The organism is Pseudomonas sp. MWU12-2020, assembly GCF_023100605.1.
In the GTDB taxonomy this organism is placed as follows: domain Bacteria; phylum Pseudomonadota; class Gammaproteobacteria; order Pseudomonadales; family Pseudomonadaceae; genus Aquipseudomonas; species Aquipseudomonas fluorescens_H.
This window is the reverse complement of the sequence record NZ_JALMEX010000023.1, coordinates 1-46,870: the sequence shown is the minus strand read 5'-3', so window position 1 is coordinate 46,870 and position 46,870 is coordinate 1. Positions and strand designations below refer to the sequence as shown.

At 60.0% G+C, this 46,870-nt stretch carries 49 protein-coding genes and 2 pseudogenes; 24 read left to right on the top strand and 27 right to left on the bottom strand.

Annotated elements, in window-relative coordinates; translation table 11 throughout:
* Positions 1–248 precede the first annotated feature (248 nt).
* On the top strand, positions 249–701 hold the full coding sequence (locus M0814_RS28530; RefSeq protein WP_103486601.1) for a thiol-disulfide oxidoreductase DCC family protein: 453 nt from the start codon (positions 249–251) through the stop codon (positions 699–701).
* Positions 702–709: 8 nt separating this feature from the next.
* Here M0814_RS28530 and M0814_RS28525 read toward each other — a convergent pair whose 3' ends face one another.
* Entirely contained in the window at positions 710–1,201 is a 492-nt protein-coding gene (locus M0814_RS28525; protein WP_103486602.1) for a DUF2269 domain-containing protein, read from the bottom strand.
* 2 nt (positions 1,202–1,203) lie between these two features.
* The gene (locus M0814_RS28520) at positions 1,204–2,319 is read right to left on the bottom strand and encodes a saccharopine dehydrogenase NADP-binding domain-containing protein (protein WP_103486603.1); all 1,116 of its coding nucleotides are present in this window, start codon (positions 2,317–2,319) and stop codon (positions 1,204–1,206) included.
* Positions 2,320–2,455: 136 nt separating this feature from the next.
* Between M0814_RS28520 and M0814_RS28515 the strand changes: the two genes are divergently transcribed.
* The 5 genes from M0814_RS28515 to M0814_RS28495 all read left to right on the top strand — a co-directional run bounded on the left by M0814_RS28515 (position 2,456) and on the right by M0814_RS28495 (position 6,588).
* Positions 2,456–3,490, top strand: coding sequence for an FAD-binding oxidoreductase (locus M0814_RS28515; RefSeq protein WP_103486604.1), 1,035 nt, complete (start codon positions 2,456–2,458; stop codon positions 3,488–3,490).
* 408 nt (positions 3,491–3,898) lie between these two features.
* Positions 3,899–4,201 carry a metalloregulator ArsR/SmtB family transcription factor gene (locus M0814_RS28510; RefSeq protein ID WP_003224321.1) on the top strand — a complete coding sequence of 101 codons (303 nt, stop codon included), beginning with the start codon at positions 3,899–3,901 and terminating at the stop codon, positions 4,199–4,201.
* Between the two features lie 61 nt (positions 4,202–4,262).
* Positions 4,263–5,237 (top strand): zinc-dependent alcohol dehydrogenase family protein, encoded by a 975-nt coding sequence (locus M0814_RS28505; RefSeq protein WP_103486163.1) that lies wholly within the window; start codon positions 4,263–4,265, stop codon positions 5,235–5,237.
* Between the two features lie 41 nt (positions 5,238–5,278).
* Complete coding sequence (locus M0814_RS28500) at positions 5,279–5,608, top strand: antibiotic biosynthesis monooxygenase (protein WP_103486164.1); 330 nt, start codon at positions 5,279–5,281, stop codon at positions 5,606–5,608.
* Between the two features lie 239 nt (positions 5,609–5,847).
* On the top strand, positions 5,848–6,588 hold the full coding sequence (locus M0814_RS28495; protein ID WP_103486165.1) for an NAD(P)-dependent oxidoreductase: 741 nt from the start codon (positions 5,848–5,850) through the stop codon (positions 6,586–6,588).
* A gap of 144 nt (positions 6,589–6,732) precedes the next feature.
* On the opposite strand, the gene M0814_RS28490 is transcribed toward M0814_RS28495, so the two are convergent.
* On the bottom strand, positions 6,733–7,038 hold the full coding sequence (locus M0814_RS28490; RefSeq protein WP_003224312.1) for a DUF6506 family protein: 306 nt from the start codon (positions 7,036–7,038) through the stop codon (positions 6,733–6,735).
* Between the two features lie 126 nt (positions 7,039–7,164).
* Between M0814_RS28490 and soxR the strand changes: the two genes are divergently transcribed.
* The 4 genes from soxR (at position 7,165) to M0814_RS28470 (ending at position 9,662) form a co-directional block, all read left to right on the top strand.
* Entirely contained in the window at positions 7,165–7,641 is a 477-nt protein-coding gene (gene soxR / locus M0814_RS28485; RefSeq protein WP_103486166.1) for a redox-sensitive transcriptional activator SoxR, read from the top strand.
* A gap of 602 nt (positions 7,642–8,243) precedes the next feature.
* Positions 8,244–8,606 carry a DUF6124 family protein gene (locus M0814_RS28480; protein ID WP_103486015.1) on the top strand — a complete coding sequence of 121 codons (363 nt, stop codon included), beginning with the start codon at positions 8,244–8,246 and terminating at the stop codon, positions 8,604–8,606.
* 144 nt (positions 8,607–8,750) lie between these two features.
* Entirely contained in the window at positions 8,751–9,020 is a 270-nt protein-coding gene (locus M0814_RS28475; protein ID WP_146774729.1) for a hypothetical protein, read from the top strand.
* Between the two features lie 291 nt (positions 9,021–9,311).
* The gene (locus M0814_RS28470; protein ID WP_103486016.1) at positions 9,312–9,662 is read left to right on the top strand and encodes a hypothetical protein; all 351 of its coding nucleotides are present in this window, start codon (positions 9,312–9,314) and stop codon (positions 9,660–9,662) included.
* Between the two features lie 73 nt (positions 9,663–9,735).
* On the opposite strand, the gene M0814_RS28465 is transcribed toward M0814_RS28470, so the two are convergent.
* Complete coding sequence (locus M0814_RS28465) at positions 9,736–10,368, bottom strand: LysE family translocator (protein WP_103486017.1); 633 nt, start codon at positions 10,366–10,368, stop codon at positions 9,736–9,738.
* Between the two features lie 182 nt (positions 10,369–10,550).
* Here M0814_RS28465 and M0814_RS28460 point away from each other — a divergent pair, with 182 nt between their 5' ends.
* On the top strand, positions 10,551–11,069 hold the full coding sequence (locus tag M0814_RS28460; protein ID WP_103486018.1) for a DUF1993 domain-containing protein: 519 nt from the start codon (positions 10,551–10,553) through the stop codon (positions 11,067–11,069).
* 20 nt (positions 11,070–11,089) lie between these two features.
* Here M0814_RS28460 and M0814_RS28455 read toward each other — a convergent pair whose 3' ends face one another.
* Entirely contained in the window at positions 11,090–11,635 is a 546-nt protein-coding gene (locus M0814_RS28455) for a GFA family protein (protein WP_247868562.1), read from the bottom strand.
* A gap of 69 nt (positions 11,636–11,704) precedes the next feature.
* Between M0814_RS28455 and M0814_RS28450 the strand changes: the two genes are divergently transcribed.
* The gene (locus M0814_RS28450; RefSeq protein WP_003224301.1) at positions 11,705–12,265 is read left to right on the top strand and encodes a fasciclin domain-containing protein; all 561 of its coding nucleotides are present in this window, start codon (positions 11,705–11,707) and stop codon (positions 12,263–12,265) included.
* A gap of 65 nt (positions 12,266–12,330) precedes the next feature.
* Here the strand turns inward: M0814_RS28450 and M0814_RS28445 are convergent, their stop codons facing one another.
* From M0814_RS28445 to M0814_RS28435, 3 genes are all read right to left on the bottom strand, one after another.
* Positions 12,331–13,563 (bottom strand): NADH:flavin oxidoreductase/NADH oxidase family protein, encoded by a 1,233-nt coding sequence (locus M0814_RS28445; protein WP_103486020.1) that lies wholly within the window; start codon positions 13,561–13,563, stop codon positions 12,331–12,333.
* A gap of 84 nt (positions 13,564–13,647) precedes the next feature.
* Positions 13,648–14,091, bottom strand: a complete 444-nt coding sequence (locus tag M0814_RS28440; RefSeq protein ID WP_103486021.1) for a MerR family transcriptional regulator — start codon at positions 14,089–14,091, stop codon at positions 13,648–13,650.
* 73 nt (positions 14,092–14,164) lie between these two features.
* Positions 14,165–14,860, bottom strand: a complete 696-nt coding sequence (locus M0814_RS28435; RefSeq protein ID WP_103486022.1) for a tRNA (adenine(22)-N(1))-methyltransferase TrmK — start codon at positions 14,858–14,860, stop codon at positions 14,165–14,167.
* A gap of 240 nt (positions 14,861–15,100) precedes the next feature.
* Here M0814_RS28435 and M0814_RS28430 point away from each other — a divergent pair, with 240 nt between their 5' ends.
* Genes M0814_RS28430 through M0814_RS28420 form a run of 3 tightly spaced genes read left to right on the top strand, consistent with a single transcriptional unit; the run spans position 15,101 to position 15,837 of the window.
* Complete coding sequence (locus M0814_RS28430; RefSeq protein ID WP_003224293.1) at positions 15,101–15,295, top strand: hypothetical protein; 195 nt, start codon at positions 15,101–15,103, stop codon at positions 15,293–15,295.
* Positions 15,292–15,624, top strand: coding sequence for a phosphotyrosine protein phosphatase (locus M0814_RS28425; protein WP_103486023.1), 333 nt, complete (start codon positions 15,292–15,294; stop codon positions 15,622–15,624). Before M0814_RS28430 ends, M0814_RS28425 begins: the two co-directional genes overlap by 4 nt.
* Before the next feature lie 48 nt (positions 15,625–15,672).
* On the top strand, positions 15,673–15,837 hold the full coding sequence (locus M0814_RS28420) for a DUF2986 domain-containing protein (RefSeq protein ID WP_103486024.1): 165 nt from the start codon (positions 15,673–15,675) through the stop codon (positions 15,835–15,837).
* Here the strand turns inward: M0814_RS28420 and M0814_RS28415 are convergent.
* On the bottom strand, positions 15,832–16,428 hold the full coding sequence (locus tag M0814_RS28415) for a DJ-1/PfpI family protein (RefSeq protein WP_103486025.1): 597 nt from the start codon (positions 16,426–16,428) through the stop codon (positions 15,832–15,834). The two genes, M0814_RS28420 and M0814_RS28415, sit on opposite strands and share 6 nt — an antisense overlap.
* Before the next feature lie 190 nt (positions 16,429–16,618).
* On the opposite strand from M0814_RS28415, the pseudogene M0814_RS28410 reads away from it, so the two are divergent.
* From M0814_RS28410 to M0814_RS28400, 3 genes and pseudogenes are all read left to right on the top strand, one after another.
* A pseudogene (locus M0814_RS28410) lies at positions 16,619–16,711 on the top strand (hypothetical protein); the annotation flags it as partial.
* A 294-nt stretch (positions 16,712–17,005) separates the two neighbouring features.
* Positions 17,006–17,182 (top strand): GNAT family N-acetyltransferase, encoded by a 177-nt coding sequence (locus M0814_RS28405; RefSeq protein WP_112997882.1) that lies wholly within the window; start codon positions 17,006–17,008, stop codon positions 17,180–17,182.
* Positions 17,183–17,251: 69 nt separating this feature from the next.
* Positions 17,252–17,955, top strand: a pseudogene (locus tag M0814_RS28400) (PhzF family phenazine biosynthesis protein).
* Between the two features lie 66 nt (positions 17,956–18,021).
* On the opposite strand, the gene M0814_RS28395 reads toward M0814_RS28400, so the two are convergent.
* Positions 18,022–18,600, bottom strand: a complete 579-nt coding sequence (locus M0814_RS28395) for a DUF4337 domain-containing protein (protein ID WP_103486027.1) — start codon at positions 18,598–18,600, stop codon at positions 18,022–18,024.
* A gap of 171 nt (positions 18,601–18,771) precedes the next feature.
* On the opposite strand from M0814_RS28395, the gene M0814_RS28390 reads away from it, so the two are divergent.
* The 3 genes from M0814_RS28390 (at position 18,772) to M0814_RS28380 (ending at position 23,495) form a co-directional block, all read left to right on the top strand.
* Positions 18,772–21,150, top strand: a complete 2,379-nt coding sequence (locus tag M0814_RS28390) for a DUF3772 domain-containing protein (RefSeq protein WP_103486028.1) — start codon at positions 18,772–18,774, stop codon at positions 21,148–21,150.
* A 224-nt stretch (positions 21,151–21,374) separates the two neighbouring features.
* A complete protein-coding gene (locus M0814_RS28385) occupies positions 21,375–22,556 on the top strand; it encodes an MFS transporter (protein WP_103486029.1) in 1,182 nt (393 codons plus the stop codon).
* A gap of 33 nt (positions 22,557–22,589) precedes the next feature.
* Complete coding sequence (locus tag M0814_RS28380; RefSeq protein ID WP_103486030.1) at positions 22,590–23,495, top strand: LysR family transcriptional regulator; 906 nt, start codon at positions 22,590–22,592, stop codon at positions 23,493–23,495.
* Here the strand turns inward: M0814_RS28380 and M0814_RS28375 are convergent.
* The 5 genes from M0814_RS28375 to M0814_RS28355 form a co-directional block, all read right to left on the bottom strand.
* Positions 23,469–24,233, bottom strand: coding sequence for an ABC transporter permease (locus tag M0814_RS28375; RefSeq protein ID WP_003224271.1), 765 nt, complete (start codon positions 24,231–24,233; stop codon positions 23,469–23,471). The genes M0814_RS28380 and M0814_RS28375 overlap by 27 nt on opposite strands.
* Positions 24,233–25,432, bottom strand: a complete 1,200-nt coding sequence (locus tag M0814_RS28370) for an ABC transporter substrate-binding protein (protein ID WP_103486031.1) — start codon at positions 25,430–25,432, stop codon at positions 24,233–24,235. The genes M0814_RS28375 and M0814_RS28370 overlap by 1 nt, the downstream gene beginning before the upstream one ends.
* On the bottom strand, positions 25,398–26,240 hold the full coding sequence (locus tag M0814_RS28365; RefSeq protein WP_103486032.1) for an ABC transporter ATP-binding protein: 843 nt from the start codon (positions 26,238–26,240) through the stop codon (positions 25,398–25,400). Before M0814_RS28365 ends, M0814_RS28370 begins: the two co-directional genes overlap by 35 nt.
* On the bottom strand, positions 26,237–27,307 hold the full coding sequence (locus tag M0814_RS28360; RefSeq protein WP_103486033.1) for an acyl-CoA dehydrogenase family protein: 1,071 nt from the start codon (positions 27,305–27,307) through the stop codon (positions 26,237–26,239). The genes M0814_RS28365 and M0814_RS28360 overlap by 4 nt, the downstream gene beginning before the upstream one ends.
* A 66-nt stretch (positions 27,308–27,373) precedes the next feature.
* Positions 27,374–27,919, bottom strand: a complete 546-nt coding sequence (locus M0814_RS28355; protein WP_027614171.1) for a carboxymuconolactone decarboxylase family protein — start codon at positions 27,917–27,919, stop codon at positions 27,374–27,376.
* A 103-nt stretch (positions 27,920–28,022) separates the two neighbouring features.
* On the opposite strand from M0814_RS28355, the gene M0814_RS28350 reads away from it, so the two are divergent.
* Both M0814_RS28350 and M0814_RS28345 read left to right on the top strand, forming a co-directional pair.
* A complete protein-coding gene (locus tag M0814_RS28350; protein WP_103486034.1) occupies positions 28,023–28,934 on the top strand; it encodes an AraC family transcriptional regulator in 912 nt (303 codons plus the stop codon).
* A gap of 1,134 nt (positions 28,935–30,068) precedes the next feature.
* Positions 30,069–30,530: a DUF3574 domain-containing protein gene (locus M0814_RS28345; RefSeq protein WP_103486633.1), complete on the top strand. Its 462-nt coding sequence runs from the start codon at positions 30,069–30,071 to the stop codon at positions 30,528–30,530.
* On the opposite strand, the gene M0814_RS28340 is transcribed toward M0814_RS28345, so the two are convergent.
* The 12 genes from M0814_RS28340 to ycaC all read right to left on the bottom strand — a co-directional run bounded on the left by M0814_RS28340 (position 30,527) and on the right by ycaC (position 44,864).
* On the bottom strand, positions 30,527–31,891 hold the full coding sequence (locus M0814_RS28340) for an APC family permease (RefSeq protein WP_103486634.1): 1,365 nt from the start codon (positions 31,889–31,891) through the stop codon (positions 30,527–30,529). The genes M0814_RS28345 and M0814_RS28340 overlap by 4 nt on opposite strands.
* 41 nt (positions 31,892–31,932) lie before the next feature.
* Complete coding sequence (locus M0814_RS28335) at positions 31,933–34,320, bottom strand: TonB-dependent receptor (protein ID WP_103486635.1); 2,388 nt, start codon at positions 34,318–34,320, stop codon at positions 31,933–31,935.
* An 806-nt stretch (positions 34,321–35,126) separates the two neighbouring features.
* Positions 35,127–35,792 carry a sulfite oxidase-like oxidoreductase gene (locus M0814_RS28330; RefSeq protein ID WP_103486636.1) on the bottom strand — a complete coding sequence of 222 codons (666 nt, stop codon included), beginning with the start codon at positions 35,790–35,792 and terminating at the stop codon, positions 35,127–35,129.
* 68 nt (positions 35,793–35,860) lie between these two features.
* Positions 35,861–36,916, bottom strand: coding sequence for a substrate-binding domain-containing protein (locus tag M0814_RS28325; protein WP_103486637.1), 1,056 nt, complete (start codon positions 36,914–36,916; stop codon positions 35,861–35,863).
* A 31-nt stretch (positions 36,917–36,947) separates the two neighbouring features.
* Entirely contained in the window at positions 36,948–37,973 is a 1,026-nt protein-coding gene (locus tag M0814_RS28320) for an ABC transporter permease (RefSeq protein ID WP_103486638.1), read from the bottom strand.
* Positions 37,966–39,516 carry a sugar ABC transporter ATP-binding protein gene (locus tag M0814_RS28315; protein ID WP_103486639.1) on the bottom strand — a complete coding sequence of 517 codons (1,551 nt, stop codon included), beginning with the start codon at positions 39,514–39,516 and terminating at the stop codon, positions 37,966–37,968. Before M0814_RS28315 ends, M0814_RS28320 begins: the two co-directional genes overlap by 8 nt.
* Before the next feature lie 8 nt (positions 39,517–39,524).
* Positions 39,525–40,196 carry a methionine ABC transporter permease gene (locus M0814_RS28310; protein WP_103486640.1) on the bottom strand — a complete coding sequence of 224 codons (672 nt, stop codon included), beginning with the start codon at positions 40,194–40,196 and terminating at the stop codon, positions 39,525–39,527.
* Positions 40,193–40,993: a methionine ABC transporter ATP-binding protein gene (locus M0814_RS28305; RefSeq protein ID WP_103486641.1), complete on the bottom strand. Its 801-nt coding sequence runs from the start codon at positions 40,991–40,993 to the stop codon at positions 40,193–40,195. The genes M0814_RS28310 and M0814_RS28305 overlap by 4 nt, the downstream gene beginning before the upstream one ends.
* The gene (locus M0814_RS28300; protein WP_103486642.1) at positions 40,990–41,799 is read right to left on the bottom strand and encodes a MetQ/NlpA family ABC transporter substrate-binding protein; all 810 of its coding nucleotides are present in this window, start codon (positions 41,797–41,799) and stop codon (positions 40,990–40,992) included. The genes M0814_RS28305 and M0814_RS28300 overlap by 4 nt, the downstream gene beginning before the upstream one ends.
* A gap of 27 nt (positions 41,800–41,826) precedes the next feature.
* Complete coding sequence (locus M0814_RS28295; protein ID WP_103486643.1) at positions 41,827–42,879, bottom strand: isopenicillin N synthase family oxygenase; 1,053 nt, start codon at positions 42,877–42,879, stop codon at positions 41,827–41,829.
* Between the two features lie 215 nt (positions 42,880–43,094).
* On the bottom strand, positions 43,095–44,030 hold the full coding sequence (locus M0814_RS28290; protein WP_103486644.1) for a Gfo/Idh/MocA family oxidoreductase: 936 nt from the start codon (positions 44,028–44,030) through the stop codon (positions 43,095–43,097).
* 201 nt (positions 44,031–44,231) lie between these two features.
* Positions 44,232–44,864: an isochorismate family cysteine hydrolase YcaC gene (gene ycaC, locus M0814_RS28285; protein WP_003224230.1), complete on the bottom strand. Its 633-nt coding sequence runs from the start codon at positions 44,862–44,864 to the stop codon at positions 44,232–44,234.
* Positions 44,865–45,677: 813 nt separating this feature from the next.
* Between ycaC and M0814_RS28280 the strand changes: the two genes are divergently transcribed.
* A complete protein-coding gene (locus M0814_RS28280; RefSeq protein ID WP_103486740.1) occupies positions 45,678–46,445 on the top strand; it encodes a helix-turn-helix transcriptional regulator in 768 nt (255 codons plus the stop codon).
* Positions 46,446–46,870 lie beyond the last annotated feature (425 nt).

Sequence of the window (46,870 nt, the reverse complement as noted above, 5' to 3'; positions counted from 1 at the left end):
ACTGCCGAAAACTTCGTAACTCATTGAATCTCAAGGAGTTTTCCGTTTCGACTGCGCCGGAAGTGGGGCGAATTATAGACCTCCAGAATCTGCCGTCAACCGTTAATTTCAGTTTTCTGTCGAGTCCCTGAAAAAGCCTGCTTATATATAGACGCAGTGTCAGCGAATGCGCAGCATGTTGCCCAACAACTCCTCTTACCTAAGGATGATGCCTCGCAATGACTGACCCACTTCTTAGATCATCCTCCATGCCTGGCTCCCGAATTCGCCCTTCCCCAGCTCCCCTGCTCAATCCAGGCGAGACCGTGGTTCTGTTCGACGGCGTCTGCAAGCTGTGCAACGGCTGGGCGCGCTTTCTGATTCGCCACGACAACCGACACCGGATGCGCCTGGCGGCGGTGCAATCGCCGGAAGGTCAGGCATTGCTGGCATGGGCCGGTCTGCCGGTGGATCAGTTCGACACCATGGCGGTGATTCGCGACCAGCATTACTGGGTGCGCTCGGAGGCATTCTTCGAAGTCGTCGCGCAATTGCCTGCCCGCTGGTGGCCGGTCAGACTTCTGCGAATTTTCCCGCGAGCACTCAGGGATTGGGCCTACGACCGCGTGGCACTGAACCGCTACCGGATCTTCGGCAAGTACCACACCTGCCTGTTGCCCAATCCCGATCACGAACGCCGCTTTCTCAAGTCGCCAATGTGAATGCCCCGCTACAACATCAGTTGCAGCCACTGCCCCGGCGTCATCTTCGTCACCATCATCAAGACAATCACGAACATACCGAGAAAACCGCAAACGCCCATCCAGAACCACTGGCGATAAACGGCCCGGTACTCGTCCGCCAGACGAGTACCACACACGACCGCACTCGCCGCCATCCGCTGCAGGCGCTTCTGCAACACCAGCACTGGCAGCCAAAGCGAGCCCACTATAAAGAAGAGGATCAGCGACATCAGCACCCAATCCGCGGTCAAGGGCAACCCGGCGAGCCTTGTCAGCCAATAACCTGTCGCAATCTGGATAAAACCGGCCGGCGTAGTGATCCAGGCGTCGTAGCGCACCACCATTCGCGCCACATGCGCAATCACCTGCGGATTGGCCGTACGACTGGCGGCGATCAGGTACAGATAGGAACCCATGCCGAAACCGAACAGGAAAATCGCGGCGATGACATGCACGTACTTCAGGCCCAGATAGAGCATGCTCAGGGCTGCCCATCAGAAAAGTGCACCGCCAGGCTCAGGTTCTGCGGATCGTTGATCGCGGCCATGTATTCGTCGACGTTGATCTCGCCAACGCAAGGACGGGCACCCGGTTCGGGCAAGTAACCTCGGGCGATCTTCACGGCCAGGGCGACTGCGGCACAGCTTGGGATCTCCGGCCCCTTGTCATTCAGCGCGGTCAGTTGCGCCGTCATCGACAACGGCTGGTCATTCAGGTCGACACCCTGCACATCTATATACATCGCACTCTTGCCATCGCCGAAACGTTCGAACCACGTCCCCCAGCGATGCAACCGGGCGGCCCACGCCATGTGGTCACGCACCAGCCCCTTCCTCATCGCCAGAGCAAACAGATAATTGGCCACGCCGCCGAGCTTTAGACCAGCCCCGGCCTTGAAGCTCAAAGTGTGCGCACCAAACCGGCTGGCGAAAATATCCATGTCCGGCACATCAACATTGGCCAACGCACGAGTACCAAGATTTTGCAGCTTGCGCAGGGTCAGATCCTCCCACCCCATCACTTCATGTACACGACCATTTCTGAGCTGGCGAATCGGTTTGCCCGCATACGCGAGCACACCCTCGATCGTCGACAACCCCGGCATCTTCGCTGACGAGGAAATACCGTGTTCGATGGAGTCGATGCGTTTGAACCGATAGCGCTGCTCATCGATGATCGCCGACGACAGCGTCGGCACCGAACTGCAGCCACTGAGGAGGGCGACACCCGCCTGCCGGGCCCGGGCATCGAGCACGCCGATGCCATTGACGAATGTCCGGCAATCCGCCAGATCGCAATAGTTGACGCCCGCCTCGATGCAACTCTCCGCCACCGCATAGGATTGCCCCTGAAACGGGCCGCCGGTGTGAATCACCCACTGAATGTTCATCGCGCGCAGAGCCGGGACGAACCCGGCACCCATGGCATCGCCGCACCAGCTCTCGCAGGTCGCGCCCAACTCAGCGACCTTACGCGCCAGCTTCCGAGGATCGCGCCCCGAGATCGCCAGTTCGATGCCCGGCGCGTCGATCAGATGCCGACAAACAATACTGCCAAAGTTTCCATACCCGCCAACCACCAACACCCTGAGCACCATCAACGCTTCCCTGAACAATTCAACTACTGACCCATAACCGGGTTCGGCGCAGCTTCCCTGATATCTCTGGGCCAGGCAAGTCTGCGCCCATGAGCCGCGATGTAGTAGCGTCAGCGCATCGACAACGGAGGTTGATATGAGCAAACGAATCATCATCATCGGCGCGGGAATCGTCGGCGCGTCACTGGCGTATCACCTCGCCGCGAAAGGTGCAAAAGTGGTTGTGATCGAGGCCGGTGAGATCGCGTCCGGTGCAACGGGCCGCTCCTTCGCCTGGATCAACACTTCGCACGGCGGTCCGGACTCCGTTGCGCCGCTGCGCGCAGCGGCCATCGCAGAATACCGCCGACTCGAATCCGAACTGCCGGGGCTGAAGGTGCGCTGGACCGGTGCTTTGTCTTACGGCGATGGCTGGTTTCAAGCACTTTCTATATATAGCGCGCAGATTCTCGACCTTGAACCCAATCTCAAACATCCTCCAGAACGCGCGTTCCTTGCCGCCGAAGAAGGCGCGCTGGATGCCGTGCAGGCAACGCACGTCTTGATCGCCGGTGCCCAAGACCATGGCGCGACGGTTCTCACACAAACTCCGGTGGTTGGCTTCCAGATTTTCAACGGTCTGGTCACCGGCGTGATCACTGCAACAAGTGAGCTCGATGCCGACATTGTCGTGCTGGCAGCGGGAACCGCGACCCCGCAGTTGGCTGAACAGCTAAGCGTCAACTTGCCCATCGAAGCCTCACCCGCAATATTCATCCGCTACAAAACCCAGCTTCAGCGAGTGAGCACGATCATCTCCAGCCCTCACATGGAAATCAGGCAAGACGCCGACGATACGCTGCTGGCTGCGGAAGACTATATAGATGAGGCGCCGCAAAACAGCGCGCAAGCCATCGCGCTGAGAACAGCCAAAGCCATTCAGCACGAACTGCACGGGGTGATATCCATCGAGCCGGAACTGGCGTGCGTCGGCCTCAGACCAATGCCTGTCGATGGCATTCCGCTCATTGGCTATCTGCCGAACATCAGTGGTGTATATGTTTGCGTGATGCATCCGGGCGTGACATTGGCGGCGGTCGTGGGGCGACTGGTGGCCGAGGAGATCGTCGATGGCCGCTTTGCGACTGCGTTGGTGCCCTGTCGGCCAGAACGATTCCGGTCACCGGCTTGAGTGATTCAGCCGTGATGACATGCGGCGGTGACCGCGTTTTCAACTGAAGCGCAGCATGCGTTCTGCCCTCTTCACGTGCCTACGCGCACTCAATCATAACGTCAGCGTCAAGCGCGGGCCCACTTCAAGCCATCCTGCGTTTAAAGATTTTTTGCCTGGTGTTTAACCGACACCCTGAGTTACGTACTGAAGGCTACAACGCCTTGCGCCGTTGCCTACGACTACGCCAGAATCCGCCGGCTTCTGCGCCTGGAGGGCTGTCGGTAACTTGGGTCGGTCACTGATTCGCAGTGATCGAATTTAGTAGCCGTGGTGTTTTTCAGATGTGAGGTAAATCATAACCTTGCCTATTTCTTCCTCTTTTGACGCTCGTATTGACATATCGATAAATCTCGATATTCTCGGCTCATGGAATTACTCGAAATATTCAAAGCCCTCTCCAACCCTACGCGCCTTGAAATCTTGAAAGGCCTGAAGGACCCCGTTAAGAACTTCCCTCCGCAGGATGAAGGAGACGTTCTCACGGTGGGGGTCTGCGTAAGTAGTATTCAGGAAGGCATCGGACTGTCGCAGTCAACGGTGTCTGGTTATCTTGCAACGCTGCAACGAGTGGGCTTGGTCGAGGTCAAGCGCATCGGTCAATGGACTTACTACAAACGCAATGAAGCCACTATCAGTGCGCTTGCCGAGATCATAGGGACAGATCTCTAATTTTTTACCGCACAATATCGAGATATCTCGATATTCCTTTTTGTCGATACAAGGATTCACAATGAAAGCATTGATGCTTAAATCATTTGGCGGCCCGGAATCGTTCGAACTCTGCGACGTGCCCAAGCCAGTGCCGGGTGCGGGACAAGTCCTGGTGCGGGTACACGCAACCTCCATCAACCCCTTGGATTATCAGGTTCGACGTGGCGACTATTCCGACCTGGTGCAACTGCCGGCCATTACCGGACACGACGTCTCGGGGGTTGTCGAAGAAGTCGGGCCGGGGGTGACATCCTTCGCTCCGGGAGACAATGTCTGGTACACCCCGCAGATATTTGAAGGGCCAGGCAGTTATGCCGAATACCACGTTGCGGCCGAAAGCATTATCGGGAAGAAGCCGCCATCGCTGAGCCATCTCGAAGCAGCAAGTCTGACCCTGGTTGGCGGTACGGTGTGGGAAGCACTGACCGGGCGTGCAGCGCTCAGAGTGGGAGAAAGCATCCTGATCCACGGCGGCGCGGGAGGCGTAGGTCATATCGCGATCCAGGTGGCTAAGGCCATTGGAGCGCGGGTCTTCACGACCGTGCGCGAAGCGAACTTCGAGTTTGCACGAGGCATGGGGGCTGATGTGGTCATCGACTATGAAAAGGAGGATTACGTCGACGTCATCAATCGGGAAACGGATGGCCGCGGAGTTGATGTGGTGTTCGACACCATCGGCTGCAATACGTTGGCGCGAAGCCCCGACGTGCTCGCTCAACTGGGCCGCGTGGTCTCGATTGTGGACATTGCCCAGCCGCAGAACCTCGTTCAGGCCTGGGGCAAGAACGCGAGTTATCACTTCGTTTTCACCAGACAGAACCGGGGCAAACTTGATGAGCTGAGCGCATTGGTAGAGCGGGGTCAGCTACGGCCACACGTTGGCGCTGTCTATTCGCTCGCCGACATGGCGCTCGCCCATGCCCGGTTGGAAAGCCCCAACAACGGCATCCAAGGAAAAATCGCGATTGCAGTCGAGCCATCGCTCATCTCGTAAGTGCTTACTTTTAACCGTTCGAGTTATATGAGAGGAACTCCATGATTTATGAAATCGCTCTGCTCCCCGTCCACAAAGAACGCATTGAAAATTTCAGAAGTGCATTTGCCGAGGTCGCTCCCCTGCTCACCCGTGCAAAGGGTTACGGCGGCCACTTGCTGGCGAAAGGGATTGAAAGCCCCGAGCAGTTCAACCTGATAGTGCGCTGGGCTTCACTTGAAGATCACACGCCGGGCTTCGAAGAGAGTGAAGACCATCGGATATTCATGATGGGCCTGGAGGAATATTTTTCGGAAGAACCGAGGGTCTACCACATTGAAGGGGCTGCTTTTTCTGCTGGCGAACAGGTAGCTGCCGATATCGTAGACTAGAGCGACTGACTGCTTTTAGCCAACTGGCTTCTGTCGTGAGCGCCTGCTATGGGTCGAGAGCGATCATTCTCCAGCGTCCGCTTTTGGCCGGAAGCGGCCCATCAACTTACTTGCTGCCTGTTATTGCTGCTTCTTGTCTGCCAGTATTTGGCATTCAAGCGTTTCACCCTTCATGGAAGTTGTGAATCGGTCACAAGGCTGAGAGGCTAGAGTGTCGTTTACCATAAGGACATACGGAAATGAGCAAGCAAAAAATTTTGGTTACCGGGGCTGCTGGCCATATCGGCAGAGCTTTTTGGATAGCGCGAGACGATAAATCAGATCTGCGCCTGGCCGATATAGACGTATCAAAACTTCCTGACTCGGTCCAACGTTTCTCTCTCGACATCAGGGATCAAGCCAGTTGCCTTGAAGCCTGCGAAGGCATAGACACAGTGATTCATCTCGCTGCTGATCCGAACGCAGACGCTGAATTCACGTCTTCACTGCTGCCTGTAAATATTGTCGGCACCTACAACATGCTGTTTGCCGCAAAAACTCAAGGCTGCAAACGCTTCATATTTGCGAGCAGTGCGCAGGCGATTGAAGGTTATCCAAAGGATGTCCAGGTACATGAATGGATGGCCCCTAGACCCGGCAACCTTTACGGGGTCAGCAAGGCGTTTGGCGAGGCACTGGCTTCGATGTATGCCAACGATGGGCAAATGACAACAATCGCAGTCCGTATTGCAAACGTAGCCGAATTTCACCCTGGGGAAACCCACAGCCCTCGGGACGTAGCTGCATTTATCAGCTATCGGGATGTCGTCGCGTTGCTTGGGCGTTGCGTTGAGGCCGATCTGATCGGATTCCACATTGTCCATGGGGTTTCAGATAACCGCTACAAACGCCTTTCGATTGATAAGACCAGAAAAGCCGTTGGGTACGCGCCCCTCGACGACGCTTTTGAGATTCTGGAAGGACAGACTCCAGCTGATTGATTGCCGGTGCCTTTCAGTTTACCGGAGCACAAGCGATGTAGCTTTGCTGAATTAACGGTGGGTGTCTTTATGCAAGATTAAAAATCGATCAGACAGACTGATTTCGAGCAAGAAAACAGTCCCCACCGTGTTTTCAGTTCACAACTATTTTTCTTCAGCAAAGATTTCAACAAGCCTGGCAACCGATGCTCCGCCCGAAAAACCCACGTTGCCGACGGGAATGGTTCCTCCCGTCGCTTCAATGATTTTCCCTACCCAGACAGGCTCGAAGCCACCGCACAGTTCTATGAACTGAACGCCATCCTTGACCAAATCTACGGCAACTTGAACAGCGTCGTGTTGCTCGGGTACAGCGACGATCGTATTACGCCGGCCCGCGCGGTCGATGACGAATCGATCGGTTTCGGGGTTGGTTTCCGGTGCTTCAAAAATAAATGCCCAACTGACCATCAAACTAATCTCCATGCTGAGTAAGTCACAGAGAAACCGCCAAGCGGGTGACCACTTGGCTGAAGTTGTTTTTTTCTCTGCGGTGGTTACACTCTAAAACCTCAAGAATGCTTGAGGTCAATAGCCATGCAGGAAAGAATTACTGACCATCAAAACCTGAGTGTGGGCCAGGTCGCAAAACGAAGCGGTCTCTCTGTCTCCACGCTTCATTTTTATGAGTCGAAAGGCTTGTTGGCGTCTCAGCGCACAGCCGGCAATCATCGGGTTTATGCGCGTGGCACGCTTCGCCGGATCGCGATCATTCGAATCGCGCAAGCCAGCGGGATTTCGCTGGCGGAAATCAAGACTGCCCTTGAACCCATCCCCCATGACCGGAAGGCTTCAGCCAAGGAATGGGAGACGGTGTCGAAAGACTGGGCATCCTCCCTGAAGCGCCGCATCGAACAACTGACAAAGCTGTCGACCAGTCTGGAGGGCTGCATTGGCTGCGGTTGTCTGACCATGGGTGAATGCCCGCTACTCAATCCACAGGATTCGCTGGGCGAAAAGAATTCGGGTGCCGTGATATTTGATCAGGAACTTGAGAAAAGGCTGAATACGTAATCAGCCCTTTGAGTTCCCAGAGTGAAAAGCGAAGAAGTCAGACCGGGCCAAACCTCATAACTCAATGAATGAAAGGGGGATTCAAGTGTGAGGCGCCGCTTCTGGCGTGGCGACCGAGTTTTCAACTAAAGCGCGGTGGATGGCTGGCAATGCGTTCTGGCCTCCCATTCTTCACGTGCCTGTACGCACTCAATCACAACGTCAGCGTCATGCGCGGGCCGACTTCACACCATCCTGCGTTTAACGGTTTTTGCCTGGCGTTTAACAGACACCCCGCGTTACGTCCTGAAGGCTACAACGCCTTGCGCCGTTGCCTACGACTACGCCAGAATCCGCCGGCTTGTGCGTCTGGAGAGCCATCGGTAACTTGGGTCGATCACTGATTCGCAGTGATCGGGTTTAGTAGCCCGTAGTAAATGAAAGCGCATGCGCGTCCGTCAGTCAGTCAGGTATTTTCCTACCTGCACTTGATGGCGGCTGTGTGTAGGGCGCCCTCGGGCGCGCCGGCTTTCTTCTTTTCCCCGGTCTACTAACCTGCGCACAGCTGCCACCCCCTGTTTAGTAGCTCGGAGTGGCCGCCAACAAACAGGAAAAAGAAGAACATGGTCAAAGTAACGCCAAACCCGCCAGACATCGATCCGGCCTCCCCCTACGAATCTCTCGATTCAAAGAAACTCCACGAAGCCGCCGAACGCGCCCTCGACCACTACCTCAGCCCTTCCGCCGCGATCATGGCAACCCCTTACCAAACCAACAGCATGTTTCTCGTCAATCCCGACACCGACACCGAATCCCTTCTCGCCAACGCCTGCGAATCACTCGCCTCGGCGACGGTGATGCTCGGGGATGTGGCTGCACTGGTGGAAGGACCGATGCGCAAAACGCTGTTGGGGATTGCGCAGGTGGTGATGCTTGGGGAGCTAGCGGTGAATCGGGCGCTAGATAGGGTTGAGTTGGTGAAGTAGGTGACTGGTTCGTGGCGGGACATTTTCGTCACGGACGTTTACGAACGGCGGATTTCAGTCAGAAGCGGTCATTCAATTTCGCTATTCGACAATGTCCTTGGCGTGCGGAATTACCGACTCTTCAATTTTTTCAGAATCAGGCTCATGACTTCCATTCTTGCAGTCTCAGATATTTTAGGTCCATGGAGTGGGGACGCCCCTACAGGACTAATTCAGCGTTGCAGGGAGGCATGGGACACACCTCTAGAGAGTCTGAATGATCTTATGGTCGCTACTTTTTTGGATCAGAACATCGCGACCAAACACCTGCTCATCGAAGCGAAGCGCCGCATCAAAGACCAGGAACGAGATGAAAGCGAGTATTTCAACGGCCAGCTTCTAGAAGCTATCGAGCGGGTGGAATCCGGAGAGTAATTCCTCACGACGATTTGTTGGGTTTAACACGGGCTATCCATATTGGTTCGCTTTCTGTATCACGTGACTGCCAGAGAACGGCCAGTAGCTGCCGGCCAGCAGTGGCAGAGTTCGGCCAAAAGCAGTCATTTGGCAATGGGCCGCTTCCGGCCAATAGCAGTCGCTCGCGGTCGGCTGCTTATGGACCCAAATCAGTCGGTCAATAATGGATAATGGCAGAAACCGGCGCCAAGAAGACTTTAGCTGGCAGACCTCTACGGCAAATTGGTCTCTTCAATGGACTGCAAATTTATGATTACTACAGTGGACCAGGATGATTGCTTAGACTATTTCGTCGTCGTGGATGGCATTGACCCTCAGACCTACGAACGGATGGCTGTTCACTTCGAATGTCGTCGCGGCGGTGTGCGACCGACGGACCAAAGCAGGTATATTTCTATCCCAGTAACAGTTGCCACTCTAGATAGCACCCTTGCTTGGATTAAAGCCGAGTTGAACCGACAGCATTACGAGCTGTATTTGATAGTGTCCATCGCGACAAATTTGTCTTGGGGCGAGGTTATCATCCCCGCGAAAATAGCTTTGCTCGCTGGTCAAGCTGAGGCCGCGATTAAGATTGCGTTTCAACTCAAGCGAACGTGATCCCATGGCAGGCAGTGCTTGCTTTGGATCCGCCTGTCCCGAAAGGCTGCTTATGACCGAAAGCAGCCCCACCCTACCGCCCCGAAAACAACGCCAACCGACAAGCCAAGCCAAAAAAAACCGCCCCCAACACCTGATTCAACCGCCGCGCGATCCGCGCATTACTCGCCAGCTTGTTCCCAACCTTGCTGGCCAAAACAATAACCGCACCATTCACCAGCAATCCGATCACATTCAGGATTGTCGCAAACACCAACATCTGCAGCACCAGCGAGCCTTTCCCCGGATCAATGAACTGCGGAAACAACGCCAGCACAAACAGCGCCATTTTCGGATTGAGCAGATTGGTCACCAATCCTTGGCGGAAGATACGCAACAACGGGGTGGCTGGCAGGGTTTCGTTGGTGGCCAAGGGTGATACGTCGCTGGTGAAGGATTTCCACGCCAGGAATGCCAGGTACGCGGCGCCGGCGAAGCGGATGATGTCGTAGGCGGCGGGCACGGTGGCGACCAGTTGCGACAGCCCGAGGGCGGCTGCCAGTGCGTGGCAGTAGGTGCCGGCCTGAATGCCGGCGAGGGAGACGAAGCCCGAGGCGCGGCCCTGGCTCAGGCTTCGGGAGGCGATCAGCAGCATGTCCGGGCCGGGGGTCAGGGCCAGCGCGAAGCAGGCGCCGGCGAACAGGAGTGCTACGGAAAGATCGATCATGGGGGGCCTCGGCGTTTTTATTGTCTGGGTCGCCTTGCGGGCGAGTCGAGGCAGTTTACCGAACGGTAAATCCCGTGGGGAGGCTCATTCGGAAAGTGTGATGTCGCGGCCTTTTCGATAGCGAATCGACTACCCTACGCCACTGAAGCCTCACGCTCGAATGACTACTAAAGGGAATAACCATGTCGATCTACGCAATGACCATCCCTCGTTTCACCCAAATGCTGCGCTCCCTGACGGCGATCCTGTCCAAAGGCGAGGCCTGCGCCGTTGAGCGCGGCTATGACCCGCAGGTTCTGCTCGAAGCACGTCTGGCGCCGGACATGCACAATCTCGCCACGCAGGTTCAATACACCTGCACCCAGGCACAGGACACCGTGCAACGGCTGACGCAACAACCGCTGACCAAGCTCACACCGCCCGCAAACATGGCGGCGGCGAAGGCGTTGATCGAAAGAACACTGGAGATGCTGGCGGCGGCAGATCCGGCGCAGATTGACGCAAGCGCTGAGCGGCAGATCTCAATCGAGTTGCCCAACGGCATCGCCTTCGACATGAGCGGCAGCGAATTCGCCGTGGACTGGGCAATGCCACAGTTCTACTTCCACCTGATCACGGCGTACAACATCCTGCGCCACAATGGCGTGCCGCTGGGCAAGGCGGATTATGTGCAGCACATGTTTGCTTATCTGCGGAAGTGATTGCAGGTCAGGCTTCGGGGTCAATCAGGGTTGACCCGGAGCTCTTGCAGAAGAAATTCCAGTGACTCCACCGCACCGTGATGACTCTGCGCCGAGCGCTGCGTATCCCATGACATGGCATCGTCCACGCAAAAATCACCCACACATTCCACGTTCAGATCCTCATCGAGCAGTCCGAGCGGAATCCACACGTAACGCGATTCGCGAAGTGGATTCGGCACGGTCGAACCGCATTGTGCGCAGAAGTCGTTCCTGTAGCCGCTGGGTTTGACCCAACTGCTGATCGCGTCCTGCCCTGCCTCCCAGCAAAAATCCCGAGCGTTGACCAGCGTGGCGAGGTTGAACCCGACACCGGTTTGCTTACGGCACAGAGAGCAATGGCAGCGATAGAAAAAGCGCGGTTCCACGGTAAGGGAAAAGCGTACTGCGGCGCAAAGACACTGCCCTGTTGTCATGGGGATCTCCTTCGGACGAGCGCTTGCACATCCATGCTGAAGTTTCTTATGGTCAAAGCCGCATTCTAATGGACCAAATGAAAAACCAAAGTTTTCCGCTCTGCTCTGCATCCGTTTCACTCCCTGCTCCGTACATTCAACACCCTCATTCGAAGGGTCGAAGAATCAAGGAGACGCACCATGCACATGCTCATCAAACGCCTTGCTGTCGCTTGCTTCACCCTGCTCTGCCTCGGCGCCGGATCCAGCTTTGCCGCCGATACCGTGATGGTTGGCGGCGCGGCCATGTATCCGACCAAAACCATCGTCGAAAACGCAGTCAACTCCAAGGATCACACGACACTGGTCGCTGCGGTCAAGGCCGCCGGGCTGGTGGATACGCTCAACAGCAAGGGACCGTTCACCGTCTTCGCCCCCACCAACGAAGCCTTCGCAAAACTGCCCGCCGGCACAGTCGATACATTGGTCAAGCCTGAACACAAGGCGGACCTGACCAAGATCCTGACTTACCACGTCGTCGCCGGCACTCACACGGCCAAACAGCTGATGGACGACGCCAAAATGCACGGCGGCAAAGTGATGCTGAAAACCGTCCAGGGCGAATCGCTGACCGTGATGCTGCACGACGGCAAGCTATGGGTGCAGGACGCCAAGGGCGGCAAAGCTGCCGTTACCATCGCTGACGTCATGCAATCCAATGGCGTGATTCACGTGGTCGATACGGTGCTGATGCCGAATTGACTGGCTGACTTGGCGGGTACTCATCAAAGAGTCCCGCCAAAGTCACGATTGAAAGAACTACCGACTCACGCCGAACGTTTTTCCACCCAGCGCCGATATTGCCGGGTGCGAAACGCCATGGCGATCTGCTGCAAAATCAGCGCCCGCAACGGTGACACGCTCGGATCAGGCGCTTGCGCCCGACTGAGCTTACCCAGCTGAAACTTCACCACCGCCATGTTCGCCAGCGCGGCAATGGCCTTGTTTTTCCAGGTGATCGGCGGCAATTGCGGGGCGTTGTCCTTGCCCTGCTGCCAGTCGCGCGGCAGGTGCGGATCGATAGCCAACGCGGTACCGATGCCGACCATGTCCACCCCACTCTGCACGACGCTTTCGGCAACCGGACGACGGCGGATGCCGCCGGTGACCATCACCGGCATTTTCGCAACGGTTTGAATATCCCGGGCAAATTCCACGAAATAGGCCTCGCGAGCCAGGGTTCGACCATCGCGCGCCTCACCCTGCATGGCCGGGACTTCGTAGCTGCCGCCGGACAGTTCCACCAGATCCACGCCCAGACCGTTGAGCAGTTCAACGACCTTTTTCGCATCCTCAGCGGTGAATCCGCCGCGCTGGAAATCGGCGGAATTGAGTTTGACCGCCACCGCAAATTGTGCGGAAACCACGGCCCTGACTGCCTTGACGATCTCGACCAACAACCGCGCGCGGTTCTGCAAAGAGCCGCCCCACTCGTCCGTCCTTTGATTGGTCAGAGGCGAGAGAAACTGACTCAACAGATAGCCGTGGGCGGCGTGGATTTCCACGCCAGTGAAGCCGGCCTGTTCACCCAGGCGTGCGGTGTGCGCAAAGCGCTGGATGACGTCCTCGATCACACTGGCGGTCATGGCGTGGGGCGTGGCGAAACGCTTGGACAGTTTGCCCAGCTCCAGCGCCACGGCGGATGGCGCCCAGGTTTTCTGCCCGAGGTTGGACTGCATCTGGCGCCCCGGGTGATTGATCTGCAACCAGAACTGCGCTCCGGCAGAACGACCAATCCGCGCCCAGCGCTTGAACTTGTCCAGTTGTTGATCGTCCTGCAGCACCACGCCGCCCGGCCCGGTCATGGCGCGGCCGTCGACCATCACGTTGCCGGTGATGATCAGCCCGGCCCCACCGTCGGCCCACGCTTGATACAGACGCATCAGTTCGGCGGAGGGCGCCTGGTCGGCGTCCGCCATGTTTTCTTCCATGGCGGCTTTGGCGATGCGGTTTTTGATAGTCGAACCGTTGGGTAAGGTCAGGGGGTCGAACACATTCATGGGGCAGTCCTCAACTGGAGATGAGGCCACCATAAGATTGAAGTCAACTTTAAGGTCAATAGCCTTTTTTAGCTGATTCGCGCTTCAACGCGCCAAATCGCGACGCTCTGCTGCGCTCACCACACCTTGTTCGCGCAGACGATTTATCAGCATTTGCGCATTGTCCGCACACGCCACGCCCATGGGCTTGTCTTCAATGCCCTGGATGACGAGTTGAAGTTGCGCTTTGTTCTGCGCCAGGCGTTGCTGCAGAACATCGATTTCTTCGACCTTTTGCTTGAGGCCATTGAGCAACTGCTCGTGCTGCCAGCCACTCGCGTTCATCGGCATCAACTGACGGATTTCCTCCAGGGAGAAACCCGCCGCCTGCGCACCGGTGATGATCTGCAATACCCATTGGGTGTCGGGAGCGTAATCGCGATAGCCGTTGGCTTTGCGCGCGACCGAAGTGATCAACCCGCTCGCCTCGTAAAAACGGATACGCGACGGCGCCAACCCGCTGATTTTCGCCAGTTCACCGATTCTCATGTCCGACTCCGCAAGAACGTTAACCTTGAAGCTGACTTTAAATCTGAAGGGGTACAACAGCCAACACGGCAGATCAAGCCAACAGCTCAGTAATCCACTGCGCCTGTCGCGCAACCTCTTCCAGCTTCTCCTCAGGCACAGCCTGGCGCGCCTGTTTGAAGCTGTTCAGGGTTTTCTGTTTCTGCCTTAACGAACGCTGCCATTTGGCGAGGAATGCCGGGCTGCGCGCCTGCATCTGCAACGGGCCGAAGTACAACTGTTCGGCGCTGTAGCTCAGCGGGCCGCTGCGCTCGGTGACGATGATTTCGTAGAAGAAGCGGTTTTCCTGCAGCACTTCCTCGTCGAGGATGCGGTAGCCGTTGTCCATCAGCCATTGGCGCAGGGGTTGTTCGCCGCCGTTGGGCTGCAGGATCAGCCGTTCGTGCCCGCTCATGCGCGCCTTGCCGCTGTCGAGGATGTTGCGAATCGTCTCGCCGCCCATGCCGCAGAGGCTGATCGCGGTAATCCCGTCGGACGGCTCGATCGCCGCCAGTCCACTGGCCAGACGCACGCTGATGTGCTGCTGCAGATCGTTGTCGCGCACCGTGCGCACCGCGGCATGGAACGGCGTCAACGCCACCTCACCGGCCACCGCCGCAACGATGGCGCCACGGCGCATCAGGGCCACCGGCAGGTAGCCGTGATCCGAGCCGATATCCGCCAACCGCGCGCCGTCCGGTACATGCGCCGCCACCCGCTCCAGACGCATGGACAATGTGTGTTCGTTCAACTGCCGCCCTCTTCCCCAGCCATCGCCGGCGCTGCTGGCCGGACAAGGGGCGCGACTGTAGCGGGCAATGGTGGGTATTTCAAATCCGGGCAAGCGCCTTACTGCGCCGGTGTGACCAGTGGCTGCAGAGGCAAGGCTTCAATGGCTCAACCACCTAGCCACTGCCTCGATTCACGCTTACCATACCCACAACTCGTATTACCGCGGCTGCTGAACCCGGTATTCACGAGGAAATGAAGCATGGACAGAACCCGCGCCTGGAGACGTCATCAGGCCCGTAAACGCGGCAACGGCAAAGCAGCTGATCCGCTGAAGTTCAAACCGCCAAAGAACTGGAAGCTTATGTATACCCGTGCCGACAAACTGGCCAGGGCACGCCAACTGGGCATGAGCTATCCCATCCGCACCACCCGCCAATTGCTGGATCAAGTGTGACCAATCTCCTGTTCGTTTGCAGCCGCAACCAATGGCGCAGTCCGACGGCGGAAGCGATCTGGCGCCGTCGACCCGGGTTCGAAGCCCGGTCGGCAGGCACCAGCCCCAACGCACGCAAACCCATCGGCCCGGCGGATATCCGCTGGGCCGATGTCATCTTTGTCATGGAACGCAAGCACCTCAATCGCTTGCAAGCCGAATTCGCACGATTACTTGAGCACAAGCCGATCCACACGCTGGATATTCCAGATGACTATCGCTTCATGGATCCCGAGCTGGTGGACATTCTTGAGGACGCCGTGAAGCCTTATCTCGAGCCTCGGATTTAGTGCTCAGGCTTTCATTCTCATCCCTGTACTTTCAAATTGAGTAGAAACATGAACCGCCAAAAGAAACTGCAGCAGTTATTCAAGGAAAAGGCCAAAAAAGCCAGCGCCAAACTGGCGCCGAAAAAGCCCAAGTACATCAGCAAGGCTGACCGCGCGAAGATGGCTGCCGAAGCAGCGGCAGAACCGGTTGAGAGCGGCGAAAACGCTTTATAAAAACGCTGAAATATTGCTCATTGCCCGCCTGACGTAGAGTTCTTTCTCGCCAACCGGTGCCACGTAGTGAAGTGCGCTGCGTGCGGCCTCCACACCGGCAAGACGGGCAATGAACCAGGCCGCCAGGTACTGCGAAGACAAGCACCCGCCTGCGGTGGCGACATTGCCATTGGCCACGAACGGCTGGTTGAGCACGGCAACGCCAGCCTCTTCCACCCAGGGTTTGCTGATCAGATCCGTACAGGCCGGTACCTCGCTCAGCAGGCCGAGCTTCGCCAGAATCAACGTGCCGGAGCACTGGGCACCCAACAATTGGCGAGCCGGATCAAGCTGCAGACGCGACATCAATTCGGCATTCGCCACCACGTCCCGGGTCATCCGCCCGCTTCCCACCAATACCGCGTCCGCGTCGCACGCCTCCTCCAGTGACGCCTGTGCCTCAATCACCAGGCCATTCATCGACCGCACCTTGTCCGTGGGACTGGCGACAGACACGCGCCAACCGGGCTGTTGGACCCGGTTGAGAATGCTGAACGCGATAAGCGAATCCAGCTCGTTGAAACCTTCAAAGGTCAGGATGGCGATGTGCATGATGAGCCTCGAGCTTGATGGACGATGCTGCATCGTAAGAGCAGAGAATCACGACAATCAAAAAAGAGAATCACGACAATCAAAAAATTGTCATGGCTACATTTTCAGCTGTAGCCGAGGGGCGCTGTAGCTTTCAGCCAATGCCTGTAGGACAGTTACCTGCATCGAATAATGAAAAGGCCAACCCTCCATGAAGCCGCTGGATCTGACGCGTTTCGACCTCAATCTTCTGGTGGTGCTTGAGGCGCTTTGGGCGGAAAGGCACGTCGGTCGTGCGGCGCAGGTGCCGACGCTGATCCTGAAGCCCGAGGAAGACAAGCTGATCGGCAAAGAGGCTGCAGGGATTCTGCTGAAGGGCATAAAGGCAGCGCAGGAAGTCGTCATGCCGAGAACCGGGCATATGTTCAGATTCTCGCATCCGGCGGCGTATTCGCTGGAGGTCAGGAAGTTTCTGCAGCGGGTCGAGCTTTGAGTGTATTTGGGGCCGTCAGATGCTGCGGGCCATATCGATCCAAATCGCCGTTTATTGTTGCAGCCACTAGCCTCACCAAGTCAAAAGCACAAATCAGAGACCAGCATGACCGCACGCCCCGCCACGGATAGTGACCAGGCAATCCTCCAAAGCCAGGGCATCGGCTCGCGCATTCTAAAGAAGCTCCAGCTGCAAGCCGCTGCCCGCCAGGTGCCCTTGCAATTGGGCGCTTTTCGCACGAATACTTTGGCGCAGAAGCTCTATGAGAAATCGGGCATCTGACAACAGCGGCCGTGATCCGAATCCATCCGCGAAAAAGATCTTCCCTGATTCAACCTATAAGGACATTCAATGCCACGCGCTCTGCAATTCGAACAAGTCGATGTATTCGCCGATCAACCCTACGAAGGCAATGCACTGGCAGTGGTGGTGAATGCCGATGAGCTGACAACCGAGCAGATGCAAGCGTTTGCCCGCTGGACGCAACTCAGTGAGACCACTTTTCTGCTGAAGCCCGAAGCGCCGGGAGCGCATTACCGCGTACGCATTTTTACACCGCTGCGAGAACTGCCCTTCGCTGGCCACCCCACTCTGGGCAGCTGCAAAGTGTGGCTGGCCCACAACGACAACCCTGAGAAGGCCTTGGCCTCGCCGCCGGGCAGATCCGCGCGAGCCAATGGGTAGACAACGGCCCGGGTTGGGCGGGCGTGTTGCTGGCGAGTCGCGAAGAAGTGTTGGCGATCAAGCCTGATTACGCGGTGCTGCAGGGGCTGAATGTCGGCGTTATTGCGCCGTGGTCGGGGTCTGAAGCTGAAACGGATGTGGAAGTCAGAGCCTTCATCGGCGAGGAATGCGCCGAGGACGCCGTCACTGGCAGCCTCAATGCAAGCCTGGCTCAGTGGCTGATCGGCGCGGGCATCCTCAGCGAGCGCTACACCGTCAGCCAGGGCACCACCATGGGCCGCCGCGGCCGACTGCACATCGAAAGCGTTGACGGTACCGTCTGGGTGGGCGGAGCCGTTCAGCTCTGCATTTCCGGCCGGGTGGTCTTTTGATGAACCATGGAATCCGGGGTGATTAATCCCGCGATAACCGCTGCCCCGTGCCGGAGTCCAAGGCACTCAAATATGCAGCCAGGCCAGCGATCCCAGCATGACGCCGACACCGGCGGCGCCAAACGACACGCGCCGCAGCCATTCCTTGCGCGTCAGCAAGGTAATGGCTGCCAGTGAAATGGCGATTTGAATCGCGGTCATGGCCTGGGCCCAGCGGTGATGCTGGTGCAGCACCTGCTCAGATTTTTCCTCCCACTCGCGCGCCTGTTGCTCAAACACTTCGGCCTTCTTGCGCGCCTCCTCTTTCTGCTCCCCGTAGCGTCGCGCCTCGGCAGCATAGTGGGCAGAATCCAGCCCCGGCAGATGGCTGGCCAGATCCGACAGGTTCTGCCGGCTGGACTTGGCCTGGTAGTAGTTCCATTCGTTGGCGGCTTCGGTCTTCTGGATAGCGGCGTTGTTTTTGTCCATGGCCGCTTCACTCTCTGTCGAGCCGGCCTGATAACTCATCAGGGCGCCGACGGTCGCCATGATCGCCGTCATCACCGCAATCTTGCTGGCGAAGCGATCGCCCTGTGCATGGGCATGATGGGTGGTGTGCTCGATATGTTGCTCGTGGGGGCTGGGGACTTCGAACTCTTCAGGCATGGCTGTCGAACTTGGATGGGTGATTGGAGATGGGCGGCATTATGAGGACAACCACACCGAAACACGCAAGCCACTCTGCGAGCCCACCCTGCTCACCCGAAATTTTCCGCCGTGCCCGGTTCGATCACCTAACCTCATAGATTGTGTGATCAACGAGAACCGACCCCTCTCATGCGCAACACATTGAAGTCATTGTTTTTTGTCGCGCTGACCGTGCTTGTTCCGGGCGGTTCGGCGCTGTGGGCGGCGGATTTACCGGCGCCCACAGCGACCACTGCGGCGCCGCTGGTGGAAGTCTCGCAGAGTGATCTGCAAGCCCTGCAAATGCGCCTCGACGGGTTGAAGCAGCAGATTTCCGCCGCCAACAACTACAACCAGCTCGAAGGCCCGCAAGACCGGGTACAGACGTTCATTCTGGACATCGATCGGTTATCGGCGGCGTTGTTGCCGCAGCAAGCTCAATTGACGGTGCAACTGGGGGTGCTCGGCGCAGCGCCGGATACGCAGATTGCCGCCGAACAGGCGGAAATCGCCGCACAACGGGCGATGCTCAGCGACCAGAAAAACAAGGTCGACGCCACGCTCAAAAGCCTTGCCGCGCTCAAACAAAGCGCGGCTGATTTGATCACGCAAATCGCCGGCATCCGCCGCACGCTGCTTGAAAGCGAATTGACCCTGCGCACCGACAGCATCCTGAGCCCGGACTTCTGGTCGCCATTGGTGTCGCCAGAGCCGGATGATCGTCAGCGCCTGAATTTTTTCATCAATCAGGTGAAACTCACCTGGGCCACAGTCTGGGCGCCCGGGCAGCGGTTTTTCACCTGTGTGCTGGTGCTGCTGGCGCTGGCTTTCTGGACGCTCGGCCGCCGACTCGCCGAGCGCGGCCTGACCTGGGTTTGCATCCACCGCATGCCGGAGGGGCGCCTGCGCCGCAGCGCGCTGGCGTTCGCCTCGGCGCTGGCGACCCTTGGCACCACGGCCATCGCCCTGCACCTGCTGTTTTACGCCTGCACCCGCCACGAACCACTGACGCCAGTGCTGCAGACTTTTTCCGAGGAATTCGAAAAAGCCGTTTACGCCTGCGTTCTGATCACCGCGTTGAGCCGCGCACTGCTGTCGACCAGACATCCCTCATGGCGGCTGCCGGCGATTGCCGACTCGGTGGCGCTGGCACTGAGACCCTATCCAAGGATTCTCGCGGCCATCCTCCTGGTGCTGGTAACGCTGGTGCAGGTCAGCAACGCCACCGGCATGAGCAGCCAGATCGTGATCGCCCAGCGGGGGGTGATTGCCATTGTGGTGATCGTGATTCTGGTGCCGCTGCTGTTGCGCGTCGGCAGAGTGCGCAAGGCGTTGATCAGCGCCAATGAACCAGAGGCCGGCAGCACATTTGCCGGGGCGATCTACAGCATCGCCACGGTGTGCATGTGCGTGTCGGCGCTGGCTCTGCTCACCGGCTATGTGTCGCTGGCTCGTTTCGTCACCTATGAATTGGTCTGGGCCTATATCGTGTTGGCCGGGTTCTATTTGCTGGTGCAGGTGGTCAAGGACGCCTGCGAATACCTGTTCTCGCCGCGCTACTCGGCCGGCAAGACCATCAAGCAGACCCTGGGCATGGGCGACCGGCGGTTGGAGCAGATTTCGATTGTGCTGTCCGGTGCCAGCCGCGCCGGGCTGCTGTTGCTGGCGGTGATTACCCTCTTCGTCGGCGGCATCGGCACCACGTTCGGGCAGTTGACCAGCAATGTCCTCGGCATCCTTGGCGGCGCCGGGTTGCGCAAGCTGAACATCGTCCCCGCGCATTTGATCAATGCCGTGCTGGCACTGCTGATCGGCATCTACCTGATCCGCGCCCTGCGCCGCTGGCTCGACAACGAGTTCCTGCCCAAGACCGACATGGATCCGGGCATGTGCGCGTCGTTGAGCACGCTGTTTTCCAACATCGGTTATGCCACGGTCATCCTCCTGACGCTGTCGTCGCTGGGCGTGCGCTGGACCAATCTGGCGTGGATCGTCAGTGCGCTGTCGGTGGGGATCGGTTTCGGCCTGCAGGAGATCGTCAAGAACTTCGTCTCCGGGCTGATCCTGCTCACCGAGCGCCCGGTGAAGGTCGGCGACCTGATCAGCATCAGCGGCGTCGAAGGCGATATCCGCCGAATCAACGTGCGCGCCACGGAAATCCAGCTCAGCGACCGCTCCATCGTCATCGTGCCCAACTCACAGCTGATCTCGCAGAACCTGCGCAACGTCACCCTCGGCGGCAGCGCCCAAGGGGTGGCGAGCCTGGAGCTGATGTTCCCGCTGGACATCGACCCCGAACAGGTCAAGGAACTGCTGCTGAACACCTACCGCGAAAACGAAAACATCCTCGACAAACCGGCGTCGTACGTACGCTTCAGCAAACTCTCGCCGGATGGCATCACCTTGACGGTGACCGGCTACGTCGGCAGCCCGCGGATTGTCGGCGGGACCAAGAGTGATCTGCTGTTCGAGATTCTCAAGCGGTTGGGCGCCGAGGGCATCGCGCTGGCGAAACCGCCAGCGACGTAATCCTCCTTGCAAGAGTTGCGGCACGCTGCGATCTGTCGATCTTGAAATCAAGACATCAAAAGATCACAGCCTCGTTGCAATCGACTGAGCCTGCAGGCTTTTGTGCCGCGTATGGATTCTGGCAAGGTATGAATTTATTTATGCCAGTACGCGAAATCGCCAATTTCACTTATGCGTCACCAATCCCTAGCCTCTCGCCAAATTCCTTCTTGAGCGAGGCTCCCATGCCCTTTGTCATCTACATCTTTACCCTCAGCGCCTTTGCCTTGGGTCTGGCCGAATTCGTTCCGATCGGCCTCACCGACGTCATGGCTCGCAGTCTCGGCGTCGACGTCGAGGCGACCGGGGCAACCATCACTGCGTATGCCTTGGGCGCCACTTTCTCAGCACCGATCTTCAGTGCATTGACCGCAAGTTGGTCGCGCAAGAACGTAATGCTGGTGACCGCTCTGGTATTCAGCGTCGGCAGTCTCGCCGCGGCGTTTGCAACCTCGCTGACCTTGATGCTGGTAGCGCGATTCATCGCTGGCATGGGACATGGCCTGTTCCTGGCGGTGGCTTCAAGCACCGCGGCGCGTCTGGCCGGGCCGGGTCGCGCAGGGAGCGCAGTGGCAGTGGTGTTTGGCGGGTTTACCCTGGCGATGGCGATTGGCGTGCCTGTCAGCACCTATCTGGGTGGCGTAATGTCGTGGCGCCTGGTGCTGGCGGCGATTGCCGTGTTCGGAGCGATTGGTTTTTTCGGCTTGCTGTTCGGCATGCGCGATCCGCTACCGACTGCTTCCGACGGCAGCTCGGCGTTGCACAGCCTTAAAGCGCTGCTCAACGGCAAGTTGCTGGCCGGCGCCTTGGTCACTGTGCTCGGCTACGCCGGTTCGTTCGTCGCCTACACCTACATCGCGCCAATGCTGACTGAAGTCACTCATACCACGGCCGCCACTGTCGGCGTGTTCATGTTGTTGTACGGCGCGATGGCAGCCATCGGCAATGTACTGGGCGGCAAACTGACCGATGCCTGGGGAGTGGATCGCGCCAGCGCCGCGTTGATTGCCGGGATCGTAGGGGTGACAGCGGGCATGTGGGGCTTCTCCGGTTCGCCGTGGATGATGGGCTTGCTCGTCGGCTTGTTGGGGATGTTCAGCTTTGCTGCAGTGCCGGCCTTGCAGGCCCGGCTTCTGGGAATCGCCGAACGACATGCGCCGCACGCACATGGCGTTGCGGCCGGGCTGAACATTGCCGGGTTCAACTCGGGGATCGCGCTGGGTTCGGTGCTAGGTGGCGTGACAATCAGCCAGGTGGGCCTCAGTCATGTCGGGCTGACAGGTGCGGCAGTCTCGGCGCTGGGGCTGCTGCTGGTGTTAAGTCAAATGTTCGCTACGCCGCGCTATCGCACGGCTGATAATCTGTAAGCCAACCTACATTTTCACGGGCGCCAAAGCACCATGAGCCACCTCACCCACCTGCGCACATTCCTCGAAGCGTACCGCACCAAGTCATTCTCCAGGGCGGCGGACCATTTGGGCATCACCCAACCGGCGGCGTCGATGCATGTGCAGGCGCTGGAGGCGCTGGTCGGCAAACCGCTGTTTCAGCGTTTGCCTCGGGGGGTGGAACCCACCGAAGCGGCGGATGAACTGGCGCGTTCGGTGGCACCGTTTCTCGATGGGCTGGAAAACAAGATCGCGTCGCTGCGTCCGGGCCTGATCAAGGGCGGCACAGTGCATCTGGTCGGCCCCTCCGACTTCCTCCATGCGCTAGTCGCGGCTCGCCTCGCACCGCTGATGGACGAAGGCTTCACCCTGCGTTTTCACACCGGTGCCAAAAAGCGCATTTACGAGATGCTCGAAGCGAAGCAGACCGACTTCGCGATCACGGCCTCCATGCCCAACGAACAATCCCACGGTTACGCCCATTTGCTCACCGAACGCCTGTTGCTGGTATATGCACCGAGCCTCCTGGATCGCCTCGGCAAAGACCCGAATCAAGCACAACTCAAGCAAGTCCCGCTGATCGCTTTCGATGAGGATCTGGCGCTGGTTCGGCCACTGTGGACTTCAATTTTTCAGGTCGCTCCGCAACTGCAAGCGGCGCTGACGATTCCCGACCTGCGGATCATCAAGGAGCTGGTGCTCGGCGGCCACGGCTGGAGCGTGCTGCCGGACTACCAGTGCGCCGACGCCATCGCTGACGGTCGGCTGATTTCACCGACACCGCCCAGCGAGGCACCGGTCAATGTGCTCTATCTGGTGTGGAGCAAAAGCGTGATGAAAAGCCCGAGCCTGCTTTACGTGCGTGACTATTTGCTCGCTGCATTCAGCGCCTCAGGCCGGCGCCCAGCGCCGATGTAGCCAGCGCGCAAACGCATCCAGCGCAAAGCCCAGCACACCGATCAGCAGCACCATCGCCATCAGTTCCGAATACGCCAGCCGATCTCGCGTATCGAGAATGAAGTAGCCCAGCCCCGCGCTGACGCCGAGCATTTCGCACGGCACCAGCACAATCCACAGAATGCCGATCGACAGCCGCACTCCGGTCAGCACATGGCCGAGTACGCCGGGCAGGATCACTTTGCGCAGGGTTTCCCAACGAGTGGCACTGAGGCTGCGACTGAGTTGCAGCCAGCGCGGGTCGAGTTGGCGCACGCCGGCCACGGTGTTGAGCAGGATCGGCCACACGGCGGCGAAGGTCAGCAGGAAGTAGATCGGCTGATCGCCAACGCCCAGCAGCATCACCACCACCGGCATCCACGACAACGGTGAGATCATCCGCAGAAACTGAAACGCCGGCGTGGTCGCCGCCTCCAGATGTCGGTAGCTGCCGATCATCAGGCCCAGCGGCACGCCGATCAGCAGCGCCAGCAACAGGCCGACCACAATCCGTTTCAGGCTGACCAGCACATGCTCGTACAGCTCCGGGCGTAGCAGCAGTTCGCCGAGGCTGGCCAGCGTCGCCTCGGGTGAAAAGCGCAACGCCAGGCTGTCGTTGCCACCAAGCAGATGCACGCCCAGCCACCACAGCAGCAACAGGCACAACAGCCCTGCTACGCCCAACAAACCGTGCACGGTCGATGAAGATCGTTGACGCATCAGAGGCTGAACTCCTCGCTGCGTTCGAAGCTTTCCGGCAGGCCGAAGGTCTGCATGCCGCCCACCGCCGCAATGGCGTTGCGCACAAAGCGGTCGTCCACCAGATCTTTAGCGGTTTGCTGCGGATCGAGGCCGGCGAGGAAACCCTTGTCGCCTTCGATCAAGGTGTCCTTCAGGCGCTTGACCAGCTCCTCGGTGTAGCTGGGAAATGGATACGGCTGAAAGTCGATGCGCTGTTCGTCCCACTGGCTGTGCTGGATCGCGCCGCTGGCCAGGTATTGCTCGCGGTCGCTGGTGGCCGGCGACAGCACCCGGTCGAGCACCGGTTGCGCGTGCGGGGTGTAGCGATTGGCGCCATCCTTGGACAGCAGTTTCGCCGCCTCGGCGCGGTTGTCGCGGGTCCAGACCTGCGCCTTGACGATCGCGTTGACCACTTTCTGCGACCACTCGGGACGGTTGTTCAGATCCTGCTCATGCATGAACACCACGCAGCAGGCGTGATTGCGCCAGACATCGCCGGTAAAGCGCTGCACGCGGCCGACCTTGAGCTCCTCGGCCAGGGCGTTGAACGGCTCGGCGACGATGTAGCCGGCGATGCGTTTGCTCGCCAGGGCTGGCGGCATATCCGACGGCGGCAGCACCAGCAGATTGACTTCGTTCGGCGCCAGCGCGGCGCTCGCCGACTTGCTCACCGGCACCAGTCCGTGGTCGCGGAACAGTTGCTGCACCACCACGTTATGAATCGAATACCAGAACGGAATCGCCACCGATTGCCCGCCCAGTTGCTTGACCTCGGTGATGCCCGGCGCCACGGTCAGACCCGAGCCGCCGACGTGGTTCCATGCCACGACTTTCGCCGGCACCTTGCTGCCGTAGCGCGCCCACACGGTCATCGGCGACAGCAGGTGAATCACGTTGACCTGTCCGGAAATGAACGCCTCGATCACCTGCGCCCAACTGCGCAGCAGCACCGGGCGTTCAGCCTGAATGCCTTCGGCTTCGAACAGGCCATTGTTGTGTGCAACCAGCAACGGCGTGGCGTCGGTGATCGGCAGATAACCGATGCGCACTGGCGCGTTCGGCTCGGCAGCGGCGCGCGCGCTGAGGCTGTTGAGCAGCGGCAACGCACCGCCGGCAGTCAGCAGCGCGCTGAGTTTGAGGAAGTCACGACGTGTGTGAGTGAAGTCGTCCAGGCACATGGTCAATCTCCGACGTAGCGGGCACAGGTTGAGTGAGGGGGTTGCGGCTCGCCCGCCGAAGGGTTTTGAGGATGTCGATGCGCAGCGCGCCCAGTTCCTCGACCAGCTCGGCACGCGGCTGAGGCAGGTCGATGCGCCACTCCCCGAGGATGTGCGCCGGGCTGTTACCCAGTAGCAGAATCCGCTCGGAGAGCAGCAGGGCTTCGTCGATGTCGTGGGTGATCAACACGGCTGCGGTGTGGTGCTCGGCAATCAGTTGCAGGAGCAACTGCTGCATGTCGGCGCGGGTGATTTCATCCAGCGCGCCGAACGGTTCATCGAGCAACAGCACCTGCGGCTGACGGGCCAGACAACGGGCCAGCGCGGTGCGCTGGGCCATGCCGCCGGACAACTGCGCCGGGTGCTGCTGACGTGCATGTTCGAGGCCGACCGCAGCGATGGCGTGGTCGATCCGCGCCTTGCGCTGCTCGGCCGTCAGGTGCGGCTGGCGGGCGAAGTCGAGACCGAAGGCGACGTTCTTTTCCAGGGTCAGCCACGGCAACAGGCTCGGGTCCTGAAACGCCACCGCCACCCGTGGATGCGCACCGGTCAGTGGCTCGCCAAGCAGGCTCACCCGCCCCTGTTGCGGCGCCTGCAAACCCGCCAGCACTCGCAGCAGACTGGATTTGCCGACACCGCTGGGGCCGAGAATGGTCACCACTTCACCGGGCTGCAATTGCAGGTCGAAGTGCTCCAGCACGGTGTGCCAGCCCTGCTCTCGCGGGTAGCCGAGGTTGATGCCCTGCGCCTCCAGCACCGGCGCCGTCATGCCGTCGCTTCCCGTTTCTGCCGCTGCAATTCGGCGCGCAGTTGTACCAGGCTCGGGGTCACAATCGGCACGAACGCCGACTCACGCCAGCGCCGGGCGAAACCGCTGCCGTGCTCGGTCAGATAGGCTTTGCCGCCGCTGGATTGCAGTTCCAGTTGCACGGCGTTGGCGGCGGATTCGGCCAGCGCGATGCGGATCTGGAACAACGCGCCCGGCTGGCTCAGGAAACGTCCGTCGTGCAGGCCCTGCTTGAGCGCGTCGACGGTCTGCGCCAGTTGCTCGCGTTGTTCCTGCAACGGCTCCAGCAGGATCGAGCGCCCGTCCTGCAAATGTCCTTCGACCTCGGCCAGTGCCCGTCGCGCCAGACCGATCGCCATACCGCATTGCAGACCGAGAAACGCCGGGCGCACTGCCGGCAGAAACTTGCGTGCATCTTCATGCAGCAACCATTCGCGAGCGACGGCCACTTGGGCAAAATCGATGGCGGCAGTGTTGCTCGATTGCAGCCCCATCAGTTGCAGGTCGGCGGAACGTTGCACACCGGCCGCGTCATCCGCAATCGCCAGCACGAACGGCGAACCGCCCTCCTCGTGCTCGATTGCCGCCGCCACCACAAAACCGCTTTTGCGCAGATTGGTGACCCAGTGCAGGCGCCCGTTCAAGGTCCAGCCGTCTGCGGTGTGGGCGGCGCGCACTTGCAATGCCTCGATGCCGGACAGGTACTTCATCGCGTTGGACAAACCGGTGGCTCCAGCCAGTTCTCCACTGAGCAGCGACGGCAGCAGTTTTTCCCTCAGCGCAGCGTTGGGACTGTGCAGCAGGTATTCGATAAAGGCCCGTTGGCCCCAGAACACAAACGCCGCCGCCAGTGAATGGCTGGCGACAGCGGCCAGGGTTTCCACGGCATCACTGACGTGACCGCCGCTGCCGCCCAGCGCCGGGCTGATGCCGACGCGCAGCACCTCGGCTTGCGCCAATTGCGTCAGCACCTGCTGCGGATCGCCGTCGCCCGCATCCAGTGCCTGGGCGTTGTGTTCCAGCCATTGAATCAATGCCGGATTGAGCATGTCGTTTTTTCTCCTTTTTACGCAGCCGCATCAACCATAGACGACGCTGCCGGAACCGCTGGCCGATTACGCGCGATACGGGGCCAGTTCGGGGTTGAGCGGCGTGTCGGCGAATACGTTGGCGAAGTTGCACAGGGTCGCCAGGCTGATGCCGAGAATCACTTCCAGCGCATTGCCTTCGGTGTAGCCCGCGGCCTTGAACTGGTTGAAGGTCTGATCGCTGACCTTGCCCCGTGTGGCAATCACTTCGCGGGCAAACGCGGCCAGGGTTTCCAGTTTTTCCACGGGGACAGTGGCTTTTTCACGCAGCGCACTGACGACTTCCGGCGGCAGTTTTGCCTTATTCAGCGCGACGGCGGTATGACCTGCGACACAGAAATCGCAACCATGGTTGGTCGCCGCAATCAGTTGCACCACTTCGCGCTCGGCGAGGCTGAGTTCGGACTTGCCATTGAGCGCCGATACCGTAACGTAGGTTTCCAGCGCGGCCGGGGCATTGGCCAGCACGGCCAGCAGGTTCGGAATGAATCCGGAGTTTTTCTGCGCATTTTCCAGAAACGGTTTGGCGGCTTCGGGAGCGCTTTGCACAGTGTGTAGAGTAAGGCGCGACATGGAGTGGACTCCTGCTGTTGAGTGTCCGGCCAGTCTGTTGGTTATAAAAATTTCGATCCATATTCTAAAGTAGCGATTACTTGCTCCTGAGTGTTTCCATTAGATGATTTCGTCCAGCCCACTGGTTGATTGGTTATTAGAAAGCCTCGAACTCGATGCGAGCCTGTTTCACGTCGGCCGCTATTGCGGTGGTTGGCACGCCAGCACCCAAGGGCTGGCGCGCGCAAGCTTCCACTTGATCGTGCAGGGGCGTTGCTGGCTGCACATCGACGGGCAGGAGCAGCCAATTCCGCTGAACACCGGGGATGCAGTGTTCCTGCTGCGGGATCTGAATTACCGCCTCTCCAGCGCCGAAGAGACGAGCATCGCCCAGACGCTGCCGCGCATAGCCATGACCGCGCTCGACAGTCAGGCGCAGGACGGTGTCGGGCTGGTTTGCGGGTTCTTTCATTTCAAGTCGGGATTGTCATCGCTGATCATCGAAGGCTTGCCGGACTGGATCATCCTGCGCGCGGGCGATCCTTCTTCGAGCGCGGCGCGAGCCTTGTTCGAGTTGATCCTGCAAGAGTGCGAACGCCTGCCGACGCCCTCCTCGGCGCTGCTCGAACGCTTGAGTCATCTGCTGTTTTTGTACGTGTTGCGCCAGCAGATGACCGACAACCAGAGCCTCGGCGGCCTGGTGGCATTGGCGCGCAATCCGCAGTTCGCGCCGTTGCTGGATCAATTGATCGAACAACCGCAATTGCCGTGGTCACTGGAGAGCATGGCGGCGAGTATCGGCCTGTCGCGCTCGGCGTTTTTCAAACGCTTCAATGAGCTGGCCGGGCAGTCGCCGGGGCAAGTGCTGCTGGCGTTGCGCATTCGGCATGCCTGCCAGTTGCTGCGAGCCAATCACACGGTGGAGCAGGTGTGCGCGGCGGTGGGCTATCAGTCGATCGCCGCGTTTACACGGGCGTTTGCCAAGTCGGTGGGGGTGCAACCGGGGGCTTATCGCAAGCAGCATGAAGGGCGCTGAGCTACGCGTGCCGTCGCTACTGGAAAGCACAGAGAATCTGTGGGAGCGGGCTTGCTCGCGAAAGCGGCGGTACATCCAACATCTTTATTGACTGAACTAGCGCTTTCGCGGGCAAGCCCGCTCCCACAGGGGATGGTGTCGATCAGCGGATCGGTGTACACCGCAAAAACCTGTGGGAGCTGGCCTGCCAGCGATGGCGTTGGTACATCCAACATCTTCGTTGACTGAACCGGCGCTTTCGCGAGCAAGCCCGCTCCCACAGTGGATGGTGTTGATCAGCGGATCTGTGTACACCGCAAAAACCTGTGGGAGCTGGCCTGCCAGCGATGGCGTTGGTACATCCAACATCTTCGTTGACTGAACCGGCGCTTTCGCGAGCAAGCCCGCTCCCACAGTGGATGGTGTCGATCAGCGGATCTGTGTACACCGCAAAACCTGTGGGAGCTGGCCTGCCAGCGATGGCGTTGGTAGATCCAATATCTTCGTTGACTGAACCGGCGCTTTCGCGAGCAAGCCCGCTCCCACAGGGGATGGTGTTGATCAGCGGATCTGTGTACACCGCAAAACCTGTGGGAGCTGGCCTGCCAGCGATGGCGTTGGTAGATCCAACATCTTTGTTGACTGAAACGGCGCTTTCGCGAGCAAGCCCGCTCCCACAGTGGATGGGGTCGATCAGCGGATCTGTGTATACCGCAAAAACCTGTGGGAGCTGGCTTGCCAGCGATGACGTCGGTACATCCAACATCTTTATTGACTGAACTAGCGCTTTCGCGGGCAAGCCCGCTCCCACAGGGGATGGTGTCGATCAACGGATCTGTGTACACCGCAAAACCTGTGGGAGCTGGCTTGCCAGCGATGGCGTTGGTACATCCAACATCTTCGTTGACTGAACCGGCGCTTTCGCGAGCATGCCCGCTCCCACAGTGGAGGGGGTCGATCAGCGGATCTGTGTATACCGCAAAAACCTGTGGGAGCCGGGCTTGCCCGCGAATGCGGCGGTACGTTTGGCATCCTGGCTTAGTTCGTTTCTTATTCCATTAATCAACCACAAAGCCATTTTTTAATCTTTTATCGCTATTAAACTCGCCCCTTATAATTGCGCGTCTGCACTTAACTCATAAAAAAGGATGTTCCATGCAAAGACGCCTGTTACTGGCTGCACTGTTTGTCGCTGTCGCCGGGTGCGCCAGTCCTCCTGCTGTTTCGGTGCATACCAAAGACCCCGCCAGTTCGACCCTGCAAGGTGATGCCACGCGTCCGGCGCAGGCACAGTGGATCCGCACCGAGCTGTACTTCTCGGTGGGCACCGTGGATGGCAAGGAAGGCGCGGTCAGCCCGGCGCGCTGGCGCGAGTTTCTCGACAAGGAAGTGACGTCGCGGTTTCCCGACGGTTTCACCGTGTTCGATGCCTATGGGCAATGGCGTGATCATGGGGCGAAAGAGCCTGAGCGGCTAAGCACCAAGGTCATTGTGATCCTGCACGAGAACAGTCCGCAGAACGCCGGCAACATCGAGGCGATTCGTCTGGCGTACAAACGCATTACCGGGGATCTGTCGGTGCTGCGTCTGTCGCAACCGGCCGACGTATCGTTCTAATCGTTCATCTGTCCGAGAGCTTGCCGAGGCGTCGACGCCAGGCGGCTCGATCCCGCCAGCAGCAGCGCGCCGACCAGCAACACACCAATCCCCAAAAACGCGCCCCACCCCACCACCGTCACGCTCGAATAGAGCATGTACAGGCACAGACCGAAAAACAGCAGCGGCAACAGCGGATACAACGGCACCCTGACCGGCCTCGGCACCTCAGGGAAACGCCGGCGCAGGATGATCAACGCCAGGCTGCTGAAGCTCAGAAACAACCAGTACACCGGGGTCAGGTACTCGACCATGGTGTTGAAGCCGCTCTGGGTGAAACTGCCGAACAGCACCAGCAACAACGCCACCGCGCCCTCCGCCAGCAAGGCTTTGCGCGGCACGCCGTCGCGTTCGTCCCACTCGCCGAAACGACGCAACTGCGGCACATCGCGGGCCGCGGCGTAAGTGGTGCGCGCGCCGACCAGCAAGGTCGAGTTGATGCTGGCGATCGCCGCGATGCCGACCATCAGCAAAATCAGCAGCACCCCCGGCGCACCGAATGCACGGTTCAACAGCTCCACCGCCGGTGCGTTGCTCGCTGCCAGTCCAGCGAAACCCAGGCCTCGAACGAGCGCCCAGTTCAGCGCCAGATAAATCGCCATCAGCACCGTCAGCGCACCGAGCATGGCGATGAATATTCCACGTCGACCATCGCGCACTTCCGCCGACAAGGTCGCCGCATCGCTCCAGCCGCCGAACGCCAGAAACACGAAAATCATCGCTGCGGAAAATCCGGCCATACCGGTGTTTTCCGGCGTGACCGAAATGCTCGGTGGCGGCGCTTCAATCCCCTGCCACGCCAGCCACACCCCGGCGCTGGCGATGCTCAGAAAGCCCAGCGCCAACAGGCCCACCAATAAGGTCTGGGTGATGAAACCGATGTGCTTGCCGGTGAGATTGAGCAGCACCAGCGCGGCGATCACCCCGCCGGCAAACAGGCCCGAGCCGTATCGACCGAGCGGTACCACGGCATTGACGTAATCGGCAAACATGAACGCCGACAAGGCGATCCAGCCGGTGTGCATCACCGAAAAGCGCGACCAGGCGAACAGGAAACCCATGCGCTCGCCATAGGCCGTGCGCAGAAAGTGATAGTCGCCGCCCGGGTGCGGAAATGCGCTGGCCATTTCGGCGAAGCACAAGGCCCCGCTCATCGACGCGAGACCGCCGAGCACCCAGACCCAATAGAAATATTCCGGCCCGACATTCAGCGCCACGGTCGGCGCGGTTTTCAGGATGTCGGTGGTGATCACCATGCCCAGCGTGATCAGCAACGCCTGCAGCACCGGCAGATGGCGCTTGGGGCCGTTGGAGTGATTCATGGAGAGGTCCGCAAAAAGTCCGCCATCCGTGGCGGATCGGCTCAGAAGCCGTAGGTGGCGCTGGCATAGTAGTACGCGCCGTTGGTGCCGATCGGCGACAGCACGTCATACGGCAGGTTGCCGCCGTAGTTGATCGCCGAGCCGGAGCGTTCCGGGTAATTGTCGGTGAGGTTGTTGCCGCCCAGGGCGACGCTGAATTTCGGGGTGAATTTGTAGGTCACCTCGGCGTCCAGTTGCCACACCGCGCCGTAGGTCTGCTCCGGTTGCGAGTCGCCGAAATCGAACACCCGGGTGGTCTCGCCCTGACGGGTCAGACGCCCGAGCAGACCCCAGTGTTCGCTGGCCCAGTTGGCGGAAAACACGAAACGATCCTTGGGTGCGGCGTCGGTCAGGGTGTTGGTTTCTTCAACGCCGACCAGTGCATCGTTGCCGATACCCAAAGCCGTCAGTTGCGACGGCGTACCTTTGGTGCTGGTGACTTTGGTGTGGTTGTAGGTGTAGGCGGTGGTCAGGCCCAACGTCCCTTCATACAGTGGCTGGTGATAGTTGAGCACCAGTTCGGCGCCGTGGGTGCTGGTGTCGGCGGCGTTGGTGAAGAAGTTCACATCATGCACTCCGGCCACACCGAAGTTGTCGTTGATGTATTGCTCCATGGCGTCGCTGCCGATGCGCTGCGACAGGGTGATGCGGTCCTTGACGTCGATGCGGAACACATCGAGCGAGGCATCGAAGCGTTCGTTGAGCTGGAAGGTCAGGCCGAGGCTGAAGTTTTTCGAGGTTTCCGGATCGAGCTTTTGCGCACCCAGCGCACGCGCGATCGGGTCGTTCACCGAGAGCACGCGAATATCGGTGAGCGTGCCGCCTTCGCCGAAGTTGCTGGTGGTGTTCTGGAACCCACTCTGCGCCAGCGACGGCGCGCGGAAGTTGTTCGACACCGCACCGCGCAGCGCCCACTGCTCGGTCAGTTTGTAGCGACCACTGAGCTTGCCGGTGAGTTTGCTGCCGGCATCGTCGTAATGTTCCCAGCGGGTGGCGGCGTCGACGAAGAAGCGGTCGGTGAGATCGCCCGACAACTCGGCGTAAGTCGCGAACACGTTGCGGTCCAGGTCCGACTCTTCGCTGGGGCGCAGACCGTTGGCGCCATCAGCGCCGGAGCCAATGTAAGAGGCCTCGTCACCCGCGTAGGTCAGGTAGTTTTCGTAGCGATATTCGCCGCCCAGCGCCAGCACGAACGAGCGTCCGCCCAAGCGCAGCTCGCGGCTGAAATCGAGGTTGGTGGTGGTCTGGCGCAGCTCGTAATCGCCGGTGTCGAACTTGGTCGGCGAGTCCTCGCCGAGACTGACGTTAAGGGTGCGGCGGGTGGATCCGTCGAAGCGGTTACGGCCGTGGGTAACGCTGCTGTCGAAGTCCCAGTCTTCGCCGATCATGCCTTTGAAACCGGCGGTGGCGGAGACGTCCTTGTTGTCGCCCAGCGACTGCGGCAGGTAGCCGTTCGGATAGAACTGCGGCTGCTCGTAGGGGTAGCGATAGAACTCGGCGCCAGTGGTGTGGCGCTGGTTGTAAGTGCCGAAGCTGTAGGCTTTTCCGCCGGCCAGCGGCAGCTCGCTGTTGAACCACAGGTTGACGTCCCGCGCCAGACCGTCGCCCATCACGTAATTGCGCTGGTCGGGGGTATCGGCAAAGCCATCGAAACCGGCGCGGTTGGTCGGGTTGCGATTTTTGTACTCGGTGCCGCCACGAATGAACCCACCCTCTTCGCCCAGACGCGTGCCGATCTTGGCCGTGGTCACGCTGTTCTGGCCGTCGGTGGTGGTTCTGCCGATGGCGTCCTGATGGGTGTGAAACGCGCCGTAGCTGGTGGACACTTCGCCGCCCTCGGGGGCGTCGTCGAGGATGATGTTGATCACCCCGGCAATCGCGTCGGAACCGTACTGCGCGCCGGCGCCATCGCGCAGCACTTCGATGCGTTTGATCGCGCTGATGGGGATCGAGTTGAAGTCCACCGGCGCCGTGCCACGACCGATTTTCGACGAGTCGTTGACCACTGCCGAAGTATGACGGCGCTTGCCGTTGACCAGCACCAGCACCTGGTCCGGACTCATGCCGCGCAACTGTGCGGCGCGCACATGGTCAGCGCCACCGGAGTTGGACTGACGCGGCATGCTGAACGATGGCAGCAACGTTTGCAGCGCCTGGCCCAACTCACCGTCGGCCGCGCCGGTGGACTTGAGATCGGCGGCGGTCAACACGTCAACCGGCACCGGAGAATCCAGCACCGTGCGAGCAGTGCCACGGGTGCCGGTGACCAGCACGGTACCCAGCCGTGTGTCATCGTCAACGCGCGTGGGAGTGTCTTCGGCTTGCGCCGGAACTTGCCAGATCGCACCGACAACCGCGATGGCCAGTAATGAACGGGAACGGTGATACATGTGACAGCTCCTTTATCGCAGCTAATACCCGGCCGTTGCCGACAATAAGGGTTCGGCAATCAATGCACGGCAATGTCTGCTGTAGTTTTAGAAATCAGGAAGGCGGTGAAGGCTGGTTAAACGTATTGAGTTGGTTAAGCGCAGAATCCCCGAAGTTAGTTTTTTCCCCTTGAACACCGATGCTAGACGGGCTGAGGCTTGCCGTAAAAGAACCAATAACACTTAGGTTAGATCGGGCTGATTAACTGTATTTAGTCCAACACAAGTGTTGCCAGAACAACAGTAGCTCAACTAAGCAGCAACTAACTCAAGCATGAATGCTGCCCCTTGTGGGAGCGGGCTTGCTCGCGAAAACTATCGTTCAGTCACCGAAAATATCGACTGGGCTGGCCCCTTCGCGAGCAAGCCCGCTCCCACAGGTTTGACGGGGTGAACACTGACTTCTCATCCACCACAGATCCAATGTGGGAGCGGGCTTGCTCGCGATAGCGGTGTATCAGCCACCGAAGCAGTTGAATGTCCGGGCCCCATCGCGAGCAGGCTCACTCCTACAGGTTGAACGGGGTGAACGCTGACTTCTCATCCACCACAGATCCAATGTAGGAGTGAGCCTGCTCGCGATAGCGGTATATCAGCCACCGAAGCAGTTGGATGTCCGGGCCCCTTCGCGAGCAAGCCCGCTCCCACAGGTTGAACGCGGTGAACGCATTGTTTTCATCCACCGCAGATCCAATGTGGGAGCGGGCTTGCTCGCGAAGAGGCCAGTCCAGTCACCCGAGATGTTGACTGCAGACAAGCACAAAACCTCAGTCGAATTCCTTTTCCAGCCAGGCATCCGCGGCGATGTCCAGGGCCTGCGCACTGAAGCGTTGTTCCGCAAACGGGTCGGCGTGCAGGTGAAAGCCGTTGCGCTCCCAGAAGCCGGGTTGTTCTTCGTCGACAAACTCCAGACCGCGCAGCCATTTGGCGCTTTTCCAGAAGTAGCGCCCGGCGACCACCAGCCGCAGCGGCCAGCCGTGCTGGGCGGTCAAGGGTTGGCCGGCGTAATGGGTGGCGAGCAGGCTGTCCGGGTGCAGCAGGTCGTCCAGCAACAGGTTGGTCTGGTAATCGTGATCGGCGTGGGCCATGACGAAACGTGAAGCGGGCTGGATATCGAGCTCGCTCAGCAGATCCTGCAGATGTACCCCGCTCCACTGCGTGTCGAACTTCGACCAGCGCGTCACGCAATGAATGTCACATTGCAACTCGCGCTGCGGCAACCTTTGCAGGTCAGCAAAACTCAACTCGACGACACGCCCGACCTTGCCGAACAGGCGCAGTGACCAGGTTGCCAACTCATACTCCGGCACCGTGCCTTCGTGGAGGATCGGGAACCGCTCCGTCAACACCTGCCCCGGCGGCAAACGTTGACCGAGCGCCGGATCAGCCTTGGGTGCGCGGCTGTTGCGCAAGCGCATGGCTTTGTTGTGCATATTCACTCCCAAGCGCGTCAGGATGCCTGCCGCGCATACAGCGCATCACCCGGTGATAACGGCTGCATTCAGTTCGCCACAGGAATCCACTCGGCCCGCGCCACGTTGGCGGTATCACCGAACGCCGGAAGTTTCTGCGCCAGGTCGCGGACGTTTTTCACGTCCAGATCGAGCAACTGCTGACGGGTGATCAGGGTCGGTGGTACCAGCACCTGATGCCCAGGATTTTCGCCAGCAATCAACATCGCCAGACTGCGCACGCTGATCGCCCCCGCCACTTGCGGATTGACCGCGGCGGTCGCCGCCCAGGCGCTGTCCGGTTCTTTCATGATCTGAATGTCGGCGGTGGAAATGTCGGCGCTGTAGATCTTCACCTTGCGCCCCAGCCCGGCCTCATCGACGGCGATTTTCGCACCTTTGGCGAACTCGTCGAACGGCGCGAAGATCACGCTGATATCCGGATTGGCCCGCAATACCGCGCTGGCCTGATCGGCCACCGAGTTGGCAATCGGCGGGTTGAGCGTGCCGAAACGCGCCTTCTCGATGATGCCCGGATTGGCCTTTTTCACCTGACTCCAGATCTCGTCGCGACGCTCCATCGGCGTGAAGCCGCTGATGTACACGTAACCCGCATCGAACCGCGTGCCGTTGTCCTTCACCGCCTGATCCAGCGCCAGTCGCGCCAGTGCATGGTGATCCTGCTCGACCTGGGTCACTTGCGGGCTGTTCAGATCGACGTCGAACGCCACCACCTTGATGCCTTTGGCGATGGCCCGGTCAATCGGTCCCTTGAGGGTTTCCGCCAGGCCCAGTTGCACGATGATCCCGTCGACGCCGAGGTCGATCGCCTGATCGATCATCTCGCCCTGACTCGCCGCCTGCTGCCGCGCATCGAACACCCGCAGATTGGCGCCCAGCGCCTCGGTCTGTTTTTCCACGCCGCGCAGATACGCCTCGGGAAAGTCCCCGGAAAACAGATAACCGACCAGCGCGATCTGCACCTGGCCCTTGTCGAACGGCGCCGGAGCACCCGGTAATGTCTTGGCCTGAGCGCTCAATGCCAATGCCGAGAGCACCGCGCCGGCGAGGCAATGGCGTGCGAACTGCTTGATTGAACCGTGCATACATCTTCCTTGCAGCGACAAATGAACCGGCTCAGCGCGCCCGATGCGCGAGGCCGAAGGTGAACATCAGGGCCAGCACCAGCACCAGTCCCTTGACGAAATCCTGCGCGTAGTACGGCGCGTTGAGCATGGTCAGGCCATTGAGCAGCGACGCCACCAACAGTGCGCCGACCAACGTGCCGAAGGCATTGGGCTTCTTCGCGCCGAGCACGGCAAAACCGATCAGCGCAGCGCCAAGCGCGTCGAGCACCAGACCGTTGCCGGAGCTGACATCACCCCGACCCAGGCGCGCCGCCAACAGCAAACCGCCGAGCGAGGCGAGCAACGCCGAGAGCACGTAAGCGAGCAGCTTGAAGCGTTGCACTGGCGCCCCCGCCAATCGTGCCGCCTGCTCGTTGCCGCCAATCGCATAAAACAATCGGCCGATGCGCGTGCGCTCAAGAAACAGCCACACCGCCAGCGCCACCAGCGCAGTGATCAACACCGGCACCGGCACCACGTCCCACAAGCGTCCGCGGCCGAGAGCGAGAAACGCCACACTGAACGTACCCTCGGTTTCCACGCCACTGGGCAAGGTCATGCCCACCGCAATCGAGCGCCCGCCCGTGGGAATCAGTTGCACGCCGATCACCAGAAACATGCTGCCCAGCGTTGCAAGAATGTCCGGCACCCGCAGCTTGACGATCAGCCAGCCATTGAGCAGCCCGACCAGTGCGCCACCAGCCAGACTGATCAGCACCGCCGGCACCGCGCCCCAGCCGAGCACCACCATCACGTAACTGGCGATCATCAGGCTCATCGCTGCCACCGCACCAATCGACAGATCAAGTCCGCCGACGGCCATGGTCAGCGTCACGCCAAGGGCCAGCAGCGCGACGATCGACACCGACTGCAAGATGCTGAACAGATTGCCGACGCGCAAAAACGCCGGCTCCGCGACACTGAAAAACACCACGATCAGCGCCAGCAGCCACAACAGGCCGTAGCGGATCAGCGCTTGCAGCAGGCGCTCGGCGGGTGCCGCAGCGGAAGACAACAATGAACTCGAATCAGGCACTCGCTCTGCTCCTTGGCGTGGCGTGAAAGGGATTTTCGCTAGCGTCGCTGCCGGCCAGCGCGGCGACCAGGGTCGCGCGCTCAAGGCCGGCGCGCGGGTATTCGGCGACCACCGCGTGATCGCGCACCAACAGAATGCGGTCGGCGATTTCCAGGGCTTCGTCGACATCGGCGCAAATCACCAGGGTCGCGCGGCCGCCGGCACTGTCGCGCAGCAGTTGGCCGATCTCGCGGCGGGCGCGCACGTCGACGCCCTGAAACGGCTCGTCGAGGATCAACACCCGCCCGTCCCCGAGCAGCCAACGGCCAAGCACGACCTTCTGTTGATTGCCGCCGGACAGCGCGCTCATCGGCACCTCGATCCCGGCGGTCTTGATCCCCAGCGCCGCGACTTGCGCCTCGACCGCTGCGGCTTCGGCGCGGTTGCGAATGAAACCGGCACGGGTGAAGCGCTCCAGAAACGGCAGCGTCAGGGTGCGGCGCAGGGAAAAGTCGGGCACCAACGATTGACTCGCGCGATCCTCCGCTGCGAGAAACACACCGCTGCGAATCGCCGCCCTTGGCGAACCCGGCAGCCATTCCACGCCATCGAGTTGCAGGCTGCCGGCCACGGCTTTGCGCAAACCGAACAGCACTTCGGCGATCTCGCTTTTGCCGGCGCCGAGCAGCCCGGTCAGCACCACCACTTCGCCTTGGTGCAGGTCGAAATCGAAACGCCTGGAGCGCGGCAAAATCTGCAAACCGCGCACACCAAGGACTTTTCGGCCCACGCTGCCGGGCGTGTAGACATGCCCGTCCAGCGCCTGCCCGAGCATCGCCTGCACCGCCTCGGGCAACTGCCGTGCGCTGAATTCTCCGGCCAGTCGCCCATCGCGCAGGACAATGGCGCGATCCGCCACCCGTTGCAGATCGGACAAGCGATGGGAGATGTAAACAATCGCCACGCCACGGCTGCGCAGGGTGTCGATCAGACCGAACAGCCGTTGCGCCTCGGCATCCGACAAGGCTGCGGTCGGCTCATCGAGAATCAGCAGACGCGGCTGCAAGGCAAAGGCCCGCGCCAGCACTACCAACTGCCGTTCGGCCAGGCCCAGGTGTTCAATCGGCTGCTCCAGCGGCAACACCAGACCCAGCCCGGCCGCGATGCTCGCGGCGCGCTCCAGCAAGCGTTTGCGATTGAGCCAGAAGTCCGCGTCAGGCTTGCACAACTCATCGAGCAGCAGGTTTTCCGCCACGCTCAAACCGGGCGCAATGCCCTCGTTGATCTGCTGATGCACCGCGACAATCCCGACCCGACGTGCCGACAGCGGCGAGCTGAATTGCCGGGGCTGCCCGTCGATGTAAATCTCGCCGCCATCGGCGCGCTGGCTGCCGGCGAGAATCTTCACCAGCGTTGATTTGCCGGCACCGTTGGCACCGAGCAACGCCACCACTTCGGCGGGATGAATCTGCAGGCTGACGCGATCCAGTGCGCGGTTCGAGCCAAAAGTTTTGCTTAGTTCGCGCACCTGAATCAGCGGCGCGCGGGCCACGACGACACTCATAAAATTCCTTAACGTCGATGGGCCAGCGAACGTACCAGCCGGTCGCCCAGGCTCTGCACGCCCTGCACCAGAATGACCAGCACCACAACGGTGGCGACCATCACTTCATTGTTGAAACGCTGATAGCCGTAACGGATCGCCAGATCACCGAGGCCGCCACCGCCAATCACCCCGGCCATGGAAGAAAAACCGATCAGCATCACCAGCGTCAGAGTGATCCCCGCCAGTAATGCGGGCAGCGCTTCGGGCAACAGCACTTTGAAAATCACATGACGGATATCGCCGCCCATGGCGAGGATCGCTTCGATCCGGCCCTTGTCGACCTCATCCAGCGCGTTCTCGACGATCCGCGCAAAAAACGGAAACGCGCCAATGGTGATCGGCACCACCGCCGCGGTGCTGCCGAGGGTGGTGCCGACCAGCAGACGCGTCAGCGGAATCAGCGCAATTAGCATCACCACAAAGGGCAGCGAGCGCCCAAGATTGACCAGCGAACCCAGCGCAGCATTGAGGCGTGGCAGCGGCCACAGTCCGTCGCGCCGACTGACAAACAGCAACACCCCGAGCGGCAAACCGATCAGCAACGTGAACAGCCCGGCGAGCAAGATCATGTACAGGGTTTCGCCGGTGGCGTTGAACACCAGTTGCAGGATTTCATTCCAGTCGATGCTGCGGTTCATGGCTGCGCCGCCCGTACGCCGTATTGCTTGAGGAAGCTGAGACCGGGAATGTCGTGGCCCAGCGGCAGGCCGCAGGTCGGACGCAACGAAGTGCCGAGACTCGATTGCGGATCGGCGAGCAAGCGCGGCACCGGGCCGGACTCGATCAGACGCCCGTCAGCCATGCACGCCGCGTGATCGCAGATCGACTTGACCACCTCCAGCTCATGGGTGATCAGCACGATGGTCACGCCCAGTTGCCGGTTGATGTCGCGCAGCAGTTCGAGAATCGACGCGGTGGTTTCCGGGTCCAGCGCGCTGGTGGCTTCGTCCGACAGCAAATACGCCGGCTCGGCGGCCAGGGCGCGGGCAATCCCCACCCGCTGTTTTTGCCCACCGGACAACTGCGAGGGAAAGGCTTGCGCCTTCTCAGTCAAGCCGACCAGTTCCAGCAGCTCGCGCACCCGCACATGGCGCCACGGTTTGCCGACGTTGGCGATTTCCAGCGGCACGGCGATGTTGTCGAACACGGTGCGCGAGTGCAGCAGATTGAAGCCCTGGAAGATCATGCCGATGCGCTGACGCTGGCGGCGCAGGTCGCTGGCAGACAGCGTCAACAGGTCCACGCCGTCGATCAGGATTCGCCCGCTGTCCGGGCGTTCGAGCAGATTGAGACAGCGCAACAGGGTCGACTTGCCTGCCCCACTTCGCCCGAGGATGCCGTAGATCGCACCATCGGGAATGCTCAGCGACACCTGATCCAGTGCCGGCGCGGCGGCTGACGGGTAGGTCTTGCTGACCTGCTCGACGACGATCATGGTTTGGCATCCACCACGGGGATCACCGAACCCTTGAAGTTATCGGTGATGTATTTCGCCACTTGCGGCGAGGTCAGGTCCTTGGCCAGTTGCGCGATGCGCGGATCGTTCTGCAGTTTCGGCGTGGTCACCAGAATGTTGGCATACGGATTGTGCTCGGCCTTCTCCAGCCCCAGCGCATCCTGGGCCGGCACCAGTCCGGCTTCCAGTGCGTAGTTGCCGTTGATCACCGCAAGGTCGACATCGTCCAGGGCCCGAGGGATTTGCGGCGATTCGATTTCAAGGATCTTCAGCTGTTTCGGGTTCTCGGCGATGTCCTTGGGCGTGGCCTGATCGGCTGCCGGATCCTTGAAGCCGGGCTTGAGTTTGATCAGCCCGTTGTCCTGCAACAGGTACAGCGCACGACTCAGGTTGGTGACGTTGTTGGGAACCGCCACGGTGCCTTTTTCCGGCACGTCGGCGAAGCTTTTGTGCCGGCGCGAATAGATGCCCAGCGGCTCGATATGCACCGTGGCGGCCACCGCGAGTTTCTGCCCCAGCGCTTGCTCCTGGGATTTCAGATACGGCAGATGCTGGAAGTAATTGGCATCGACATCGCCATGCACCAACAGCTCGTTGGAGTTCACGCCGTTGGGAATCTCGATGACCTTGAGGTTGAGTTGCGGATCGATTGTCTGGATGTACGCGAGAATCTGCGCGTGCGGCACCGGGTCGGCGGCCACCCGCAACGGCTCCAGTGCCTGAGCGCCGAACGAAGTCGCCAGCGCGCCGAGCACGGCCAGGGTCAAACCTGCTTTTTTCAACATGTGCGGAGTCCTTGAGCGAGTGATGAATCAGGCGTTGGCGGTCTTGCGCAGCGGTGCTGCAGGAATCAATGCATCGGCATAAAAGCGCCGGGCGACGTCGGGGTGCGAGCGCAAACGACCCTTTAGGTAGTTCCAGCCGACATCGCGAAACAATGGATTGAGCGGATCACTCGCCGGGCCACGCGCTTCACGCAACAGCACGGTGGGCAACGGATACAGCGGCACCACGGCATCGAGTTGCGCGCCGAGGAAGAAGGCGATGGACAAGCGCTCGCTGCCTTCGGGTGGCGACACCACCCGATGCACCGTGGCGCGCAGATAACCGTTGGTGGCCAGCTCCAGCAGTTCGCCGATGTTCACCACCAGCGTGTTGTCGCGGGGCAGCGCATCGATCCAACGCCCTTCCTCGATCTCCACTTGCAGACCGGCCTGCTGGTCTTGCAGCAGAAAGCTCAGGAAGCCCGAATCCTTGTGCGCGCCGACGCCTTGCTGGCTCGCGTTGGCGGCCTGGCCTGGATAGCGCATCAACTTGATGTGTTCGTTGGGCTTGTCGCCGTACAACTGATCGAACGCGTCCGCCCGCAGCGACAGCGCCTGGGCAAAGGCACGCAGCAAACGCAACGCCATGCGCGTCATCGCCTGTTGCCATTCGAGCAGCAACGGCTTGAGTTGCGGCAAGGCCTGCGGCCATTGGTTGGGCCCCTGCAAGCGCGCCCACAACGGGCTGTCCGCGTCCAGCGGCAACGCTTCGCGCTCGGCGCCGAGATCGAACTGCTCTCGCCAGTCGGGTTGACCACGGGTGATCTCGGAAGCGGCACGGTTGTATCCGCGAAAGTGCGGCGAATTGATCATGCCGACGGCGGTCTTTTCCTGCTCGGACAAGGCAAAGAACTGACGGGCGTGGTCCTGCACCTGCTTGAGCAGGTGGCTGTCGATGCCATGGCCGGTGAGATAGAAAAAGCCGACGTCACGCGCGGCGTGACGCAGGTTTTCAAGAAATTCATAACGCTGTTGCGCGGTGCCTTCGAACAACGAAAGGTCCAGCGTCGGCAGCGTGGTGATATCGAGGGTATGCGGCATGATTCACTCCCGTGTGAACCAAACCTGAAGAGCCTTTGATCGATTCAGCGTGTGCCGTCATGGCAATCGGGGGTCTATCGGTTTGATGCGTTTGATTCGTCGTGAGACAAAACTAAACGATCTTAAAAACGACGAACAAATACCCTTTTTGCATTAGCTTAGGCCTGACGCTCAAGTTCGCTGTCTGCGCGCAACAGCTCTCCCGCTTCCACTGATCAGCGTGCCGGGTCATAAAACGGCTCGACTGCCACCCGGCTGCCGACGAAGAAACTGTCAGCCACCAGCCGCAGCGGCTGCAGATCGACGTCGCTGGCACGATCGCCAATCAGTTGCTGAAAGTGTCGATACACCGCCGTGTACTCGCCCTCTTCCGACACCGCCTGGCGCACGCCGTCGATGCTCAGCAGCGCCCCGCCGTTATCCAGCCGCAGCAGCCCTTCGGCGCAGCGCATCTCGATGCTCCAGAGTTCGTCGTGACCGTGGTCGAAATCAAACTCCGCCTGCACGTCGAGCCGGTTCGCGTCAGACATCTTGATCGACGCGGCAATCGGCGACTGGCAGTTGTCCGGTACGCGCAGTTCGGCGGCTTCGACAAACAATGGCTGCGCCAGCAAACGGGTGACAATCGACAAGGCATTGATGCCCGGATCGAAAACGCCCAGACCACCGGGTTGCCAGATCCACATCTGACCGGGATGCCACTTGCGCACGTCTTCCTTCCAGTCGATCTGCACGCTTTGCAACGTGCGGCCGGCGAGCCAGTCGCGGGCGGCTTCAATGCCGGGGGCGTAGCGCGAATGCCAGGCGAACAACGCACTGACACCCTGCTGCTGCGCCTGACTGACCAGGGCCAGCGCCTCGCCCAGCGTCGCGCACGGCGGTTTTTCCACCAACACATGTTTGCCGGCGGCCAGCGCCTGCTGCACCAGTGCGAACCGACCTTGCGGCGGCGTACAAAACGCAATCGCATCCACCTCGGGGCCGTTTTCCAGCAACTCGCTCAACGAGTGAAAGTTCTCCACCCCGACACAGGGTTTGCCTTGCGTGGCGACCGCCACCAGGTGAAATCCGGGATTGGCGTTGATCGCCGGAACATGTTGATCCTGGGCAATCTTGCCGTAGCCCACCAGACCGAGACGGATCGGTTGCATCAGTGACTCCTGTTTTTGTCTTGTTGTCGTCAGCGAGTGCGCAGATTAGCCGTAAACGTCAGGGAATACCCAGCTGAGTCTGATCAAAAACCCGCAGAAGCCAGCGCTCACTTCACCACAACGGGTAGCAACGCTGATGCAGCGGCGCAAACAAAGAAAGCCTGCTTTTCAGGGCAGGCTTTCACGTTCACAACGCTGCAGTCACTTCTGCTGCGCGTTCAATGCCGAGTAACTGTTCATCAAATTCCGATAGTTCGGAATCCGCTGCGACAGCAGATTGCCCAGCCCTTCGATGTCGTTGCGCCAGTCGCGGTGCAGCTCACAGGCGACCGAGAACCAGTTCATCATTTGTGCGCCGGCCTGGGTCATGCGGCTCCAGGCGGCTTGCTGGACGGTGGTGTTGAAGGTGCCGGAGGCGTCGGTGACGACAAATACGTCGAAGCCTTCAGCCAGTGCCGACAGGGTCGGGAACGCTACGCAGACGTCGGTCACGACACCGGCGATGATGATCTGCTTGCGGCCGGTGGCCTTGATCGCCTTGACGAAGTCTTCGTTGTCCCAGGCGTTGATCTGGCCCGGGCGGGCAATGTACGGCGCGTCGGGGAACATTTCTTTCAGTTCCGGAACCAGCGGGCCGTTGGGGCCTTGTTCGAAACTGGTGGTGAGGATGGTCGGCAGGTTGAAGAATTTCGCCAGGTCGGCCAAGGCCAGGACGTTGTTCTTGAACTCGTTCGGCGAGAAGTCCTGAACCAGAGAAATCAGACCGGTCTGGTGGTCGACCAGCAGAACTACGGCGTCGTCTTTGTTCAGGCGGTTGTAGGTTGCAGTGCTCATGGTTGAATCCCTTTTCTCGGTTGTGGTAGTTGGCGTTGCGTTGAACATGGGCACAGATTACTGACACGACCGGGGCCGATAAATCGGTTGAAAAGGGTTTCACTGTCAACTCATAACGGACAATCCTGGCGACATAACACTGACTTGCCAGCCTCCAACTCAATCCGGCTCGGGCATTGGTTTGGCGATCATCAAACTGTACGGTGCCCGGTTCAGGACCCTTGAGGCCTTGCGGGTAGGCGGTGCCCCATAACCCTGTGGGAGCGGGCTTGCCCGCGAAGGGGTCATTCCAGGCAACATCTCAAATGGCTGACACACCGCTTTCGCGAGCAAGCCCGCTCCCACACTGGATCTCGACAGGCCGACATTCCTGAGTTCACCGCATAACTCTGTGGGAGCGGGCTTGCCCGCGAAGGGGTCATTCCAGGCAACATCTCAAATGACTGACGCGCCGCTTTCGCGAGCAAGCCCGCTCCCACACTGGATCTCGACAGGCCGACATTCCTGGTTCACCGCATAACCCTGTGGGAGCGGGCTTGCTCGCGAAGGGGTCATTCCAGGCAACATCTCAAATGGCTGACGCACCGCTTTCGCGAGCAAGCCCGCTCCCACAATGATCTCGGCAGGCCGACATTCCTGGGTTCACCGCATAACCCTGTGGATGAAGTTATGAGCTAATAACACCTTCATTAAACCGTCTTTCAAACGTTGTACTAGGATAGGATCCACATCCTGACATTGCGCCGACCAGGGAACATGCGCGGCGCAGGTCAGGAATGGGACTGTTTCACCTGCAACTCATGGATGATGTTTATGAACTCACACCTGTTTCCCCACATCGGTAAAGTCATCGCCAGCACCGGCAGCCGGCACTTTCCGCGGATGCTGCATGACCTGATCCAGACGCAATTGGCGGTGGACGCCACCCACATTCGCCAGATGCGCGTCGAGCCGGTGGGCCGCCCCGCCCATCGCAACCCGCCGGAAACCGGCAAAGACTCGGCCCAGCAGGCTGAAACGGTATTCTGCGAACAGATTGCCGCACGCTCGAGCGAGCCGATGGACCCGCCAGCCTCGGCCAGCGCCGATGCCTCGCAGCTGCACCTGACCCGGCGCAAGGACGGCTACCGCTACGTGATTTCGGTATATCGCAACGACCAGTCGCAGCGATTCTCGGCTCAGGAGCAGAGTTTGTTGCAGGACATTTCTCCGGTGCTGTTGCCGATGCTGGAAAAACACATTCACGCCCTGCAACCCCAGCAGGCCAACACAGAAGACCCGTCGCCCGGCGCTGACGGCGCACAACAGGGCCTGGAAAACCTGCGGCTGCGCTTCAACGAGCGTCTGCAGCAACTGGGCCTGAGCCTGTCCAATCGCGAAACCGAAGTGTGCATCGGCCTGCTCGCCGGGCGTACCGCGCCGGAACTGGCCGAGCAGTTGCAGTTGAAGGTCAACACCGTGGAAAGCTACCTCAAGCGCGCCGCGATCAAACTGGGGATCAGTGGCCGGCATTCGTTGATGCGCTGGATGTATTCGCCTGAACATACCGCCACCCTGCCCGGCTCACCCCACGCCGCTTGATGATGCCCGATCTGCAGGAACTGCCGCTGCGAACAAGCCCGCTCCCACAGGAGAGTAAATCTCAAGGGTGGGAACGGGCTTGCTCGCGAAAAGGTCGTGTCAGGCACTTAAGGTGTCGGCTGACACACCGCATTCGCGAGCAAGCCCGCTCCCACATCGATATGCGCTGAGCCAACGGTTACGGCAACACCCGGTTAAAACTGTGGGAGCGGGCTTGCTCGCGAAGAGGCCGGTACGGCTGGCAACCATCTCATTCAAGCCCTGCAGACACTGCCCGCGACACGCACAGAAGGCGCCGAGTGATGCCGGGAAGCGTCTTTTTATCCACCGGGCCGTGCCTTACCACTCGTCAGAAAACAGCGCCTACCTGTAATTTCTGACAGTAGCCAGAGCCGTCATCTTCAGCGCTGAATAACTCCACGCCC

What these genes read in the sequence shown, in the direction of transcription:
- M0814_RS28455 (WP_247868562.1), bottom strand. Translation starts at nt 11,635, where the DNA reads ATGCAGAGCAGAGCGGAAAACTTTGGTTTTTCATTTGGTCCATTAGAA.
- M0814_RS28385 (WP_103486029.1), top strand. Translation starts at nt 21,375, where the DNA reads ATGCCCTTTGTCATCTACATCTTTACCCTCAGCGCCTTTGCCTTGGGT.
- M0814_RS28345 (WP_103486633.1), top strand. Translation starts at nt 30,069, where the DNA reads ATGCAAAGACGCCTGTTACTGGCTGCACTGTTTGTCGCTGTCGCCGGG.
- M0814_RS28510 (WP_003224321.1), top strand. Translation starts at nt 3,899, where the DNA reads ATGGAATTACTCGAAATATTCAAAGCCCTCTCCAACCCTACGCGCCTT.
- soxR (WP_103486166.1), top strand. Translation starts at nt 7,165, where the DNA reads ATGCAGGAAAGAATTACTGACCATCAAAACCTGAGTGTGGGCCAGGTC.
- M0814_RS28515 (WP_103486604.1), top strand. Translation starts at nt 2,456, where the DNA reads ATGAGCAAACGAATCATCATCATCGGCGCGGGAATCGTCGGCGCGTCA.
- M0814_RS28495 (WP_103486165.1), top strand. Translation starts at nt 5,848, where the DNA reads ATGAGCAAGCAAAAAATTTTGGTTACCGGGGCTGCTGGCCATATCGGC.
- M0814_RS28315 (WP_103486639.1), bottom strand. Translation starts at nt 39,516, where the DNA reads ATGAGTGTCGTCGTGGCCCGCGCGCCGCTGATTCAGGTGCGCGAACTA.
- M0814_RS28480 (WP_103486015.1), top strand. Translation starts at nt 8,244, where the DNA reads ATGGTCAAAGTAACGCCAAACCCGCCAGACATCGATCCGGCCTCCCCC.
- M0814_RS28295 (WP_103486643.1), bottom strand. Translation starts at nt 42,879, where the DNA reads ATGCCGCATACCCTCGATATCACCACGCTGCCGACGCTGGACCTTTCG.
- M0814_RS28465 (WP_103486017.1), bottom strand. Translation starts at nt 10,368, where the DNA reads ATGATCGATCTTTCCGTAGCACTCCTGTTCGCCGGCGCCTGCTTCGCG.
- M0814_RS28475 (WP_146774729.1), top strand. Translation starts at nt 8,751, where the DNA reads ATGACTTCCATTCTTGCAGTCTCAGATATTTTAGGTCCATGGAGTGGG.
- M0814_RS28365 (WP_103486032.1), bottom strand. Translation starts at nt 26,240, where the DNA reads ATGACGGCGCCGGTGCTGGAGGCGCAGGGCATCAACCTCGGCTACCCG.
- M0814_RS28520 (WP_103486603.1), bottom strand. Translation starts at nt 2,319, where the DNA reads ATGGTGCTCAGGGTGTTGGTGGTTGGCGGGTATGGAAACTTTGGCAGT.
- M0814_RS28445 (WP_103486020.1), bottom strand. Translation starts at nt 13,563, where the DNA reads ATGAATGTGTTCGACCCCCTGACCTTACCCAACGGTTCGACTATCAAA.
- M0814_RS28310 (WP_103486640.1), bottom strand. Translation starts at nt 40,196, where the DNA reads ATGAACCGCAGCATCGACTGGAATGAAATCCTGCAACTGGTGTTCAAC.
- M0814_RS28460 (WP_103486018.1), top strand. Translation starts at nt 10,551, where the DNA reads ATGTCGATCTACGCAATGACCATCCCTCGTTTCACCCAAATGCTGCGC.
- M0814_RS28290 (WP_103486644.1), bottom strand. Translation starts at nt 44,030, where the DNA reads ATGCAACCGATCCGTCTCGGTCTGGTGGGCTACGGCAAGATTGCCCAG.
- M0814_RS28335 (WP_103486635.1), bottom strand. Translation starts at nt 34,320, where the DNA reads ATGTATCACCGTTCCCGTTCATTACTGGCCATCGCGGTTGTCGGTGCG.
- M0814_RS28450 (WP_003224301.1), top strand. Translation starts at nt 11,705, where the DNA reads ATGCACATGCTCATCAAACGCCTTGCTGTCGCTTGCTTCACCCTGCTC.
- M0814_RS28360 (WP_103486033.1), bottom strand. Translation starts at nt 27,307, where the DNA reads ATGCTCAATCCGGCATTGATTCAATGGCTGGAACACAACGCCCAGGCA.
- M0814_RS28350 (WP_103486034.1), top strand. Translation starts at nt 28,023, where the DNA reads ATGATTTCGTCCAGCCCACTGGTTGATTGGTTATTAGAAAGCCTCGAA.
- M0814_RS28300 (WP_103486642.1), bottom strand. Translation starts at nt 41,799, where the DNA reads ATGTTGAAAAAAGCAGGTTTGACCCTGGCCGTGCTCGGCGCGCTGGCG.
- M0814_RS28380 (WP_103486030.1), top strand. Translation starts at nt 22,590, where the DNA reads ATGAGCCACCTCACCCACCTGCGCACATTCCTCGAAGCGTACCGCACC.
- M0814_RS28390 (WP_103486028.1), top strand. Translation starts at nt 18,772, where the DNA reads ATGCGCAACACATTGAAGTCATTGTTTTTTGTCGCGCTGACCGTGCTT.
- M0814_RS28430 (WP_003224293.1), top strand. Translation starts at nt 15,101, where the DNA reads ATGGACAGAACCCGCGCCTGGAGACGTCATCAGGCCCGTAAACGCGGC.
- M0814_RS28505 (WP_103486163.1), top strand. Translation starts at nt 4,263, where the DNA reads ATGAAAGCATTGATGCTTAAATCATTTGGCGGCCCGGAATCGTTCGAA.
- M0814_RS28530 (WP_103486601.1), top strand. Translation starts at nt 249, where the DNA reads ATGCCTGGCTCCCGAATTCGCCCTTCCCCAGCTCCCCTGCTCAATCCA.
- M0814_RS28490 (WP_003224312.1), bottom strand. Translation starts at nt 7,038, where the DNA reads ATGGTCAGTTGGGCATTTATTTTTGAAGCACCGGAAACCAACCCCGAA.
- M0814_RS28370 (WP_103486031.1), bottom strand. Translation starts at nt 25,432, where the DNA reads ATGTGCCTGGACGACTTCACTCACACACGTCGTGACTTCCTCAAACTC.
- M0814_RS28355 (WP_027614171.1), bottom strand. Translation starts at nt 27,919, where the DNA reads ATGTCGCGCCTTACTCTACACACTGTGCAAAGCGCTCCCGAAGCCGCC.
- M0814_RS28440 (WP_103486021.1), bottom strand. Translation starts at nt 14,091, where the DNA reads ATGAGAATCGGTGAACTGGCGAAAATCAGCGGGTTGGCGCCGTCGCGT.
- M0814_RS28280 (WP_103486740.1), top strand. Translation starts at nt 45,678, where the DNA reads ATGAACTCACACCTGTTTCCCCACATCGGTAAAGTCATCGCCAGCACC.
- ycaC (WP_003224230.1), bottom strand. Translation starts at nt 44,864, where the DNA reads ATGAGCACTGCAACCTACAACCGCCTGAACAAAGACGACGCCGTAGTT.
- M0814_RS28305 (WP_103486641.1), bottom strand. Translation starts at nt 40,993, where the DNA reads ATGATCGTCGTCGAGCAGGTCAGCAAGACCTACCCGTCAGCCGCCGCG.
- M0814_RS28500 (WP_103486164.1), top strand. Translation starts at nt 5,279, where the DNA reads ATGATTTATGAAATCGCTCTGCTCCCCGTCCACAAAGAACGCATTGAA.
- M0814_RS28325 (WP_103486637.1), bottom strand. Translation starts at nt 36,916, where the DNA reads ATGCACGGTTCAATCAAGCAGTTCGCACGCCATTGCCTCGCCGGCGCG.
- M0814_RS28470 (WP_103486016.1), top strand. Translation starts at nt 9,312, where the DNA reads ATGATTACTACAGTGGACCAGGATGATTGCTTAGACTATTTCGTCGTC.
- M0814_RS28375 (WP_003224271.1), bottom strand. Translation starts at nt 24,233, where the DNA reads ATGCGTCAACGATCTTCATCGACCGTGCACGGTTTGTTGGGCGTAGCA.
- M0814_RS28415 (WP_103486025.1), bottom strand. Translation starts at nt 16,428, where the DNA reads ATGCACATCGCCATCCTGACCTTTGAAGGTTTCAACGAGCTGGATTCG.
- M0814_RS28340 (WP_103486634.1), bottom strand. Translation starts at nt 31,891, where the DNA reads ATGAATCACTCCAACGGCCCCAAGCGCCATCTGCCGGTGCTGCAGGCG.
- M0814_RS28420 (WP_103486024.1), top strand. Translation starts at nt 15,673, where the DNA reads ATGAACCGCCAAAAGAAACTGCAGCAGTTATTCAAGGAAAAGGCCAAA.
- M0814_RS28395 (WP_103486027.1), bottom strand. Translation starts at nt 18,600, where the DNA reads ATGCCTGAAGAGTTCGAAGTCCCCAGCCCCCACGAGCAACATATCGAG.
- M0814_RS28405 (WP_112997882.1), top strand. Translation starts at nt 17,006, where the DNA reads ATGACCGCACGCCCCGCCACGGATAGTGACCAGGCAATCCTCCAAAGC.
- M0814_RS28525 (WP_103486602.1), bottom strand. Translation starts at nt 1,201, where the DNA reads ATGCTCTATCTGGGCCTGAAGTACGTGCATGTCATCGCCGCGATTTTC.
- M0814_RS28330 (WP_103486636.1), bottom strand. Translation starts at nt 35,792, where the DNA reads ATGCACAACAAAGCCATGCGCTTGCGCAACAGCCGCGCACCCAAGGCT.